Origin of the sequence: Jiangella anatolica (genome assembly GCF_003236295.1) — a bacterium.
In the GTDB taxonomy this organism is placed as follows: domain Bacteria; phylum Actinomycetota; class Actinomycetes; order Jiangellales; family Jiangellaceae; genus Jiangella; species Jiangella anatolica.
Map to the genome: position 1 here is coordinate 54746 of NZ_POTW01000004.1, position 53777 is coordinate 108522.

Genomic DNA, 53777 nt, shown 5'->3' on the forward strand with positions numbered 1-53777 from the left:
CGGTGGCAGGTCCGTTGCTGGCGTCGGTGCTGGTGGCGTGGGTGGGGATCCGGTGGACGATGTATCTGGCGGCGATCCCGGGCCTGTTCGCCGCCGGCGCGATCATCGTGACCGTGCGCGAGGCGCGCCGCCGCCCGGCACCGGCGTCGACGGGCCCGGCGCGGCGGCGGTTCGAGTTCGCGGCGCTGCGCCGGGCCGGGATGGGGCGGGCGCTTGTGCCGGTGGCCGCGTTCGAGCTGGGCAACATCGCCACCACCTTGTTGATCCTGCGCGCCACGGACCTGCTCACCGACAACGGCCGGTCGGTCACCGCGGCCACGTCGCTGGCGGTGCTGTTGTATGCCGGGCACAACCTGGTGGCCGCGGCCGCCGCACTGCTGGGGGGCCGGTGGCTGGACCGCGCCGGCCCGCGGGTGGTGTTCACGACGGCGGCCGCACTTTACGCGGTCGCGTATGCCGGTTTCGCCGCACCGGTGCATGCGCCGCTGCTGCTGCTCGCCGTGTTCGCGCTGGCGGGTGCGGGGATCGGGTTGGCCGAGACCGCGGAGTCAGCGATGGTGGCCCGGATGCTGCCGGACCATCTGCGCGGCAGCGGCTTCGGCGTCCTCGGAGGAATCCAGGCCGGCGGCGACCTGCTCGCCTCTGCCGTCGTCGGGATCCTGTACGTGGCGGTGTCCCCGGCGGCGGCGTTCGGGTACGCAGCGGCGTGGATGCTGCTCACGTTGGTCGTGCTGCCGTTCACGACGCCACGCACGGGCGACACCCAGGGGGAGGGGTCGTGACCGTCCAGCCTCTGCACGCCGATGTCGTGGCGTCGGCGGCGCTCGAGGTGGCGGCGCTGCTGCCGCCGGAGCGGGCCAGCGCGCTTACCGACGCCGTGTCCCGGATGCGCACCGGCAGGGTGCGCGTCCTCCTACTCGGGGAGGCGAAGCGCGGCAAGAGCACCCTGGTGAACGCCCTGTTCGGCCGAGACCTCCTCCCGACCGGTGTGCTCCCGGTGACCTCCGTTCCGACCGTCGTCGAGGCCGGGGCCGAGGTGTCGGCGAGCGCGCGCTTCCTGGACGGGCGCTCACACGAGATCGCCCTGCAGGACGTCGCGGGCCTGGTCAGCGAGGCCGGCAACCCGGGCAACCGCCGCGGCGTCGACCTCGTGCGCATCGTGGCCCCGTCGCCCTATCTTCCGGATGGCACTCAGGTGGTGGACACCCCCGGCACCGGGTCGATCCACCGTGCGAACACCGCCGAGGCCGAACGGGCACGCGCCACCGTCGACCTCGCCGTGCTCGTGCTCGCCGCGGATCCGCCGGTGTCGGCCGCCGAGGTCGGCCTGGCCGCGGACGTGATGGCGACCGCGTCCCATGCCGCCGTCGTGGTGAACAAGATCGACCTGGTCCGGCCGGACGAGGTCGACCGGATCGTGACGTTCACCCGGGACGCGCTGGCCGGTGCCGTCGCGGAGGCGCCGATCTTCGCGATGTCGGCCCGCCACGCGCTCGCCGGCACCGGGTGGCGCCGCTTCACCGCCCGGCTGGCGACCCAGATCGACATCCACGGCAGGACCGACGTCGTGGCCTCCACGGCGCGGGCCGCCGCGCGGGAGGCCCGCATGGTCCTGGACATGCTGAGGATCCAGCAGGAGCTGCTGCGCCGGCCCACCACGACCGCGGCGACCACCATCGACCGCCTGGACCAGCTGCTGGCTACCGCCCGCCACCAGGCCACGAGCGCGGGAGATCACCTGCGCGGCGAAGCGCGGCGGCTGCGGTCCGCGCTCGACACCAGCCACGAGCAGCAGGTCGCCGTGGCACTCTCCGATGCCCGCAGGTTGCTGGACACCCGGTGGGCCGGCACGACGTCACCACCGGAACGGCAAGCAGAGCTGACCCGCCAGGCGATCCAGGCCGCGGTGGCCGGCCACGCCCACGCGTGGTTCACCCAGACGGCCACCGAGATGGACACCACCATGCGGATGGCGGCCGGCGCCGTGCTCGGGCAGCTCGCGGCCGATCTGCGGCAGGCGCGCGCGGCGGTCGCGGAGGTCCTCGATGTCGAGCTGGCCGAGATCGGTGAGACCCCGAGCGCGCAGCTGCCTGATCCGCCGTCATTCGCCCTGACCACTGGGACCAGTTGGCGCGAGCTCATCACCAGCTCGTTGGCCGACCGGCTGCCGGCACGGCTGCGCCGCCGGCGACGGCGGCGGCAGCTTCACGCGTGGGCGAGCAGCGCCGTCCCCGCACCGTTCGGGCGCGCCCGCGCCGGCCTGCAGATATGGCTGGACACCGCGACCGCGGAACTCGACCGGTCCCTGGCCACGGCCGCACGGCACCATCTGTCCGGGCTGGAACAGGCACTCGCCGCCGCCCGCATCCAGCACGAGCGCACCGCGGCCGGCAACGCCGGCCTCCTGGACGAGATCGCCGCCCGGCTGCGGGTCGTCAGCGCCGCGATGGCCGACCTCGACGGCGCTGATCGCCGTGGGAGGCAGAAGCCGTGACCAGCGCCGAGTTCCGGCCCGTCGCCGCGCCGGCCACTCTCGGCCGGCTCTGGTGGCTCCCGTCCCACGGGTACGGCAACGGCCTTGACGATCACGCGTGGGCGCCTGTCCTCGACGTCGACGCACGTGTCGCGATGATCCTCCTCGACGCCTTCCGTGCCGCTGGCGTGCCCGCCTACACCGCGTCGCTCACGCCTCACACACACGCGTCCAGGGACGGCTGGGCGACCTACCGGATCTGGGTGGGCAGCAGCGCCTACGGCCGGGCGGAGGACACCCTGCTGGCCGTCATGCCCGGCCTGATCCACCGGTTCGGGCCGGAGATCGTGCGATGAACCCGGTAGCGCGCTGGGATCGGCAGGTCGTCGAGACGGTCCGGCGCCGCCGCACGCCGCCCGTCGTCGCGTCCGCTCGGCTGGTGAGCGCGATGGCGGAGCCGCGGATCGCGTACCCGGTCGTGGCGGGCGCCGGGCTGTGGGCGTCTGGGCGTCGGCGGGCGCTGGGCGACGTGGCCGGCGGTGCGGCCGCGCTGGCCACCGTCGTCGCCGGGATGGTGGTCCGGCGCGCGGCGTGCGGGCAGATCGCCCGCACCCGGCCACCGCGGGACGCGTGGCTGGTGCGCCCGGACGGGCACAGCCTGCCGTCGCGGCACACCACCATGGCCGCGCTCACGGCTGGCGTGTGCGTCGATCTGCTCACGACGGACGCCGGCACACGCCGGGCGGTGCCGCTGCTAGTCGCGGCGACGGTAGGAGCGAGCCGGGTGGTGCTCGGCGTGCACTGGCCCAGCGACGTGCTGGCCGGGTGGCTGTTCGCGCAGGTCTGGCTGCGGCTGACCCGGCCGGTCCGGGTGGCGTCTCACCGATCTCGGATCCTGGTACGGGCACGCGCCGGGATGGGGTAGCATCTGGCGCAGCCTTCGGGCGCCGGCGGTGGGGCTCGCCGGACCCAACCGCGGACCGTCCGCCAACAGTCCCTACCTGACAGTCGATGCTGTCTCGGGTAGGGAGTGTGTGGATCGTGACGAGCCTGGCGATGATGGCCGGTGCGGCTCTCGGCGTGTTGGTCCGGCTGCTGCTCGACCGCCCCCGCCGACCCGAGGCCGACACCGACCGGCATCAGCGGCGGTCCCTGACCGTCGGGCTGGCCGGCGCGCTCCTGCTGGGCGGGCTGACCGGTGCGGCGATGATCCGCCCGTCGGCCGAGGCGTCGATGACCCCGCTCGCCGCCGGCCTGACCGGCGCGTTGACGACGTACTGCTTGTTCACCAGCGCCCTGGTCGCCCGGTTCGTCCGGGTCCACAGCCGTGTCGGCCCCGGTACTGCGGTGTTGGAGGTGGTGGCCAGTCTGGCCGCGGCCACCTGCGGTGTCCTGGCCGGTCTCGCCCTGGCCCGGCTGGCGTGACGGCGCGTATGAACCGCACCACCGCCGCCGGCGGATCGGAGCCGGCGTTGACGCGCCGCACCGTCCCGCCCGCCGCGTGGACGCGGCTGGCTGCAGCGCTGGCGCTGGTGGCGTCGACGGTGATCGCGGGGTGGCTGGTGCAGGCCGATCGTTTTACCGACGCCAACGTCGGGGCCAGTTCACGTGTCGCCGACTATCGCACGCCGGTCCTGACGAGCGTGGCGCGGGCGGCGACGAACCTCGCCGAGCCGGTCGGGGTGGTGGCCGCTGCGCTGATCGTCGTGCTGTTCGTCGTGCCGCGGCGCCGGCGGCTGGATGGGTGGGCGGCGCTGGCGTTGCTGGTGGGTTCGGCGGCGGCCACGATGGTGATCAAGTACGCCGTGGCGGAACCGCGTCCGCCGGCGCGGTTGTGGGCGATGGCGCCGGACAGCCGGTTCAGCTTCCCCAGCGGGCACACCACGATCGCCGCGGCCGTCGCGGTCACGGCGATCTTCCTCGCCAACCGGTCGGCGTCGCGGTGGACTGTGGCGGGTGCCGTCGTCGCCGCGGTGTTCGCGCTGCTGGTGGCGGGGTCGCGGGTCTATCTGGGCGTGCACTACCTGACCGATGTCCTGGCGAGCATGGCCGCGGTCGCCGCGAGCGCGGTGGCGGTGTCCGGCGCCTGGGCGTTGCTGCACGCTCGCGCCGAGCGGGAAGGGGGTGGGCGCGGTGCCGGTGGAGATTCAGACCGTGACGCAGGCGTACACGTTCGCCCTTGACCCCACGCCGCAGCAGCGGCGGGCGTTCGTCTCCCATGCCGGTGCCGCCCGGTATGCCTACAACTGGGGCCTGGCCCGCACCGCCGGCGCGCTGGACGCGCGCGCGGCGGAGGTCGCCGCGGGCGGCGAGCCGGTCACGTCGCTGCCGTCGCATTTCGAGTTGTGCAAGGCGTGGACGGTGTTCAAGAACGACCCGGCCAACGAGCTGGGCTGGGTGGGGCAGAACTTCGCCGGCACCTACCAGGCCGCGCTGCGTGACGCCGCCGGCGCGTGGCGGAACTTCTTCGCATCGCGCAACGGGCAGCACAAGGGCCGGCGGGTGGGTCGGCCGCGGTTCAGGTCGAAGCGGCGGACCCGGCTGGCGTTCCAGGTGCACGGCGATGGGTTCAGGGTCCGCGACGCCCACCACGTCCAGCTGCCGAAGATCGGTGCGGTCAAGACGCACGAGTCGACCCGCAAGGTGCTGCGCCGGCTCACGGCCGGGACGGCGCGGCTGGTCCGCGGCACCGTCACCCGTGACGCCGGCGGACGGTGGCACGTCGCGCTCACCGTGCAGGTCCAGCGTCCTGTCCGTACTACGCCGTCCGCGCGACAGCTCGCTGGCGGCACCGTCGGCGTCGACCTCGGCGTGCGCGACCTCATGACTCTCTCCGACGGGACGGTCGTGCCGAACCCGCGGCCGCTGGGCGCGGCCGCTCGGAAGCTGGCCCGGGCCGGCCGGGCGCACGCGCGGACCCAGCCGGGATCGCGGCGACGAGCGAAGGCCAAGGCCAGGCTCGGCAAGATGCACGCCAGGATCGGCAACCTGCGGCTGGACGCCTCGCACCAGGCCACCACCCGGCTGGTCCACGGCTACCAGCGGATCGTGGTCGAGGGCTGGAACGCCCAGCAACTCGCCCGCTCGCGGCGGGATGTTCCGCGCCGGGTGCGCCGCGACCGCAACCGGAGGCTGGCCGACGCCGCCCTCGGCCGGCTGCGAACGCAGCTGCGGACCAAGGCGGCCTGGTACGGATCGGCCGTGCAGATCGTCGATGCCCACGCCCCGACCGGGAGGACCTGCTCGGTGTGCGGTGCGGTGAGAACCACACCGATACCGCCACGTCAGGAGCTGTTCACCTGCCCGGCCGGGCATCAGCTGGACCGGCGCGTCAACACCGCGCGCCTGCTCGTCGTCGCCTCGAGTGCCGAGGAGACGGTAAACGCCCGTGGACCAGGCGTCAGCCCCGAGGCCGCCGGGCAGCCCGGAACGAAGCGGGAAGCCCGCACTCGACCCGACCCGTCCCCAGGGGTCGAGGTAGGACGGGCAGCCCGGACCCGTAAGGGCCTGGCACCCCCACCCGGGGATGACGGGATGTCGCCGAAACCCACCCCGACATCGAGCGCCGAACCCGACGCGGCGCTGTGAACCCCCTCACACCGGGAAGCCCGGCGACCAGGCCGGGCGTTGCGATTGACGATCGATGCGGCGGTGGGGCCCGCCGCTTCGCAACGGCGCGAACAACCGCGGCGCCTCGCCGCCAACGGTCCCTACTCGACCACCCCGACCGTATCGTTGGGTCCGAGTAGGAGGCACCCGTGAGCCACGACGTCGACGTTGCCAACGCCATCGACCCCGACCTCGACCTGCGCGTGCGGCCGTGGCGACACGAACTCGTCCGCTCCCACGGCGCCGTCCTCGCCGTCATCAGCATCGGCGGCGGCCTGGGCGCGGCCGCCCGCTACGCCCTCACCCTGGCCTGGCCACTGCAGCCCGGGCAGTTCCCCTGGGCCACCTTCGTCACCAATGTGGCCGGCTGCTTCCTCATCGGCGTGCTCATGGTCGCCATCATCGAGGTGTGGCGGGCGCACCGGCTGATACGGCCCTTCCTCGGCGTCGGCGTCCTCGGCGGGTTCACCACCTTCTCCACCTACGCCGTCGAGACCCTCGACCTGCTGCAACCGGGCAGCGTCCTGCTCGCCGCCACCTACCTGGCCGGCACCGTCATCGGCGCCCTGATCGCCGTCGTCCTCGGGGTCTGGGCCACCCGTGCGGCCACCCGGCGCACCGCTTCCCGGGAAAGGACGTGACCCGCATGGAACTGTCCGGCCCCGCCGTCCGCGCGTCGATCTTCATCGGCGAGGACGACACCTGGCACCACCAGCCGCTCTACCACGAGATCGTCAAACGAGCCCGGGCAGCAGGCCTGGCCGGCGCCACCGTGCTGCGCGGCAGCGAGGGTTTCGGCACCTCGTCGATGATCCACACGACCCGCATCCTCGACCTCACCGAGGACCTGCCCATCGTCGTGCTGCTCATCGACACCGCCGAGGCCATCCAGGCGTTCCTGCCCGAACTGGACGAGCTGATCACCGAGGGCACTGTCGTCCTCGACGACGTGCAGGTGCTGCGCTACGAGGGGAGACCACGGCCATGACCTTCGCGCTCGTGGTCGCCGGCGCCATGGTCGGCGCCCCCGTCCGGTACCTGACCGACCGGGTCGTGCAGACCCGCCACGACAGCCTGTTCCCGTGGGGCACCTTCACCGCCAACCTCGCCGGCTGCCTCATCCTCGGCGGCCTCGCCGGCGCCGAAGCGGCGCTGCCGGCGTCCATGTACGCGCTGCTCGGCATCGGGTTCTGCGGCGCCCTCACCACCTACTCCACCTTCAGCTACGAAACCTTCCGCCTCGCCGAAACCCGGGCACTTTTCTACGCCGCCATGAACGTCACCGTCAGCGTCATCGCCGGTCTCGGCGCCGCCCTGCTCGGCTACACCATCCTCCAAGCACTCACCCCGTGAACAAGCACCAGCCACCCCCCTGAGCTGTGACGCACGCAGCTGAAGATGCCCGGGTGCGATGCGCGGTCTGGCCGCTGGCGACGTCGGCGGGCACCCGCGGTACGCCAGCCTTCCTTGACAGCTACGTCGGGTCGTCGACGGGTGTGGTGATCCCGGCCAGGCGGGTTAGGGCCGTGAAACCGTCGTCGCTGCCTGGCCAGTGGGCGCGGACGGCATCCAGCCCGGCTCGGCGGACGACCGAGCGGAGGACAACGGTGACGATGATGGCGTCGTCGGCGTACCCGAGGACCGGGATGAAGTCCGGAATGAGATCGATCGGGATGGCGAGGTAGACCAGCAAGAGGCCGAGTCGAATGCGGATCCCGCGAGGCAGAGTCTTGTCCGAAGCCAGGTTGCGGATCAGGCGCAGGACGTCGGGCAGGATGCGCACCGCCTCGCGTAGCAGCCCGCCTCGTGGTCGAAGGATGACGAGCGCGATAATCAGGGCCAGCCAGGCGAGCAGCAGTGCGGCGCCCAGGCCGATCACGAGATCCCACCAGAACGAGCCGGTCATGACTCCTGCACCGTCCGCAAACGGGACCGCCCGCGCGCAGCGGCCAGCGGTCCGGGCGTTTCGGCGTTGAGTGCGGCCTCCTCGAAGGCGGCCAGGTCGGCGGCCGCCTCCTCCACGGCGCCACGAGCGACGTCACCACCAGACGCCCCGAAGTAGTCCCGGGTGGCGATCTTGGACAGCCAGGCTCGGAAGCGTTCCAGGTCGGCCTCGGACTCTTCGACCTCGGCATAGGTGGCCCGGCCGCGGGCGCGTTCGTCGGCCAGTTCCCGTCGCAGCGACGGGAGCCGTTCCAGAACCTCGGCGTACTCGGCGTCGCGAGCGGCGTTGAACTCGGCGATCACGGCCTGCTCCTCCGCCTCGTCGGTGAACGCCATGGACAGGATCCGGATGCTTCCGGACTGGTGGCGGACGCGGTCGGCCAGGCGCCGTACCTCGCGAGCCACTTCCGGGCGTGCCGGCAACAAGCACGTCGACTGCTGCAGGTACAGCGCCCCGAGCGAGCGCAGCTTGCGCCAGACCTGGACTCGTAACGTCCCGGGTGCACCAGCCGTGGAGGCGCTCACCACCAGCCAACGCCGGTCAGCTGAATCAATCGTCACGTTCAGATGTTACATCCGTAACGAGTTCCTGGACACCTGCGGTCGCCCCGGCGCATTCAGTGCCGGTGAACGGCGTAGTGGATGGTGTCGACCTCGTCCAGCGCGACCAAGCCAGAAAGGTTCAGCTCGTCCAGCTGCGGCAGGAACGCGCGGACCCGTTCCGGTGCGTCGACGATGAGGATCAGCAGCGGCAGGTCCTCGCTCAATCGGAACAGGTGCGTGGTGTGGATCCGCGAGGTGGCGCCGTAGCCCTCGACGCCCCGGAGCACGCTCGCGCCGGCTAGGCCGGCCTTGTGGGCGCGGTGCACGATCTCGGTGTAGAGCGGCTTGTGGTGCCACCGATCGCTCTCACCGACGAAGATCGACAGCCGCAGTGAGCGTCCCTGCTCCTTCACGGTTCCTCCCGGACACGGTCCGCTGCCGTGCACAGAGTAGGAGCCATCAGCCTCACGAGGAGGCGGTTCGGGCCGAGTGACCCCGGCGGGATCCATCACCGATCTTCAGTACAGCGCTATCGGCCGTCCGCGGTCAAGGGCAACCCACCTGCATGGGAGGCTTGCGAGTGGTCGGCCATCGGCGGAGACTGAGAGAACAGGCGATGAGGCTCGCCTTCGACCGCGGAGCATTTCCGCTGATGGCCTCTACCGCACCACCGTCGAGCGCTCAGGCGCGCAGACGATTCGGTAGAGGAGGTCACCATGGCCGATCACGCCACCACCGTGGACCTGCGCTGTTCCGCGGTCCTGTTCCGCGAGCAGGCGGTCCTACTCGTCCACCGCGGCTACGACAGCGGCTCCGACTGGGTTCTGCCCGGTGGCACACCGCTTCCTGGCGAGAGCATGATCGCGTGCGCCCGCCGGGAGGTCCGTGAAGAGACCGGGCTGTCCGTCGACCCTGTCGGCGTTGCGTTCGTTCTGGAGGCCGCTGAACCCGGCGGCACCATGCGCACCGTCGACCTCGTCTTCCTGGTCACCGAAGCCCCGCCGGTCGAGCCACCTCGGCGGTTGGAGCCCGCTCTGGACCCCCGGTTCACCGCGCTGGACCGGCTACACGAGCTAGATTTGAGGCCTCCACTGGCCGGTTATCTCCGCGGACTGCACGACCGTGGCGCCGACCCATCCGGGATCTACCTCGGGAACCTCTGGCGGCCCACCCGTCGCCCGGCCGGTGCTGGAGCCCGCAGTGGCGCATGAGATCACCGAAGTGAGGGCGATGGAGATCCTCGACTCACGTGGCCGCCCCACCCTCGAGGTCACCGTCGGCCTGCGCGACGGCAGCATTGACGTGGCCGGCGTGCCGTCCGGCGCCTCCACCGGCCGCCGCGAGGCCGTCGAACGCCGCGACGGCGACCCCGCCCGCTACGACGGCCAAGGCGTGCAGGGCGCTGTCGAGGCCGTCAACGGAGAGATCGCCGACCTGCTGCGCGGCCGGACCTGGACCGGCCTCCCAAACGTCGACACGGCGCTGATCGACCTCGACGGCACCGCGAACAAGTCCAGGCTCGGCGCCAACGCCATCGTCGGTGTGTCGATGGCTTGCGCCCGCGCGCTCGCCGCCGCCTCCGGCCGCGAGCTGTGGCGATGGCTCACCCCCGCCGGCGTGCAACCGCGCCTGCCGGTGCCGTCGTTCAACGTCATCAACGGCGGCGTGCATGCACCCAACCCGCTGGACTTCCAGGAATTCATGATCACCCCCATCGGTGCACCCTCCATGGCCGAAGCGGTGCGCGCCGGCGCCCAGGTCTACGCGGCGCTGCGGCGGCTCCTGCACAGCCTGCACGAGGTCACCGGACTGGGCGACGAAGGCGGCTTCGCCCCGCAGATCCGCGAGCCGGAAGACGCCCTCCGATTCCTGGTCACCGCCATCGAGAACGGCGGCTACCGCGCCGGCGCCGACGGCGTGATGATCGCGCTGGACCCGGCCGCCTCAGAGTTCCACCACGACGGGCGCTACCGAGTCGCCGGAGCCCATCTGAGCTCGTCGGAGCTGATCGACCGGTACACCGAGATGCTCGCGTTCTTCCCGATCTGGAGCATCGAGGACGGCCTCGCAGAAGACGACTGGGACGGCTGGGCCTACCTGACCGCGCGGCTCGGCGACCAGGTCCAACTCGTCGGCGACGACATCTTCGTCACCAACACCGCCATCATCGCCGACGCGATCGACCAGCGCATCGGCAACGCCGCGCTCATCAAGGTCAACCAGATCGGCACCGTCACGGAAGCCCTCCACGCCATCGACACCTGCCGCCAGGCCGGCTACGCCCAGATGGTCTCCCACCGCTCCGGCGAAACCACCGACACCTTCATCGCCGACCTCGCCGTCGGCTCCGGCTGCGGACAACTCAAGACCGGAGCACCCGCCCGCGGCGAACGAATCGCCAAATACAACCGACTCCTGCGCATCGCCGCCGAGCACCCCGAGCTCGCCTATGGACCATGCAGCGTGGAAGCGTAACGGCACGGGCGCGACAGCGATCCTGACGGTGCGCCGCAGAGGGCGCGCAGCTCGCCACTCGTCCGAAACGTTACCCGGCCAACACCGACGACCGCGCACCGCAGCAGCAGCATGACACCGACGGTAGCGCCACCACGCGAACGGCACCGGAGCTAGAGCTGATACTGCTCGATGAGCACGAGCTGCCCGCTCCCGGCGGTTGCCCATGTTTGTGTGCCCCCGGCGGGGCGCGAACCTGCAAGTGAGAGCTGAGATGGCCCGCCAACGCCGGCGCACAGGCAACTGACGGGTAGGAGAAGCGCAACCGTGCGTACAGCGTCGTGGCACCTGACCACGGCCGACGAATGAGTTCCGCGTGGTGTCCTAGAGCCCAGCCCAGGTCCGGGTAGACCTCCGATCGGTTGCGCGCAGTGCTACACCAAGATCATGGGAGATCTGTGGGATGATCTTGGTGGCCAGGCCGGGTCATAGTGCGTGAGGCCGGGTGAGCCGAGGTCATGAACTGGGGGAGTGCGGATCGGGCAAGGTGCTGAGCGTCGGGTTTCCTTGTTCACGCCGAAGAGGTCACTGGTTCGATCCCAGTATCGCCCACCCAGGTCATCTCGTTTCGATCACCTCCTTTCACCCGCCGATCCCGTTGAGTGGATGGCCTCGAGCGTCAGCGCGGTGTCCTTGAGCTCTGGGATGATCTAGAAACTCTCATCCGCGGCCAGCGTTCCGGGACTCAGGCCGCGCGGCGCCGTTCGAGGAGGACGGTGTCGTGCCAGGTGCCGTCGCGCTGGGCGATCTTCTCGCGGATGCCGACGGTGCGGTAGCCGGCTTGGTGGTGCAGGGAGAGACTGGCGCGGTTCTCGGTGAAGATCGACGTCTGGAGGGTCCAGATGTCGTCCTCGTCGGCCGAGGTGACCTGCTGGCGCAGCAGGGCTTTGCCGACGCCGCGGCCGCGGAAGGCGGCGTCGACGTAGACGGAGGTCTCGCCGACGCCGCGGTAGGCGTCGCGGCCGGAGGCGGGGGAGACGGCGGTCCAGCCGACGACGGTGCCGTCGATCTCGGCGACCCAGCGGTGGCCGGGCAGCCACTTCGCCGCGAGGCGGGTGCTCGGTGGTACCGAGGTCTCGAAGGTGGCGATGCCGGTGTCGATGCCCTCGCGGTAGATCCGGCGCACGTCGGCCCAGTCGTCGTCGGCGAGGGCCCGGATGGTGACGTCGGCGGGGATGTCGTCGGGGCAGCACGGCCGGGACGCGGTGGTGAGGCCCATGACGACGTCGGCCATGTGGGGCAGGCCGGTGCAGCAGGCCTCGTTGACGGTGACGCGGGTGCTGGTGCCGACCTTGGAGACGTGCACGAAGCGCGCGTCGGTGAGCTTGCGCACGTGGTGCGATGCGGTGGACTGGCTGATGCCCAGGAGGTCGGTGAGCTCGCCGACGGTCATGCCGCCGTTCGAGGTGGCGACGGCGTGCAGCAGCCGGACCCGGGTGGGGTCGGAGAGGGCGGCGAAGCACTCGGCGTAGTCCGCCGCCGCCTCGGTGGGGAGCAGCACCTGCGGACGGGTCGCGAGTGTCGTCATGACCGGAGTCTATCGACGAACCTCGATGGTTGCCATCATCGATGCCGGTCGATAGAGTCGGCCGCAACGATCGATGAAGTTCGATGAAGGAGTCCTGTCATGGCGTACCCCGTGGTGGTCGTCGGTGCCGGCCCGGTCGGCCTGGCGGCCGCGGCCGAGCTGGTCGAGCGCGAGATCGAGGTCCTGGTGCTCGAGCGCGGCGCGAGTGCGGGTGCCGGCGTCTCGGAATGGGGGCACATCCGGCTGTTCTCGCAGTGGCCGGAACTGGTGGCGCCCGCCGCTCGACGCCTGCTCGAGGCGCGCGGCTGGGATGGCCCGGCCGGTGACGGCTACCCGACCGGCGCCGAGTGGGTGCGCGACTACCTGGCGCCGCTCGCGGAGACGCTGGGGGAGCGGGTCCGCTCTGGTGCGGAGGTCGTCGGTGTCGCCCGCCGTGGCCGGGACCGGGTCGTGGACGAGGGTCGCGACACCGAGCCGCTCGCCGTCCACGTCCGCTACGCCGACGGCCACGAGGAGCGCGTCCTCGCACGCGGGCTGGTCGACGCGTCGGGCACCTGGGTCGCCCCGAACCCGCTGGGCGGCGACGGGCTGCCGGCGCTGGGCGAGGCGAACGCCGTCGAGGCGGGCCGGCTGAGCTACCGCGGACCGGACCTGTCCGACCCCGTCGTGCGGGAACGGTTCGCCGGCCGGCACGTCGTCGTCGCCGGCAGCGGACACTCCGCCCTCACCGCGCTGGTGTCCCTGGCCGAGAGCGCCACTGTCACCTGGGTGCTGCGCCGCGGTGCCGTCGGCGACACCTTCGGCGGCGGCGACGCCGATGAGCTTCCGGCCCGCGGCCGGCTCGGCCAGCGCGCCCGGCACGCGGTCGAGGCCGGCCGGGTCCGCGTCGTCACCGGCTTCCGTACCGAGGCCGTCGAGGTCCAGCCCGACAGCCGGGTCGCCCTGGTGTCCGACGCGGGCCGGCGCATCGACGACGTCGACCAGGTCATTGCCCTGACCGGCCTGCGTCCGGATCTCGGCTGGTTGTCCGAGCTGCGGCTCGAACTCGACCCGACCCTGCAGGCACCGGTGAAGCTCGCGCCCGTGATCGACCCGAACGTCCACTCGTGCGGCAGCGTCTCGCCGCACGGCGTCCGCGAGCTCGCGCACCCCGAGCCCGGCGTGTACCTGGCGGGGATGAAGAGCTACGGCCGGGCGCCGACGTTCCTGGCCATGACCGGTTACGAGCAGGTCCGCAGCATCGCGGCCGCCTTCGCCGGCGACCATGCCGCCGCCGAGCGGGTCGAGCTGGTGCTGCCCGAGTCCGGCGTCTGCGGCGGATCCGGCGGCTACGGCGGCGACGACGCCAGCGGCGGCTGCTGCGGCACGGCGGCCGGCCCGGAGCTGATCACGCTCGGAGCGCTCGTTCGTAGCTCGAACTGACCGTCCTCGCTGAGATCGGCCGCCGTCCACGGGACGGCGGCCGATCGCGCTATGCGTCACGCATCCAGCGATGGAGGTAGGCGCGGACGCCACTGAGGTCCGCCTCGCCGCGACGGGCGAGGTGGCCGTCGGGGCGGACGAGGAGGTGTGCGGCGGTGTTGCCGGTGCCGAGGAGCCGGCTTGCTCTGCCGGTGGGGTCGAACAGGATGTCCGGGCCGTCGTTGCGGCCGAGCCGGTGAATCGTGAGCAGGCCGGGGTAGCGGGCTGCGAGGTCGGCACCGGCCGACGCCGGCCATTGATCCGACGGGCCGCACAGCAGTAGGTGGAAGCCGGGAGTGGCGAGCTCGGCGTGGAGTGTGGTGGGCCGGCCGTCGCGGCTAAGGGGCGCGTCGGGCAGCCGGTCGCCGGGGCGCAGGCCCCGGCCGAGGCGGCGGGTGCCGTGGGCCGAGAGCGGGCTGTGGCGGTAGTGGATGGCGAGCTGGGCGAGGGTGCGGAATCCGTAGCCGCGGATGCGCCGGAACCGGGTGGCCAGCGGCGCAACGGCGGGGACGATGCGGGTTCGGGCGGTGCGGATCAGCGGGTTCGCGGACGTGGCGATGGTGAAGGCGCGGTCGGTGAAGCGCAGCACGCGGCGTCCGACCGGTGCGCGTTCGGGCTCGTAGGTGTCCAGCAGCGCCGGGGAACCGCGGCCCGTGGCGACGAGGCCGAGTTTCCAGCCGAGGTTGACGGCGTCCTGGATGCCGGTGTTCATGCCTTGCGCGCCGGCGGGGCTGTGGATGTGGGCGGCGTCGCCGGCCAGGAAGACCCGTCCGGAGCGGTACCGGGTGGCGCCGCGGTTGGCGATCCGGAAGTCGGTGGCCCAGAGCGGGTCGTGCAGCCGCACCGGCGACGTGGTGGCAGCGTCGACGAGCGCTTGGAGTTCCGAGAGCGTGACGGCACCACGTTCCGGCGCCGGCGCATCCGGCGGGCGCATGGTGAGTATGCGCCAGGACACCGGGGTGGCGAGCGGGAAGAAGAACAGGATGCCGCGGCCGCCGACGAACGCGTGGGCGGCGCCGGGCTCGATGCCGTCGGCTTCGAGGTCGGCGAGCACGAAGGTCTGCGGGTAGGCGAGGCCCTCGAAGCCGATGCCTGTCAGCGTGCGGACGGCGCTGTGCGCGCCGTCGCAGCCCACGACATACCGTGCGGTGACGACCTCGGCCGCCACGCCGGCGGACCGGAGCCGGCAGCTGACGCCGTCGCCGTGCTGCTCCATACCGACCAGCTCGACGCCGCGCTCGGGCCGGATGTCGTGCTGGGCGAGGTGGTCGACGAGGATGCGCTCGGTCTCGGCCTGGGAGAGGAACAGCAGGTACGGGTAGGCGGTGTCGTCGAGGCCGATGTCGAACAGCGGCATCGACACCGTGCGGCGGCCGGCGTGCAGTCGCAGCCGGACGGTGCGATTCCCGTGCGCGACGAGCTGGCCGGTCACGCCGAGCCCGGCCAGCACCTCCAGCGTCCGCGGCTGGATCGCCAGCGCCCGCGACTCGTGCACCCGGTCGAGCGCGGCGTCGACGACCCGGAACCGCACCCCGTACCGCCGCAGCGTGGCGGCAAGCGCCAGCCCGGTCGGCCCCGCCCCGACGACGAGCACGTCCAGCACCTCGCCGTCACCGGAAGCGGTCATGGCGGCACCATGCCACCTCGGGCGACGGCGGGGAAGGCATCCGGCGGAGTCGCGCCGGACGCGTTTGCGGTGCGTTCACGTGATGGTCGGAAGGGCGTCACCGGACAACACATAGATAACGGTCTATATGTTGCTAGCGTCCCTCCAGGGTCGTGTGGCCCCGTTCCTCGAACGCTGTGCCTTGGTCCTGGAAGGAGCCCCTTCGTGTCGCTCGCTCGTGAAGGCCGCCGGTCGTTGCCGGTGCTTGATGGTCACTCCGGTCGCAACGCGATGACGTGCCTGTTCCGGTGCGGGAACGCCTGCGCGCACCCGGCGCCCAACTCGTCTGAAAACGAGTACTTCGGCGACATGCTGCAGGCGGAGGTGTCCCGCCGAGGCATCGTCCGCGCCGCCGCCGTCGGTGCCCTCGTGATCGGCGCCGGTAGTGCTGTCGCCGGCGCGGCCCCGGCCTACGCCACCGGCCGTCCGTCGCCGGCTCCGGCTCCGGGTGGCGGGAAGGGCGCTCTGACGTTCAAGCCGATCCCGCCGAACCGCCTCGACGCGCTGATCGTCCCCAACGGCTACGACTGGTCGGTCGTCGCCAAGTGGGGCGACCCGATCCTGCCGGGCGCGCCGGAGTTCGACATCGACAGTCAGTCCGTCCGGGCCCAGGAGGGCCAGTTCGGCTACAACAACGACTGGCTCGTCGTGCTGCCGCTGGACCGGCAGCGCAACCGCGCGCTGCTGGTGGTGAACCACGAGTACACCAACGAGATCCTGATGTTCCGCGACTACGTCGACGGCGCACCGACCCGGGACCAGGTCCGGATCGCGCTCGCTGCTCACGGCCTGAGCGTCGTCGAGCTGGAGCGGCAGGGGAGCACCGGCGAGTGGGCCGTGATCGACCGCGGCCGCCGTCCGTACAACCGGCGGATCACCGGCACGACGCCGATGCGGTTCACCGGCCCGGCGGCCGGGTCGTCGCTACTTCGCACCGCGGCCGACCGCAAGGGCACGACGGTGCTCGGCTGCCTGAACAACTGCGCCGGCGGCATCACTCCGTGGGGGACCGTGCTGTCCGGCGAGGAGAACTTCAACCAGTACTTCGTCGGCGGCGACGGCGTCCCGGCGGACGACAAGCCGGCGCTGGCCCGGTACGGCATCAGCACGACGACGCGGTACCCGTCGGGGAGCCGGCGCTGGGAGACCGCGGAGGAGCGCTTCGACCTGGCGAAGCACCCGCACGAGGCCAACCGGTTCGGCTGGGTCGTCGAGGTCGACCCGTACGACCCGAAGTCGACGCCGCGCAAGCACACCGCGCTCGGCCGGTTCAAGCACGAGGGCGCCACCAGCGTCGTCGCGCCGGACAGCCGGGTCGCCCTGTACATGGGCGACGACGAGCGGTTCGACTACATGTACAAGTTCGTCACCGAGAAGAAGCTGCGCCGGGGCAACTCCCGCTCCGACCGCGAGCACAACATGAGCCTGCTCGAGTCCGGCACACTCTTCGTGGCGAAGCTCGCGTTCAGCAGCGCGTCCGAGATCGATGGCTCCGGCCGACTCCCCGCCGACGGCGCCTTCAACGGCACCGGCCGGTGGATCCCGCTTGCCCGAGGCGGCCAGTCCCTGGTGGACGGGATGAGCATCGACGAGGTCCTCGTCCACACCCGCCTCGCCGCCGACCGCGTCGGCGCGACCAAGATGGACCGGCCCGAGGACATCGAGCCCAACCCGCGCACCGGCAAGATCTACGTCGCGCTGACGAACAACACCAACCGCGGCGGCACCAACCCGGCCGACGAGGCCAATCCGCGCAACGCCAACAAGCACGGCCACATCCTCGAGATCACCGAGGACGGCGGGAACCACGCGGGGGAGACGTTCACCTGGACGCTGCCGATCGTCTGCGGCGACCCGAACGACCCGTCGACCTACTTCGCCGGCTACGACAAGTCGAAGGTCTCGCCGATCTCCTGCCCGGACAACCTCGACTTCGACGCGCACGGCAACCTGTGGATCTCGACCGACGGCAACGCGCTGACCGACCACACCGGCGCCACGTTCAACGACGGGCTGTTCGCCGTTCCGCTGGAGGGGCCGGAACGCGGACACGTGAAGCAGTTCCTGTCGGTCCCGATCGGCGCCGAGCAGGCCTCGGCCTACGTGCTGGACGACAACCGCAGCGTCGTCGTCTCGGTCCAGCACCCCGGCGAGATCACCGGCGCCACCGTCGACAACCCGGCGAGCACCTGGCCGGACGGCGACTTCGCCCGCCCGGGAGTCGCGATCGCGTGGCGCCTGGACGGCCGCGAGATCGGCGCCTGAACCGACCCGAAGCTGCCGGCCGGCCCGCCGGATTTGGGAGTCCCCGGGCCGGCCGGTCACCTCTTGGCGAATGCTGTCGCTGCGCTCTCGGTTGCGTAGGCCAGTGCGGCGCGGCGGTCCGGGGCTGCCACCGCACGCCTCTAGCCTGACGACGTGGAATGGGACTGGAATGCCGTGGACTGGACCGCGGTAGGCGGCATCTCCGCGGCTGCGACGGCGCTAGTGGCGATCGGTGCCCTCCTCGCGGCCAGCCGCGACAGCCGCGAACGCACTCGGCCGGTGATCGTCGTCGAGTACCGCGTCCCGCCTTTCGCGTTCAACAGGCTCGATCTGGTCGTTCGCAACGTCGGCGCCAGCACCGCGCGGAACATCCGGGTCACGTTCGACCCGCCGCTGTCGGACATGGGGCGAGACGGCATTCTCGCTCGGTCCGTGATCCACCGGTACGCGCAGCCCATCACCGTGCTAGGTCCAGGTCAGGAGCTGACGAACTCGGTCCAGGTCGACGAGAACGACCCGTCCGACTGCGATGTGCCTGATGACATGGTGGTGCGTGTCGAGTACGACCGGCGGTGGCGGCGAAATTACAAGGACACTTTTCGTTTGCAGACCTCGGCGTACTTTGACCACACCTCCACAAGATCCTCGGACGCACCGGAGGGCCGCCTAAAGGAGATCGGTGATCAGCTGAAGAAGCTGACAGCGATCATGGAGGCCCTCCACAACGAGCAACGGCGAGACGATGGCGACGCGCGCTAGCTCGTAAGGAAGCCGATCAGCTCGTGGACGGTGTCGCGGGCCGTGCGTGCGGCGCCGACGAGGGTGGCCGACGCGGGCCCGGTCCAGTCGCCGTAGCCGACCAGGTAGAGGCCCGGGATGTCCGTCGAGCGCGTGCCGGCCGCGCCGCCCATGGCGACCCGCCCCCGTACGCCCAACGCGTCGAGGTGGCCGAGTGCCGGCTTGAAGCCGGTGCACCAGACGACGGCGTCGACGTCGTCGCGGCGTCCGTCGGGCCATTCCAGCCCGGCCGGTGTCAGTGCGGAGACCGGAGGTTCGGCGACGAGGGCGTCGCGATCCCGGGCCTCGCGGACGGGCGGAACCATGACGATGTCGCCGAGGCCGCCGATCCCGCCGCCTGGGTCCTCGACGCCGTCGCGGCGGGCAGCGAAGCGGCGCGACGCCAGCTGGAAGAGGACCCGTCCGTCGACGTCGTCGGGGAGGAACCGGGGCGGTCGCTGGGTGATCCAGATGGTCTCGGCGACGGTGGAGAGCTCGGCGAGGATCTGCGCGCCGGAGTTGCCGCCACCGACGACCGCGACCCGCTGTCCCACGAACGGCTCCGGCCCGTCGTAGTCGACGGCGTGCAGCTGCCGGCCCCGGAACGAGTCGCGGCCGGGGACGGCGGGCACGTACGGCCGCGACCAGGTGCCGGTCGCGCTGACCACGGCCCGCGCCTTCGCGCTACCGCCGTCGGTGACCACCTCGAACCGCCCGCCGTCGACAAGGGACACCGACGACACCCGCACCGGCCGCACGACGGGCAGGTCGTACCGCTTCTCGTACCGGGTCAGGTAGTCGACGACGTGCGCGGCGTCGGGGAACCGGTCGTCACCTGCCGGCGGCATCATCCAGCCGGCCAAGGACGAGTACGACGCCGGCGAGAACAGCCGCAGTGACGGCCAGGCGTGTTGCCAGGCGCCGCCGGGTGCCGGCTGGTCGTCGAGGATCAGGAAGTCGACGCCGGCGCGACGCAGGTAGTAGCCGACGACCAGCCCGGCCTGCCCGCCGCCGACCACGATGACGTCGGCGTCGCGCAGCTGGACCGTCATCTCGCGCCTGACGGGGTCAGCCCGCGGTCTCCTTCAGGGAGGCAATGAGCGCCTCGACGCGACCGCGGATGTCGTCGCGGATGGGGCGGACCGACTCGATGCCCTGGCCGGCCGGGTCGTCGAGTTCCCAGTCCTCGTAGCGCTTGCCCGGGTAGAACGGGCAGGCGTCGCCGCAGCCCATGGTGATGACGACGTCGGACTCCTGAACCGCCTCGTCGGTGAGGATCTTCGGCTGCTCGGCGGCGATGTCGATGCCGAGCTCGGCCATGGCCGCGACGGCGACGGGGTTGACCTGGTCGGCGGGCGCGGACCCGGCCGAGCGGACCTCGATGTCGCCGCCGGAGAGGTGGTGGAGGAACGCTGCTGCCATCTGGGAGCGGCCGGCGTTGTGGACGCAGACGAACAGCACGCTGGGCTTGTCGGTCACCTGGACTCCGTGTCGATGAGGTCGGCGAGGAGCGCGTGGACGCGGCTGTCGAGATCGTCGTGGATCGCCGCCAGCCGGGCGTCGTCGGCGCCGTCGGGGTCGGCGACGTCCCAGTCCTCGTAGCGCTTGCCGGGATAGACCGGGCAGGCGTCGCCACAGCCCATCGTAATGACGACGTCGGCGGCCCTGACGACGTCGTCCGTCAGCGGCTTCGGGAACGCGGTGGAGACGTCGGCGCCGACCTGCTCGAGCAGCCGGCGGGTCTCGGGATGCAGGTCGCCGGCCGGGCGCGACCCCGCGGAGCGCACGTGGACCCGCCCGATCGCGATGCGGTCCAGGAGGGCGGCGGCGATCTGCGACCGGCCGGCGTTCTGCTCGCACACGAACAGCACCTCGGGCACGGCCTTGATGGTGGCGCCGCTGGCCTGGGCGACGGCGGTGAGCCGCTCGAACGCGAAGTGCTCGGTCAGCGACGGTACGTGCTGCTTCACCGCCGATGTGCGCAGCAGCGCGACGTAGGACTCGGCGACGAGGCGACGCGTCGTCTCCGCGGTCACGATGCCGGTGAACCGGTGCGCCAGGCGTTCACTGATCCGGTCCAGGACGGCGTCGACCGAGAGCAGGCCGTCGGGCTGGGTCATGGTGTGCTCCAACGTCGAGGGAATCGGCCGGCGGCTCGCCGACCACGATAGGAAGCGCCCCGGCCGACCCGGCCACATCTGCAGACGCGCCGCCAGGTGTTCACGCAGCGTTCGCCGACGTGTTCAGCGCCGCGGCCAGCTCGCGTAAGGCCCGGGCCTGCACTGAGTGAAAGGTCCACCCGTCCTTCTGCTCGCCGGCGACGAGGCCGGCAGTCGCGAGCACCGCCAGGTGCTGCAGTACCGCGCTCGGCGCCAGGCCGCTTTCGTCGCTCAGGTCGCACTCGCAGACCTGTGCGCCGGCACGGCACGCGACCAGCGACAGGAGCCGCAGACGGACCGGGTCGGCCAGCGCCGCGAACACGCCCGCCAGCCGGGACGCCGTCGCCGCCGAGATCGGTTCCCGGAACAGCGGACCGCTCGCATCGCAGGCCGGGCGCGACGCGTCACCCGCCCGTTGCATAGACACTCGTAAATATTGATCGATATCGATGTCAGCCAGGTGCATAGCGGATGGCGAGTGGCTGAACCGGGCCCGTGGTGGTGCTCTGATACCGATGACGGGCCGCTTTGCCCCTTACGATGGACCGTGTGAGTGTCACGCCGCAGTACGGAGGGCCGGTGGGTGAACCCGCCGAGGTCGCTGCTCGCTCACTCACGCCCGGCACGTCGCTCACCCGCGACGACGCCGAACGGCTCGCCGGATTGTTGCGCGTGGTGTCCGACCCGACTCGCCTGCAGTTGCTCAGCATGTTGCTGGCCGCTCCCGATGCCGAGGCGAACGTCACCGACCTCACGGAGCCGCTCGACCTCACCCAGCCGACCGTCTCGCATCACCTGCGCCTGATGGTCGAGGCGGGGGTGCTCCGGCGCGAGCGCCGCGGCAAGCAGGTCTGGTTCTCGATCGTGCCGGAGCGGCTGGCGGCCATCGCGGACATTCTGCGCTGACCTTCGGATGGGCTGAGTTTCGTCTAGACCGTTCACATAGATCTGCGTCAAAATAGGCGCCATGACGACGGAGTCGGGCGATGAACCCCTGCGACCGATCACCCGGTCGGCCGCCACCGAGATCGCCCAGCAGCTCAAGGTGCTCGCCGATCCCGCGCGGTTGCAGCTGCTCGCCCTATTGATCGACCACGAGGGCGGCGAGGCGTCCGCGGGCGAGCTGGCCGCGAACGTCGCGCAGTCGCCGTCGACGGTGAGCCACCACCTCGGCGTGCTGCATCGCGCCCGCATGGTCGAGAAGGAACGGCGGGGGACGGAGATCGTCTACCGGCCGTCGCACGACGCGCTGGCCCGGTACGCGCGGCTGGTCGAGACCGGCAGCCCGGGGCCGGCGCAGGGGCTGATCCGCGTCGACGCCGTTCTCGGCCGGGTGGCCGACCAGCTCGCGGCGCGCTTCTCCGGCATCTTCTCGCCGGAGACCGTCGAGCGGTACGTGGTGGAGAGCTACCAGCTGCTGTCGGGACGAGCTCGCATCACCCGCTACCTGCCGTCGCTCACGTCGAGCTTCGCCGCCGAGCGGCTGACCGCCCTGGCGCAGGCGCAGGGGATCATCGTCAAGGGTGTCCCCGAGGTGTTGTTCGTGTGCGTGCAGAACTCCGGCCGTTCCCAGCTCGCGGCCGCTGTGCTCAAGTTCATGGCCGGGCAGCGAGCGCACGCACGCACGGCAGGCTCGGCGCCGGCGCGGGCGCTCAACCCGGAACTCGTCACCGTGCTGGACGAGATCGGCGTGCCGCTCGGTGCGGAGTTCCCGAAGCCGCTGACCGACGATGTGGTCCGAGCGGCCGATTACGTCATCACGATGGGCTGCGGCGACGCCTGCCCGGTGTACCCGGGCCGGCGCTACCTCGACTGGGCGATCGACGACCCGGCAGGCAGGCCGATGGACGAGATCCGCCGGATCCGCGACGACGTGGTGTCACGGGTCGAGGGGCTGCTGGCGGAAGTGCTGCCGGCCGGCGTGTCGTCCGGGGCGACGAGGCGGTAGCCGAGGCCGCGCACGGTCCGGATGATCCGCGGGTTGCGCAGGTCGTCGCCGAGCTTCATCCGCAGCCGGCGGATGTGCACGACGAGCGTGTTCGTGGTGCTGTGCGATCGGCCCCAGACCGCGGTCATGATCTGTCCGGAGGTGACGACGCTCTCGGTGTTGCGGATGAGGTAGGCGAGCAGTTCGAGTTCGCGGACGGTCAGCTGGACCTTCTGGCCGCCAATGGTGGCCTCGTAGGAGCGCAGGTCGACGCTGAGGCTTCCGGTGCGCAGCAGGCCCTCGCCGGGGGTGGCGTTGGGGCGGATTCCGGCGAGCAGGGGCGTGAGCTCGGGCATCCGGTAGGGCCGGGCGACGATGGCGCTGACGCCGGCGGCGAGGAGGGCGTTCATGAGGACGGAGTCGTCGGTGGCGCTCATGCCGGCGATCACCGCGGCCACCCGCTGTTCGCGGATGGCCTGAACGGCGACGGCGACGGGGACGCCGGGAAGATCGGTGCTGATCAGGACGACGTCCGGGTGGGTCAGCCCGGTGCGCAGCAGTGCCTCGGCGCCGTTGGCGCAAGTGGTCACCTCGGCACCGAGGACGGACATCGCCTCGGCGAGGTCGGCCGCGACGGCGGGGTCGGGCTCGGCCACCAGGACGCTGAGGTGTTGCTGGGTGCCGACGGAGTGGAGGGCGGGTACGGTCACGAAGACCTCCTATCCGAAGCGGCCGGAGATGTAATCTTCGGTGCGCTTGTCGGCCGGCTTGGTGAAGAGCACGGTGGTGCGGTCGAACTCGACGAGCATCCCGGTGCGGTCCCCGGTCTGCTCGTCCGGCCGGGCGGTGAAGAACGCCGTCCGGTCGGCGACGCGAGCGGCCTGCTGCATGTTGTGGGTGACCACGACGATCGTGTAGTCGTCACGCAGCTCGTGCATCAGGTCCTCGATCTTGGCCGTGGCGATCGGGTCGAGGGCCGAGCAGGGCTCGTCCATCAGGATCACCTCGGGGCGCGTCGCGATGGTGCGGGCGATGCACAGGCGCTGCTGCTGCCCGCCCGACAGCCCGTAGGCGGACTGGCCGAGCTTGTCCTTGACCTCGTCCCACAGCGCGGCCCGGGTCAGGACCTCCTCGACGAGGTCGTCCATGCTGTCGACCTTCATCCCGGTCACGCGGGGGCCGTAGGCGACGTTGTCGTAGATGGACTTGGGGAACGGGTTGGGCTTCTGGAAGACCATGCCGATCTTGCGGCGCACCTCGATCGGGTCGACGTCGTCGGCGTACATGTCCTGGCCGTGGTAGGCGATCACGCCGGCCACCCGGGCGCCCTCGATAAGGTCGTTCATCCGGTTCAGCGAGCGCAGAAGCGTCGACTTGCCGCACCCGGACGGTCCGATCAGCGCGGTGATCTCGTTGCGGCCGAAGAGCATGGTCACATCGCTGACGGCGCGGAAGCTGCCGTAGAAGATGTCCACGCCCTTGCACTCGATGACGGGGTCGGGCACGTCGGACAGGGAACGGTCGGGGCGACCGGTCTTCACCGCCGATGGATCGATGTGGACGCCGGTCTGTGCTCGGCCGTTGCCCGTGTGGGTCGTGTCCTGTCCGGTGGACGTCTCGCTGGTCATGGGGTTGGTCTCCACGAGTCGGGTCACCAGCGGTGCTGGTAGCGGTTGCGGATGAAGATGGCCAGCGCATTCATGGCCAGCAGCAGCACGAGGAGCACCACGCTGGCGGCGGCGGCCAGCTCGTGGAAGCCCGCCTGCGGGCGGCCGGTCCAGTTGAAGATCTGGATCGGCAGCGTCGTGAACCCGCTCAAGAGGCCGTTGGGATCGAACGTCACGTAGACGAGCCCACCGAGCAGCAGCAGCGGCGCGGCCTCGCCGAGCGCCCGCGAGAGAGCGAGGATCGTCCCGGTCGCGATGCCGGGCACCGCCGAGGGCAGTGTCTGGCGCCAGACGGTCTGCCACTTGGTGGCGCCCAACGCGAGGGAGCCCTGCCGGATCTCGTCCGGAACGGCGCGCAGCGCCTCGCGCGTGGCGATGATGACCACCGGCAGGATGAGCAGGCTCAGCGCCAGCGCGCCACCGATGACGACGTTCTTGTTCTGCACGCCCAGCAGGGCCAGGAAGCCCAGCGCGAGCATGCCGTAGATGATGGCCGGGACGGCCGCGAGGTTCTGGATGTTGAGCTCCAGCAGCCGGTTGAACCAGTGCTTCTTGTCGGCGAACTCCTCGAGGTGGATCGCGGCGGCGACGCCGAGCGGGATGGTCAGCACCGCCGTCGTGCCGATGACCCAGGCGGACCCCAGGATCGCCGCTCGTGCACCCGCCTCTTCGGGGACGGACGCGGAGTACCCGGTGAGCAGGCCCGAGTCCAGGCGGCCGGCGCCGTCCTGCGCGATCGTGACGATCAGCGTGACCAGGACGCCGAAGGCGATCAGAAGGCTCAGCCAGAGCAGGAGGAGGAAGACGAGCGAGCGGGTGCTGCGTTCGCCGCCGCGAGCCCGGCCGGTGATGGCCGCACGGGCGGCATCGGCTGTGGTGGCCATCAGTACGCCTCCCGGAAGCGCCGGACCAGCCGGATGCTGATGAAGTTGATGACGAGGGTCAGGGCGAACAGCAGCAGCCCGACGGCGAAGAGCGTGTTGTACTCCAGCGACCCGACTCGGGCGTCGCCGAGCGCGGCGTTGGCGATGAAGCCGGTCATGGTCTGTCCCGCCTCCAGCGGTCCCTCGACGATGCGCGCCTGGTTGCCCGCGGCGATGGCCACGATCATCGTCTCGCCGATCGCCCGCGAGATCCCGAGCACGATCGCCGCGATGATGCCGGAGAGCGCGGCCGGGAACACCACGCGGAGGCTGGTCTGCATCCGGTTGGCGCCGAGTGCCGCCGAGCCCTGCCGCATGCTCATTGGCACCGCGGACATCGCGTCCTCGGACAGCGACGCGATGGTCGGGATGATCATGATGCCCATGACGAGACCCGCGGCCAGTACGCTGAACGCGCCGGTCTGGAAGCTGAACAGGTCGCGCAGGATCGTCGCTTGCACGAAGGTCAGGGCGAAGAACCCGAAGACGACGGTCGGGATGCCGGCCAGGACCTCGAGGATCGGCTTGAGCACCTTGCGGACCCTGCGGTGCGCATATTCGCTGAGGTAGATCGCCGCGCCGAGTCCCAGCGGCACCGCCACCAGCAGGGCGATGGCCGTGGTCCACAGGGTGGCGGTGATGAGCGGCACCACCCCGAAAGTGGCCGGGCTGAACTGCGGCGCCCAGCGGGTTCCGGTGAGGAAGTCGATGACGCTGACCTCGGCGAAGAACTCCAGCGCCGGCACCAGGAGTGCGACGACGATGCCGATCGTGGTGGCCATCGACACGGCGGCCGCGAGGAACAGGCCGAGCCGGATCGCTCGCTCGCCGGGACGGCGGTTCCTGGCGGTGATGGATGCGCCGGGGTGGCCCGGCACGCCTGCCGGGCCACCCTGGTTGACGACTGTGCTCATGCGGTCACTTAGCCGAGGCTCGCGAGCTCGTCCGTGGCGGTCTGCTGCTGCTCCGGCGTCAGCCCGATGAACAGCGCCCGCTCGGCGATGTCGACCGCGTTCTCGACGTAGAAGTCCACGAACGCCTTCACCTGCGGCTGGCTGGTGTAGGACTCGTTCTTGACGTAGATGAACAGCGGCCGGCCCAGCGGGACGTACTCGTTGGACTGCACCGTCTCCGACGAGGGCGCCACGCAGCCGTTGCCGCCGTCGACCTCGACCGCCTTGACCGACTCCGGGTTCTCCTCGACGTAGGAGAGGCCGAAGAAGCCGGTCGCGCCCACGTCACCGGCGATGCCCTGGACCAGGACGTTGTCGTCCTCGGACGGGCTGTAGTCGGTGCGGATCGCGCCGGTGTCGCCGTTGATCGCCTCGGTGAAGTAGTCGAAGGTGCCCGAGTCGGTGCCGGCGCCGAACAGCGTGAGCGGCTGGTCCGGGAACGACGGGTCGACCTGGTTCCAGTTGGTGATCTGGCCCTCGGACTCCGGCGACCAGATCGTCTGCAGCTGCTCGACGGTCAGGCAGGTGGCCCAGTCGTTCTCCGGGTTGACGGCGACCGCGAGGCCGTCGTTGGCCATGACGATCTCGGTGAAGTCGATGCCCGCGGACTCGCAGGTAGCCGTCTCCTCCTCGTCGATCGGACGCGAGGCGTTGGAGATGTCGGTCTCGCCGGCGCAGAACGCGTCGAAGCCGCCGCCGGTACCCGAGGTGGCCACCGTGACGTTGACGTCCGGGTTCTCGTCGCCGAAGAGGTCGGCCGCGGCCTCGGTGAGCGGACCGACGGTCGAGGAGCCGTCTGCGGCGACGGCGCCGGAGACTGCGCCGCCGGCGTCACCGTCGGGCGCCTCGGTCTCGCTGCTGTCACCCTCGTTGGAGCTGGTCTCGGGGTCGTCCTGACCACCGCACGCGGCCAGACCGAGAGTCAGAGCGCCCGTCGCCGCGATCGCGAGGACCGACCGGCGGAGTCTGCTGGAGGTCACGTTGAATCTAGCCTTCCGTTTCTGACCGTCCGGCGCCCCCCTGGGTGCCGGCTGCTCGGGTGAGCAGGTCACATTGAAGACCGTCTATGTGAACGCGAAGCAAACGCACGCCATCTGACGTCGAAATATAGAAGTCTGTCTATGTGAAAGGGGCCTGTGGCGGCGCCGCGCCCCGCAATGGGTCGCCGTCAGGCAGGTTGAGCCGTGACGCCGAGCTGGTCCAGGAGGGCGTGGACGCGGCGTTCGATCTCGTCGCGAATGGGCCGGACGGCGTCGAGGCCCTGGCCGGCCGGGTCCTCGAGGGTCCAGTCCTCGTACCGCTTGCCCGGGAAGACGGGGCACGCGTCGCCGCAGCCCATGGTGACGACGACGTCGGCGGCGCGGACGATCTCGTCGGTCCACGGCTTCGGGTACTCACCGGAGATGTCGATGCCGCGCTCGGCCATCGCGGCCACCGCGACCGCGTTGACTCGTTCGCCGGGCTCCGAGCCGCCGGACCAGGCGATCGCCGCGTTACCGGCGTGGTGCTGGAAGAAGCCCAGAGCCATCTGCGACCGGCCGGCGTTGTGCACGCACAGGAACAGCACCGTGGGACGGCCGTCCTGACTCAAGCCCTCGACCTTGGCCAGCGCGGTGAGGCGCTGGCGGGCGAACCGCTCGGCCAGCAGCGGCAGGAAGTTCGCGACGACGGCGCGGCCGGCGAACTGGTCGTACGAGGTGTGCAGGAACCGCTCGATCGTCTCGGTGCCGAAGGTTCCCTCGAAATCGGTCGCCAGTCGCGTGGCGGCGGTGGTGAGGGCGACCTGCTGGTCCAGGGTGAGCGGTGCGCGTTCGTAGGTGTTCGACATGACGGTGCCGTTCAGGAGGCGGCGAGCCGTGGGGCGAGGCCGCCGACGCGGTCGATGAGCGCGGTGACGGTGGCGTCGAACGCCTCGTCGGTCCCCACACGGACGGGGTCGGGGATGGACCAGTGCAGTCCACCGAGGTCGCCGAGCTCTTCGTGGGCGTGGTCGCAGACGGTGATGACGAAGTCGTCGTCCGCGGCGATGTCGGCCAGGCTTCGTGGCTGCGCGGGTCGCATGGGGAAGCCATGCCGACGCGCTGCGGCGACGGCACCGGGGTCGATGTGGTCGGCTGGGTGGGTGCCGGCCGACGCGGCGGGGATGGTGCTGGCCTTCTTCCAGAGAGCCGCCGCGAGCTGGGAGCGTGCGGAGTTGGCGGTGCACACGAACACCACCCGGTGGGCGCGGCCGACGGCGCCAGGGGTGAGTCCGTCGAGCGCGCCGGGGATGAGCCGGACGTAGCTGCGGCGGCGGTCGGCCTCGGAGCGGCCGCGGGTCAGCATCCCTACCGCCTCGAGCGTCTTGAGGTGGTGGGCCAGCAGGTTCGACGGCATGCCCAGGTGGGCCTGCAGCTCGCTGGGGGAGAGGTCGCCGAGGCTGAGCAGGTCGGCGATGTGCAGCCGCGCCGGGTCGGACAGCGCCGCGTGCTTGGCGGCCCGCCGCTCCAGCTCAGTTCGCTCAACGTTCATTGGCTCAATCTTGACTGAGCTAGAGCCGTCGGTCAAGATGTGGCCGTGACCCGATCTCACCCACGCACCGGCCGACTGTCCGCACCAGCACCCTGGCGTCGGTTGCTCGCCGAGTTCCTCGGGACCGGCCTGCTGGTGGCTGTCGTGGTCGGGTCCGGGATCGCCGCCCAGCGGCTGTCGCCGGACGATGTCGGATTGCAGTTGCTGCAGAACAGCACCGCGACCGTGCTGGGGCTAACGGTGTTGATCCTGCTGTTCGGGCCGGTGTCGGGGGCGCACTTCAACCCGGTGGTGTCGCTTGCGGACTGGTGGCTGGGCCGCCGGTCGGGCACCGGTCTGGCGACGGGCGAGGTCGCGGCCTACATCGTCGCGCAATGCCTCGGCGCGGTCTGCGGAGCGGTGCTGGCGAACGTGATGTTCGAGGTAGATGCCGGGATGGCGGTGACCGAACGCTCCGGCAGCGGTGTGCTGGTCGGCGAGGTGGTGGCGACGGCCGGGCTGGTGCTGCTGATCTTCGCGCTCGCGCGGACCGGCCGGGGCGCGCTGGCGGCGCCGGCGGTCGGCGCCTATATCGGGGCGGCGTACTGGTTCACCAGCTCCACCTCGTTCGCCAACCCCGCGGTCACGGCCGGGCGGATGTTCTCCGACACGTTCGCCGGGATCGCGCCGGTCTCCGTCCCGGCGTTCGTCGCCGTCCAGCTGGTCGGCGGCGCCGTCGGCGTCCTGCTCGTCCTTTCCCTCTATCCGGGTGCCGGCCGCGCAGCTGACGCCGTCGTCATCCCGCACGAGAACGGCGCGGCACCCCGTCCCGAACCCGACCGAGCCTGAGCACTCGCGCAGGCCGGATCTCGAAAGGCGCCCCTTCATGCACATCGTCGCCATCGGCGGCAGCGACGCCGGCATCTCCGCCGCGCTGCGCGCCCGCGAGCTGGACCCGTCCGCAGACGTCACTGTGGTGGTCGCCGACGCCTACCCGAACTTCTCCATCTGCGGCATCCCGTACTACATCTCCGGCGAGGTCGGGCACTGGTCGAACCTGGCGCACCGCACCCACGCCGACCTCGAAGCGACCGGGATGCGGCTGCGGCTGGACACCCTGGCCACCGCGATCGACGTGGACGGGCGGCGGCTCGCGCTGCGCGAGAGCGACGGCAGCGAGACGACGCTGGACTACGACGAGCTGATCGTGGGCACCGGCGCGCTACCGGTGCGGCCGCCGATCGCGGGGCTGGGCGAACTGGGTGCGGCCGACGGGGTGCACGTGCTGCACTCGATGGACGACACGTTCGCGCTCGAGCGGAGCCTGGACCGGATCCGGCCGTCGACCGCGCTCATCGTCGGGGCCGGCTACGTCGGGCTGGAGATCGCCGAGGGCCTCACCACGCGCGGCATCGCCGTCACCCAGGTCGAGATGCTGCCCGAGGTGCTGCCCACCGTCGACCCGGAGCTCGGCGCGCTGATCCATGCCGAGCTGGACCGCCACGGCGTCACCGTCCACACGGGTTCGACGGTGACGAGTGTCGGCCGCGGTGGCGCGGGCGGCCTGCGGGTGGACGGGGCCGGGCCGGACGGTGAGCCGCTCGGCTGGGACGTCGACCTCGTCCTCGTCGTGGTCGGGGTGCGGCCGGACACCGATCTGCTGGTCGCCGCCGGTGCGCGGACCGGGCCGCGGGGCGCCGTCCTCGTCGACGAGACGATGGCCACCGGGCTGCCGCACGTGTGGGCCGCCGGCGACTGCGTCGTCACCCACCACCGCCTGCTCGGGGTCACCTACCTGCCGCTGGGCACGACGGCGCACAAGCAGGGCCGGGTGGCCGGCGAGAACGCGCTCGGCGGGCAGGCCGGGTTCGCCGGCAGCCTCGGCACCCAGGTGGTGAAGGTGTTCGACCTGGTCGCGGCCCGCACCGGGCTGCGCGAACACGAGGCCGGCGCGGCCGGGTTCGCGCCGGTCAGCAGCACCGCCACGCCCGACGACCACAAGGCCTACTACCCGGGCGCGCAGCCGATCACCATCCGCATCACCGGCGACCGCGACACCGGCCTGCTGCTCGGCGCCCAGCTGGTCGGGCCGCGCGGCACCGAGACCGCCAAACGCGTCGACACCTACGCCACCGCGCTGTTCCACGGCATGACCGTCGACGGGCTCAGCGAGCTCGACCTCTCCTACACCCCGCCCCTCGGCTCGCCCTGGGACGCCACCCAACTGGCCACCCAAGCCTGGATCCGCGAACACGTGCTGCCCGCGCAGGTCCGCGCCTTCGCCCGGGGCTGACCTGCTCATCTGAGCAGTGCCCGAAGATTCGGTCGGCGAGCCGCTCCACCTGATCCTGCTGGAGGATCCGTCCGGGAATCTCCGCGGCAGCCTCTCGGCTGATGGCGCCGACCGCGACCAGCTTGCGGACCCGTTGGAGGCCGCCGCGCGATGCCTTGGCCGGCATGGCCGTGCGCCCGGCCAGTCGCGAGATCCGGAAGGCAGCCATGCCGGCACGACCGAGCTTCGGGTGCTTGAGGATCAACTCCGCAAATCCCACGCCGGTCGCGCCTTCTCGCCGGGTACCGTGAGGCACAGCAGGTGGAGAGACCGTCGAGTGACCTGCCCGGCGCGCCGCGCCCGGTGGATCTTGATCTTCGTTACGGGGAATGGTTGTGGTCGTGGAAATTGATCAACTCCGTGCGCTGGAGAAGATCTACGATGCCGGTGGAGCGATGGGCTTGATCTCTGCGGGAGACGCGCTGAAGGAGGATCTGTCGGAACGGGAGGTCTACGTCTGGCTTGAGGAGTACGCCGAGCCACGTGGCCTGGTGGAGATCGAAGAAGGTCTGGCGCCACGTGCTCGCCTGACCCCTGCCGCGGTCGATCTTGTCGAGGGTGCGCGGGAGCGTCGCGCCGATCGGCGGTTCCGCCGTCGCGCCCTTCGGGCGAACCTCCTGCGATGGATGGACTCAGAGGCTGGTCGCCCTGGCGTCGAGGTCTTTCCCTCGAAGTTCTTGAGCGCCGACATCGCCGTTCTCGACGGTGAACGGTTCACCGAACTCGACGTCGCGGAGGCGGCCTCCTACCTGGAGGAGAACGGCCTCACGAAGCCGATGTGGGTTGGCGGATCGGCAGGTAGGGTCGCCGCTCGGCTGCGATTGACGAACGAGGGCCAGCGATGCGTTGACGAGTATGACTGCGATATCGATGCGTACCTCCGTCCTTCGGCTGGTTCTGGATCGACGATTGTCAACGTCACCGGCGACGGCAACAATCTTGCGACGGCACACGGAGCCGGCGCCACGGCATCAGCAACGGCCATCTCGACCAGCCTCGGCAACGAGATCACCGATCTCGCTCGCGCACTACGTGAGCTGCTCGATGGAGGGAGTGGTCTGCCCCCTGAGCTCGAGAATGAAGCCCGCGCAGCGGTAGAAGTGCTGGCAACCGAGCGGCAAGACAAGGGAAAGATCAGGTCCAGCCTCCGGGTCCTCACGCGCGTCGGCGAGGGCGCGGCTGGGGGAGTAGCGGGCAACGCCATCTGGCAGGTGCTGCTGAACTACGTGCCGCGGATCATTGAAAGCCTAGGTTGAGTTACGGACGTCCGCGGCCCGCGAAGCCGTCCTGAGTGTCCGCGCACTCGTCGAGCGTTGCCAAGGGTCTCAGGGCACGATCACGATCCGGTGCAGGCCGTCCCATTCCGGCGGCTCCTGCGCCACGATTCTGCGCCAGGTACCGAGGCATTGCGCACAAAACGGGTCGTCGGCATCCCATCTACGTGACTGTCTGCCCCACCTCGGATCCGGATGCTCCGGGATCGCTGGCACATCCTCCTCACCCGCATGGTCGCGACAGGTCGCTGCCGACCAGTAGCCGCTCGGGGATCGGCTGCAAAGCGTCATACGGGTCACATCGCGACGATCGACCGACTCCTCAGCGACTATGTGGATCTTGCCTGGGCCGTAGAACGAGGCGGGATTCCAGACCACCTTGTACCGGAAGTCGTAATGCATAGCCCGCCGGCGCACCACCCACCTCAGCTCTCTCGACCTATGGGCCGCGTCGCCGTCGCCATATCGGCCGAGGGTAGCTGGCACGCCAGACACATCTCGCCGTCCCGGCCCGGCGCCTGTGACGATGCCGAGCAGGAAGCCGCCGGCGATCGAGTTGAGGCGGCATGGCACTAGGGAGGCAGCCCTGTTCGCGGAGGACGGAGAAGCCTTCGTCGCGGATGAACGGCCGTGCGTGTCGAGGCAGGTCGTGGTGGGATCCTGCCTTCATTCCCAGCGGCCCGCTAGGCACGATTGCGTCGCGGTGCCGAGCGCGGCCACGGCGGCTGCGCCGGCGATCGCGGCGAGCACGGCGAACATGGCCGGGTAGGAGCCAACGGTGGCGGCGATGGCGCTGCCGGCCCAGGGCGCGATGGCCATGGCGATGGTGGTGGGGGCGTTGAGGATGCCGTAGAGGGTGCCGAAGCCGGTGATGCCCCACCGGTCGCTGACGGCGGTGGACTGCAGGAGGGTGAAGGCGCCGCGGGCGATGCCGAGGATGATGCTCGCGGCCACGAGGACGGCGGCCGGGCCGGGGAGCAAGCCGGCGGCGGCGATGGTGACGGCGCCTCCGGCGAGGATGGCGACGGACCGGAAGCGCGGGGTGGTGCGGCGCGACAGCGGCGCGTAGCCGATGCGGCCGAGCAGCTGCCCGGCACCGGACAGGCCGAGCGCCCAGGCCGCGAGCGTCATGGACAGGCCGCGGTCGGCGAGCAGCGGGATGAGGTGGATGGTGGCGGCGAACATCGCGAACGCCGTGAGAGCCGAGGCGATGGTGAGGCAGACGAAGGCGCGGCTGGTCGCGACCGCGCGAATGTGGCCGTTGCGCAGCCGCGGATGGGCCGCGTGGTCGGGTGCGGGCCAGGGCGCGGCGAGACCCAGCGCGTGGCCGGGGATGGTGGAGACCGCCAGGAGGACCGCGAGCACGACGTAGGTCTGCCGCCAGCCGAACTGGTCGAGGAGGGCGGCGGTGGCCGGGGCGAAGATGGTGCTGGACAGGCCGGCGACCAGGGTCAGGACGGTCAGCGCGTGGGTGCGGTGCGGGCCGTACCAGCGGGTCAGCGCGGTGAACGCTGCCGCGTAGAGGGTGCCGGCCTGGGCGAGCCCGGCGACCACCCAGGCGGCGGCGAACCAGCCGACGTTCGGTGCGGCGGCAATACTGAGTGTCGCGGCGACTCCGACGACCGAGCCGAGGGTCATGACGAGCCGCGGACCGTAGCGGTCGATGGCGCGTCCGGCCGGGATACCGACGACGGCCGCCACCACGAACGCGAGCGAGAAGGCCGCCGTCGTCGATGGGTCGGACCAGCCGGTGGCCGCGGTGATGGTCGGCAACGCGACCGGGAATGAGTAGTAAAGGACACCCCAGCCGACGATCTGCGTCAGGCACAGTGCGGCCAGCGCGCGCCGCGGAGTGGCCGGCTGCGCGGACCGGCCGTCCTCGGCGCGGCGGGTTCGGTTCACAGGCCGATGATGGCGGGCGCCTGCTGGACGTGGGCGGCCAGCGGTCCGACGACGTAGTCGGCGTCGCGGCTGACACCGCGGATGGTGTTGGAGGAGAACGAGCGCTGGAACTCCAGGCCCAGGTAGACGAGGCCGGGGTGGGTGGTGGAGATGCCGTCGACGTGCAGCGGCAGGCCGTTCTCGTCCAGCGCGCCGAGTGGGCGCAGGTAGTCGACGTTGGGCCGGTACCCGGTGGCGAAGACGACGGCGTCGACGTGCTCGCGCTCGCCGTCGGCCCAGACGACGCCGTCGGCGTCGAAGGCGGTGAACATGGCTCGCCGCTCGACCTGGCCGGACTCGATGGCCTCGCGGTAGTGGCCGGTGTCCAGCACGAGCGGCTTGCGGACGATGTGCCGCAGCCAGGCCGCGGGCAGGTGGTCGAAGCCGGTGACCTCGAGCCAGTGGTGCAGGTCGCGGCCGCGGATCACCTGCGGGAGGAAGTGCACCGGCGCGAGCGTGGCCAGCGTCAGGTCGGCGACGGCGGCGAGCTCGTCGGCGATCTGCACGCCCGAGTTGCCGCCGCCGACGACGATGACGCGCCTGCCTGCGTATGGGGCGGGGTTGCGGTAGCCGGCGACGTGCAGTAACTCGCCGGTGAAGGACTCCTGGCCGGGCAGGGTCGGGGTGATCGGGCTGCCGAATGAGCCGGAGGCCGCAACCAGGCCCGCGGCCGGGTGGGCGTCGCCGTGGGCGGTGTGGACGATGAACCCGGTGCCGTCGGCCTCCACCGCGCTCACCCGGGTGTGGGTGCGGATGTCGACGCCGAGGTGCTGGGCGTAGTGGTCGAGGTAGTCGGCGACCTCCTCGCGGGTGGGGTAGCGGTCGGGGTCGCCGTCCATCGGGAAGCCGGGCATGGCGCTGTAGCGGGCGGGGGAGAAGACCCGCAGGCTGTCGTAGTAGTGCGGCCAGGACCCGGCCGGCCGGTCGCCGGCCTCGAGTACGACGGGGTGCAGGCCTGCGTCGCGGACGGCGCGGGCGGCGGCGAGGCCGGACTGGCCGGCGCCGACGACGATCACAGGGAGCGCGGTGGCGGTCATGCCAGTCAACATATCGTCGATTCGCGAGATGGCAAAATGACGATACGTTGCGTATTCTCGGCGGCATGAGCGAAGTCGTGGCGGCGGGGGAGCGCAGGTCGTTGCCGCTGGTGACCGACGATCTGGTCGAGCTCAGTGACGCCACGCTTGACTTCCTCAAGGCGCTGGCCAATCCGGCCCGGCAGAAGATCATGCTGCTGTTCGCCCGCGGCGCCGAGTTGTCCGTGGGGGAGATCGCCGAGCTCGCCGACATCGGCCAGTCGACCGCGTCGGAGCAGTTGAAGCTCCTGCGCCGTGGCGGCATCGTCACCTCGCGGCGCGACGGCAAGACCGTCTACTACCGCGCCAACAAGGACGGCATGGCCCGCGCCCTCGAGGACCTCCAGAACTACCTCAAGGTCTGCTGCTGAACCATCATGGACCTCGAGCTGATCGAGAAGCGACGGGAGCCCGGCGAGGACGGGTTCGGGTGGCAGCCGTTCGACCGGAGTGAGTGGTTCAACCCCGACTGGTGGAATGACCCGCTCCTGGTCGATGATGCCTCGATCTACCTGCAGGTGCGGCTGGACGGCGTCGAGGTCGCTCGGGTCGAGCTCGACGAGCTGGTCGATTTCAGCCACTTCACTTCTGCGCCTCAGTTCGAGAGCGCGCTAGAGATCGAGTTCATCGAGGTGGTGTCGACGCACCGTCGTCGCGGCATCGGGCGGGCCGTAGTCAATGGTGTCATCGGGCGGTATCCGGGCCGGCGGTTCGTCGCGTTCAGCGAGGGCGCGGATCCGTTCTGGGCGTCGCTCGGCTGGGATCGATACGAGCACCCCGAAGGCGTCGACTACTGGCGCCCGCTCTACATCCAGCCGGCCTAGCGCTTCACTGACCCAGGGCTAGGGCGTCGCGGATGGCAGCGAGGCGTTCGGGGATGACGCGGTAGTAGATCCAGGTGCCGCGGCGGTCGCCGGTGATCAGGCCGACGTCGCGCAGCAGCTTCAGGTGGTGGCTGGTCGTGGCCGCCGTCTTGCCGATGCTCGCTGAGAAGTCGCACGCGCAGACCTCGTCCGCGTTGAGCAGCATCGACAGGATCTTCACCCGTGCGGGGTCGGCCAGCGCCTTGAACATGCCCGCGAGCAGCGAGGCGTCGCCGTCGCTCATGGCCGACGTCGGCGTGCAGCAGTCGTTCAACACCGGCAGAGCGCGAGCGTTCGCCGGTGCGATCGGGCTGATCGTGGTGGTGGTCATCGTCGCTCCAGGTTACCCGGGAAGGTCGGCTGTTTCCATGATTGTCGAAATTTGTTTTGACAATCGTCGAATCAATGTTTAGATGAACATCGAAACAGGGTCGGCTGTTCCGGCCTCGTGGACCACTGCCGAGGAGGCGTCATGGACCCGTACCTGCCCGAGACGATGGCTGCCGAGCGTCGTCGCGATCTGATCGCCGAGGCCGCCCACCAGCGTCTCGTCGCGTTGGCGACCTGCTGCCGCAGGAGCGCCCTTGGGCGCGCCGTGTCGCGGGTCCGCGACGTCTGGGCAGCGCGGTCCGCTAACCGCGGCGCCGCCTGCTGCGCCGCGGCCTGACCACCAACCCATCAGCGAGGCTGCGAGGGAGGTTGACCACGATGGACTGCTGCGACGACCAGACCACGGACTCCTGCAACACCAGTTGCTGCTGAACCACAGGAGAGTGGGTGGCGCGCCGGCATCCGGTGTCGGCGCCTGCTGCCATACGGAACTGCGAGTGGGCCAGCGCTGCGACGATCTCGTACACGATCCGCGTGAGCTCGCTTGAGAACCGGGCTCGACGGCGGGTTCGTCGAGGAGACAGTTGTTACGGACCCTGGTGGCGCCGGTCGGATTCTCGCGTCGACAAACAGGCAGGTCGCGTGTCGAATGTCCGGGTTGCCGTTACGCTGCCGCGCTGTGGATGCAGAGGGATGGGGCCTGACGTTCGGCATCGCCGGTGGTGCCGCCGGTATCGTTTCGGCGTACATCGCATGGCTGGCGTACCGCGGTGCGGGTCGGTCGGCCGGGGACTCGAATCGATCGGCGGACGCTGCCGAGAGGTCGGCGGATGCCTCGGAGAAGTCGGCCGAGACCTCCGAGCGGTCGGCGACGGCCGCCGAGGAGGCTGTGCAGTTGGCGAAGGAACGAGCCAAGCGCGATCGAGAGACGGAGCTCCGCGATCGTGTGCAGTGGGAGATCCGTCAGCCTGACCACCACATGTTCTTCGAGCTGGTTAACAAGGGCCACGGGACCGCCTACGGCGTAGCCGTCGACCTGCCCGATGGGACCAGCCCCGGGCCGTACGTGATCGAGGGCGGCGAAGCTGAGGCGTTCACGCCGCAATGGCCGCTGGTCCGGGGGTACCCGCTCACGATCAAAGTGGGCTGGCACCTGGAGCCTGACCTAATCGACATGCCCCCAAAGACTAAGCGGCTGATCATCCAGCGCCCGTGATCGATCGTTGGCGGGCCGCCCTCCGGTCGCCCTCACGCATGAGGGCCTCGCGGTAGGCATGGGTGCCGCGGCTGACTTGCCCGGCGGTGACGGCGCGGTCGTCAATCAGCGCGGAGGCGCCTGCGCGCTGATCGGCAAATCGAACTGAGACTGAATTTGTGCGAGGAGCATTGTCTCGCTCCCGCGTGAGCCGGGCTGCGGCTTCACGCGGTGCGATGCCCTGTGTGTCGTGGAGCGATGCTGTCACCTCGAGAGGTACCGTGCTCCCGGACTGGTAGGCCCTCAGCGCGGCTCCGGTCGCGCGAGGAGGTCCACGAATGGCTGTCAATCTCGAGCAACTTGGACCAATCGGGTTCCAGGACCTAGCGGGCGCGCTCGCGGTCGAGACCTTCGGAGCCGGAGTCCAGGTGATGGGCTCGGGTCGAGACGGCGGTCGAGACCTGTTTCATAAAGGCCAACTCGTCTGGAGGAAGACGGACGAGCAGGTGGGTGAGGTTTGGGATGGGCACACGATTTTCCAGGTGAAGCACAAGGAGAATTTGGCGTCGCGACCCGTCGAAAATGCGAGTTGGCTTTGGGGTCAGGTACGTGCTGAACTCGAGAAGTGGGCCGATCCAGGATCGGGACGAAACCCCGTTCCAGACTATTTGGTCATCATTACCAACGTACCGCTGAGCCCGGTACCCATGACGGGGGGATTCGACCAACTCGACACGTCAATGCGGGAATACATCGAGAGTTTGGCCGATGCCAGTCGCGACGTGGCAGGCGGCGACGAACGCAGAGCGAGATATGCGCGCATATCCCGGATTCGGAAATGGCGTTTCTGGGATGCGAACCAGATCCAGGTCATGATCAACGCCCACCCCAGCATCCGGCGAGCATTCCCTGGCTTCTTCACGGCTGCCGACGTGTTCGCCAACTTGGCGGAGTTCACCGACAACCTGCGGCTCGATGAGCTTGAGCCCGGGCTACGCGCGCACGCACGTACGTCGCTGATCGGTGAAGGAGTCATCTACTTTGATGAGGCCGGCAGTGGAGACGTCCGAGGAATTCCCGTCCACGATGTCGCCATCGATCTGCCTGTGACCCTCGGCGGCCAAGTCGAGCAGAGTAGCGCGATTCGATACGTGTTAGGCCGGGGCGAACGTGTGCTCAAGCCCCGGCAGAGCATCTACCTAGGTCCGCGTCACCTCATCGTGGCAGGAGCGCCAGGCAATGGAAAGACCACCATCTCCAAGTTCCTTGTCCAAGCGTACCGCGCTGCGATGCTCGCGGGCGCAGGCGACCTGAGCGCTGATCACCAGGAGGTGATTAGCGGCACCAAGGCCGCACTCGAACGACTCGGGATGGCGCTTCCGATGCATCGGCGATGGGCAATGCGGATCGACCTCGCTGAGTATGCGCAAGAACACGGTCTCGACGAGGATTCCACGCTCGTGCGTTGGATCGCCCACAAGGTGTCGAAGCGGTCAGACCTAGGTGAGGTGAAGGCTCGGGCGCTCCTGTCCTGGATGAGGCAGTGGCCGTGGTTCCTGGTCCTCGACGGACTTGATGAAGTCACGGAGCCTAGAGTGCGCAAACGCCTGATCCAGCAGGTATCGGAATTTGTCAATGATGCCGAGGCTGAGAACTGCGATGTTCTCGTCGTCCTGACCACCCGACCAATTGGATACACAGAAAATATCGCACCAAGCCAATTCGAGCGAATCGACCTGGACTACCTCGAGCCTGCCGAGGCCGTTCGCTACGGTACTTTGGCGACAAGAGTACGACTCCGAAATGATCTCGATAGGATCGATCGAGTCGTCCGGCAGTTGAAGAGGGCTGCCGACGACGAGGCGCTGAGGAACCTGCTTCGAACGCCGCTCCAGGTGCTGATCATGACCATTATCATGGATGGAACTGGTCGGCTCGCGCCTGATAGATACAGCCTATTCTGGGGCTACTACGATACGGTGTTTAAGCGTGAGCGGGATAAGCAGGGCGGGTTCCACCGGATCCTTCAAGAGCATGGCCAGCAGATTCAAGAGCTCCACGAGCGCGTTGGATTCGAGCTCCAGTTGCGTAGCGAAGCCGGTGAACGATCGTATGCCACGCTCACAGCACAGGAGCTGGAGAGTCTGACGTGGAACGTCCTGCAAGATGCAGGTTTCAAGCCCTCAGGGCCGGACGCTGACCTACTTGCAAAGATCCTTATGGCCGCGACCCACCGACTGGTCCTCCTCGCCCCTCGAGGTGATGAAGGTTACGGCTTTGACGTCCGTTCCTTACAGGAGCTCATGGCGGCCCGGCGCCTAACGACCGGGCCGCTGGACGACGTGATGTCGCGCCTGCGGATAGCCGCCCCAAGTCCTCACTGGCGAAACACCTGGATCTTCGCCGCAGGCCGCATCTTCTCCACCCCCCAGGACCATGTCCGCCAGGCTGTCGTTCAACTCGTAGAAGCCATCGACGAGGGCGCAGATTTCCGCCTAGGCAGCATCGTCCCCATCGCGCCACAACTAGCGCTCGACCTGATTGACGACGGCATGGCGCGCTCGCTGCCCAAGTGGCGCGACCGACTCATAGCGCAGGGACTTCGCCTACTGCATGAGCCGAGGCCACCCGATGTCCTCGCGGCCACTAGGGTGCTGGTGCGTTTCGCCGGCTCGGGCGAGGAGCAACGCAGACTCGTCGCAGATAGGCTGCGCGATGCTCTCGGAGGCTCAGCGAGCGCGAGGGCCACAGCTGCGGCGATCCAGGGCTTCGTAACCGCCGTCGTCGACGAAATCCATGCACACCCAGATCTCCGCGGCCTCAGAAGTGTGCGCAAGCGACAAGGAACCACGCCGCCTCCTGAGCCGCCCAACGGCTGGGCGACGTTTAACGACGAGATAGCAACCCATCCTGCAGGCCCACAATCGTTGATCAAGATTCGGCATGCCGCAGACGCGATCCGCAGTATTCAGGCGCGTGGGAGGGCAGATGACGTCGATGCCGGGATGATCATCGAAGCCCTTGGCGACAGCGACGCAGCCACCGCCTTGGCGGCTGCTCTTAAGCATGTCGTCACCCACCAGCCGCGGCTGGTGACGGCTTTACGTGACGATGTCCTGCCAAGCATCCATCGTGTGGCAATCGGCGAGTCTCTGCAGCAGGTGTAGTCCTTCAACTCTGCGCGCCCGACAAGATTTGCGCCCATTCCCAACGAGGAGTTGAAGCTTCGATTGGTGGACTCGAGAACGGCCGCATGGCGCTCACGGCAAGGTTAGGGAAGCTGTGGCGCCGATCAGGCCCCCGGCCAGCCTGAGCTGGACGTAACCATGAAGTCGGTCGACGTGTTCGCGTAGCAGAGTGGGGTCGGCGCAGCAGACGTTGGCCAGGGCCGGCGCACCGCCGCGGGTTGTCGGGTACCGGCCCTGGTCGCCGCCTGCGTCGTAGTGATCGAGATCGCGTACGAACGCCACGATGAGATTCTGTTCGGCACCGCCTGCGAGCAGCTCGTCGCGGCGCTGGCTCAGGCTGCGCAGCAGCCCGCTGAGGCTGTGTCCGGGCGGGAAAGCTGGGGCGTGAAGGGCCTTCAGCCCGAGTTCGGCGAGCTGACGTGTGAGGAAGAACGCGGGCTGCGGAGCCCCAACATCGATGGCGGCGACGGCTGCATGGTGGAACTCGGCCAGGGTGTCCTCGACGGGGTTCGCGCAGTGGGTGCGGGACAGGCACAGCGCATCCGGGCCGTTGTGGTTGCTGGTGGTCATGGCACCGAACGGGCTGCGGTAGTTCATAGCAGCTCATTGTCCTCGGCATCAGAGCGAGGTGCGAGTGAGTATCTGACGCCCGCGGTAGACCTCTGACCATCCGCAGTTGGAGCTACGTCAAGATCATGGGAGGTTCACGGGATGATCTTGTTGGCCAGGCCGGGCCAGAGTGCCTGAGGTTGGGTCAGTCAAGGCTGTGAACTCCACAGATGTGAATCCGGCAAGGTCCGAGGCGTCGAGTTTCATTGTTCACACCGAAGAGGTCACTGGTTCGATCCCAGTATCGCCCACCCAAGTCAGGCTCTGTTTCCGCTCCCACCGATGCCGGCGAGCATGTGTCCGAGGCGCTCGTGCGTGGAGCGGTCATCGACCCCCACGACGTTGGGCTACGGGTGAGTCCCGACCACGGCTGGGTCCGGGGTTCCGGCGAGGACGGCCAGTCGTAGCTTGGTCTCGTCGTCGGTGTCCGGCTCGGCGGTCAGGACGACGATCTTCCGGTCCGCGTCGCCGTCGGTCATGACGTCGCAGTCGACCGTGACCGGCCCGACCGCGGGGTGGGCGACGATCTTGCGATCCTCTCGATGTGCGCCGACCTCGCCGGAGGCCCACAGCTCGGCGAAGTGTTCGTTGCCCGCGACGAGGTCACCGATCAGGTCGGTGAGGCGGTCACTGGCTGGGAAGCGCCCGGTGGCACGGCGCAGGTCCGACGCCACGGCGCGCTCGATGGTGTCCTGGTCCAGTGACGTCACCGGCCAGTGCGACAGGTGCGGGCCGTCCTCATCGATGGGGAAGGTGTCGCGAGCGAAGTTGCGCAGCGCCGGAGGCTTCGACGACGGATCGCCCAGAAGCGCCGCCCAGGCGCGGTTCCACCAGATCAGCTGCCAGTCCGCGGCGAAGACCGCGGCGGCGGCGGTGTCGCCGAGCCGGATGAGGAGGCGGCGCAGGCCGGGCGGAATGTGGTCGGAGATCTCCGCCCGGGAGGGAGGGGCGAGGCCGGCCAGTCGATGGAGGTGGTCCCGCTCCTGGTCGGTGAGCTGCAGAGCGCGTGCGATCGCGCCGACCACTTGCGCTGACGGTGTGATGGAGCGGCCCTGCTCCAGACGCACCAGGTAGTCGACGGAGATCCCGGCCAGCTCGGCGAGCTCTTCCCGGCGCAGTCCCTTCGCCCGCCGCCCGCGTCCACTGGGCAGCCCTGCCGCCGCCGGCGAGACGCGGTCGCGCCACGCCCGCAAGGTGCGACCCAGTGTCGTCTCACGGGTGTCCACACGGCCGATTGTGGCTCATCGCCGGCGGGCGAGGGTGGTACTGGTGTTCCTACTGCCGGTCGGTCCCTGGTTGCCGGTCCGCCCGCGGCGCAGCATCGAACTCGTGAGCATTTCCATCTCCCACGACCATGTCGGGATCAGCGTGACCGCCGAGGATCTCGACGCCACGATCGCGTGGTACTCGGGCACGCTCGGTTTCACCGTCGATCAGCGATTCGACTCCCATGGCACGAGCTTCGTCTACCTCGTCAACGGCGACGTCAAGATCGAGTTGGTGGCGGGCGCGTCGAACCGCCAGGCGGCGGCCGACGACGTGCTGACGAGCATGGACCCGTCGCGGCTGCATCATCTCTGCCTCGCCGTCGACGATCTCGACGCGGCCGTGTCCCAACTCAGTGAGCGGGGCGTGGACCTCATCGGCGGGCCGATGCAGGTGGCCGACATCGGTCAGCGCATCGCGTTCATCACCGACAACCTCGGCACCATCATCGAGCTCGCCGAGCCCGGCACCTGGACGACCGGCCGACAGCACTGATCGAGGAGCGGGGAAACGAACGCGGGGCCGGGACCGGTCGGAAGAATCAGCGGAGAGTGCCACGCGGGTTCTACAGGCGGTCGTTGGCTCGCTGCCCGCTGCGACGAAGGATTGACGCAGCCCATGAAGCTCGGCCTCGAGTCGCCGAAGCGGGCGAGTGAGGAGGTGCTCCATGCTGCGACGCGACACCGAGTACGTGCTGATCTGGGACGGGCAGGCGCATCGATGGCTCGCGCGACCAGTCGAGCATGACGGCGACCGTCTGGTGATCGTCGGAAGCTCCGCGACGACGGTCGAACTCCCGGCCTGGAGTGGTCGCTTCGCCGACGGAGCGGACGAATGAGCCGGACGGAGATCCCGCGCCGGTTCGCCCTGCGCCGCGACCGTGACCGCTCAGGCGTGTCCGGAACCGGAATCGTCGCCTACGGCACGGCCTACGCCGGAGGCGCGGCGACGCTGGCGTGGTGCAGCGGGCCGGTCCGATCGGTCACCGTCTTCGCGTCGGTCGACGACATCGAACAGATCCATGGCCATGGCGGCGACTCCGTCGTCGTCTGGCTCGATCCCGGCGCCACAGATGAAGAACCGGTGACACCGTGGCCGGGTCCGCTCCTTCGCTGCCCGCCTGACGGGTTCAAGAGCAGGTGAGTCTTGCGGCGGTAGCCGACATCACGTAACGAGACGCAGTTCACTACCCTAGTGACAATGCGTCACCGAGGATTCGTGGTGTCAGATGACCGTACAGCGTTGGACCGGGATCGAGACCAGAGCGCTCAGGCACGCCCTGCGCATGAGCGTTCGCGACTTCGCCGAGCATCTCGGCGTGGCCATTCGGACCGTCTCCAAGTGGGAGAACCGGGGCGAGAACATCGCGCTGCAGCCGGGTACGCAGTCGATGCTCGACGTCGCGCTGGAGCGGTCGCCGGACGATGTCCGCAGCCGCTTCTCCGACCTGGTCGAGGCGCCCGTTGCACGCGCGGTTCCAGCTGAGGCCGGTGCGCCCCCGTCCGTCGTCGTCCCGGTCCTGGTCGACGGCCGCGTCGTGCTGATGCCGTTGCCATCGAGCGCGGCGCTGCTCAGTATGCTGCCTGGTGGCAGGCCCGACGAAACGCCGAGTGCTGGGAGCCCTGGGGTGGAGATCGAGCGCAGGCGGGCCTTGGGTGCGCTCGCGCTCGGCGCCGCGGCACTGGCGCTGCCCGAGGAGCGGCCGGGCCGGTTCCGCGTCGGCATGGGCGAGGCCGAAGCCGTCCTCGACATGGTCGGCCACCTCTCCCGAATGGACCAGCGCCGGGGCGGCGGGCACGCCCGCTCCGCGGCCGTCGAGTACTTCACCACGCACGTCGCGCCGCTGCTCGACGGCAACTTCCACGACGAGAACGTGCGTCGCGCGGTGTTCTCCGCGGCCGGCGAACTTGCCTATCTCGCTGGCTGGATGGCTTTCGACAGCGGTGAACACGAGGCGGCCTGGCGCGACTTCCGCACGGCGGTGCAGCTGGCCGAGGAGGCCGGCGACGCGCCGCTGGCGGGACACGTGCTGCGAGCGATGGCGCACCAGGCCGTCGATCTCGGGCAGCCCTCCCGCGCCCTGCAGCTGGCGCAAGGGTCCGTCGACGGCGACCGGTACGCCGCGGCCGCTCCGCGCGAGCGTGCACTGCTCGGCGTCGTCCATGCTCGAGCGCTGGCAAGTGCGGGGCGCGACGCCGAGGCCGCGGCGGCGCTGAACCGCGCCGAGGACGACCTCGCCGCTGCCGAGTCCGGCGACGAGGAGCCGGCCCGCGTGTTCTTCTTCGGCGAGGCCAGCCTCGCCCACGAGACCGCGTGTGCGCTGCGCGACCTCGGCGACCTGGCCGGTGCGGGAGCGCAGTTCACCCGCAGCATTCGCACCCGCAACACGAGCACCTTCACCCGCACGCACGCGGTCACGCTCGGGTACCTGGGGTCGGTGCAGCTGCGTCAGGGTGACGTGGACGCCGCTTGTGACAGCTGGTCCTCCTCGCTGGACGCGATGCAGGGCGTCGACTCCGGCAGGACCCGGCAGGTCGTCCTCGAGATGCGGTCCGCCTTGGCGCCGTTCCGCCGGGCCAAGCTGCCGGCCGCCCGCGACCTGGATGCTCGGGCGACGGACTACCTCGATACGGTGAGCGCGGCGGTGTCCTGACCGGCCGGCTCGTCCCGGGAGGATCGATGGTGGAGTCGTACGAGGTCGTGCCGGTGGCGCACGTCGTGGGCGGGCGCGTGGAGCCGACCGACGACTACTGGGGCGGCAGCCGCTCGATCATCCGGATCGACGGGTCGCGCTTCACGACCGACGCGGTCAAGGGGCTGGACGCGTTCTCGCATCTGGAGGTGGTGTTCCGCTTCCACCTCACCGATCCCGCGGATCTCAACCTCGGCGCGCGGCGGCCACGGGACAACCCGGACTGGCCCGAGGTCGGCACGTTCGGGCACCGCAACATGCGCCGCCTGAACTGGCTGGGTGTGTCCCGCTGCCGCCTCCTGCAGGTCGACGGGCTCGACCTGCACGTCGAGGACCTCGACGCCGTCGACGGGACGCCGGTGCTGGACATCAAGCCGTGGTTCGCCGTGATGGGGCCGCGCGGCCAGGTCCGGGAGCCTGACTGGCCGGCCGTGATGCTCGCGGACTACTACGCGACGCCTGCGGATCGGTGAGTCGTCACTGCCCGCGGCGCCCGTTGCCCGGCCGGGTGGCTCTCCATGCGTCGATCTCGCTGACCAGCCACAGCGGCGAGCGTCCGAGACAGCGAGCCGGCTGGGGCCGTGGAGTCGCTGGGCTTCGTGCACACGTCGCCCTGGCGCGGAGAACCGTGGGCGCCGACGCTCCCACCCGGTCGCCGGGGTGCGGGTCAGCGGGGGTCTGCAGTCCGTCGCGCCTGCGGCGCTCAGTCCAGGGCTTGGAAGGCCTCATAGACCATGAAAGCCGGCCAGAACAGGCCCTGCAGGATGGCCAGGACGTACTCCCAGAACGAGTCGGCCTGCTGCCAGAAGAAGACCAGCGCCCCGAAGATGCCGAGTCCGTAGATGGCGCCGCCGCCGGCGGCCGCGCGGTTGTTGTCGGCCATGAGAGTCCGCTTCCTCACGTGTGCACGACGGCGACCGGGCGGGTCGCGTGGTGCAGGACGGCGTGGCTGGTGGAGCCCAGCAGCATACTGCGCATCTCGCCGCGGCCACGGGAGCCGACCACGATCAGTCCGGCCTCCCGGCCGGCGTCGACGACGACACCGGCCGCGGGGCCGGCCTCGGCGCGGACGGTGACGTCGGCTCGCGAGCCGGTCGCCGCACGGGCGCGGGCGACCGCTTCCGCCGTCATGCCTTCCGCGTGCTGCCGTTCCGCCGCGGTGGCCCTGGCCAGCCCGTCGGCGTCGAAGATCGGCATGGCGAGCCAGTCCGTGCGAATGGCGGTGACGGCGACGACCGGGGCGTAGCGGCGGTCGGCCTCGTTCAGGGCGAACCGCAGGGCGGCGTCGCTGTGGGCGGAGCCGTCGACGCCGACGACGATGGCGCCGTCGCCGGGGCCACGGTGCGGCGGGACGACGACGGCCGGGCAGGTCGCGTGGGCGGCCACCCGGTTGCTCGCGGAGCCGAGCACCAAGGCGCCGAGCGTGCCGAGCCCGCGGGTGCCGACGACGACCAGCGAGCAGTTCTTCCCGACGTCCAGGATGGCCTGGGCCGCCGGCCGGACGACGAGGAACGTGTCCACGTCGACCAGCGGTGCTGCGTCCTTCACGCGCTGGCGGGCCTGGTCGAGCACCTGCATGCCGTAGGCCCGGAGATCGTCCGACGGCGGCAGGATGCCGGCGCCGAAGGGCACGGCCGCGACCGGCAGCCAGAGTCCGTAGACGACGTACAGCGGCGCCGCGCGCAGGCGGGCCTCGGCGATCGCCCAGTCGAGTGCGAGGCCGCTGCCGGGCGAGCCGTCGACACCGACGACGATGGCGTTCGAGCTGTTCATGACGGAGCTCCGTTCAGGGACGCGTCGCGAGCAGGATGCGATTCCGCGAGGATCGGGCTGAGCATGCGTTCGGTGCGCAGGACGATCAGCCGCTCGTCGGGTTGCTGGTGGCGCAGCCAGCGGCCGCGCAGGGGATCGTCGGCCGGCAGCCCGGCGTGGCACGCGATGGCGGCTCGCTGCCGTTCCCGGTCGGCGTCGACGACGAGGACCTGCTGGGCGCGACCCGGCTGGGGTGCGCGGAGGGTCCAGGCGTAGAGCGTGCTGCCGAGCCTCGTCGCGGCCCGGTAGGCCGCGCGCATCGACCGGACGTGGTCCGGGTGCGCGTCGGGCGCGGTGGCATCGACGGTGAGCAGGGCGTCGGCGTCGCGGCCGACATCGATGATCTCGTCGGCGAGCTCGTCGATCGTGACGGTCATGAGGGTGCCCGGGGCGTGCTCGAGAAGAGCGACGTCGGCCGCGCCCAGACGGCGAGTGGCTCGTGCGAGGTCGCGGGCGCGGTCCAGGCGGCGCCGGGGCACCGGATCGGTGCGCCGGCCGTGCGTCAGGCACACGATGTGCACCATCGTGCCGGCGTCGGCGAAGGCGGCGATGACACCACCGAGGGCGAACGTCGCGTCGTAGGGATGGGCGCAGACGGCGAGTAGCCGCCGCACCGCGGGCACCTGCTTCGTGTGCTTCGTCATGTCTCCAGCGTCCGGCGGTGCGAGTGGTGGGCGTAGAGGCGTAAGACCGTGAACGAGGGACTTTCGGCCTACGCGGACCGCGACGCCGCGGTGGTGGTCCGCGACGGCGTTCGTGCGCGGGCGGGGTGTACGACGGCGACCGGGCAGCGCGCATCGTGCAGCAGCCGCTGGCCGACCGAGCCGAGGATGAGTCCCGAGATCCGCCCGCGGCCGCGGGAGCCGACGACGACGACGAGCTGGGCGCCGGCGCTGGCTCCGGCCAGCTCGTCGCCCGGGTCGGCGGCGGACAGGCGGGTGCTCACCGCCACTGCGCGGTACCGTGAGGCGTAGTTCGCCAGCCGGGCGGCCAGCGTCGGCACCATGCCGCCGAAGTACCGCTCGGGGTGGCGGGGTTCGCCGAGGTCGGGCCGGCCGATGTGGACCACGCTGAGCGGGGCCTGACGCGCCAGCGCCTCCCGGAAGGCGAAGCCGAGCACACCGTCCGCCGCGCGGTCGTCGGCGACACCGGCCACGATCGGCCGGCCGGCGGCCGCCTGCGGCTCGGTTCCGACCACGACCACCGGGCAGCGTGCGTGTGCCGCTACGGTGGCGCTCACCGAACCGAGTGTCGCGGTCGCCACCGGGCCGCGTCGGCGGGTGCCGACGACCAGCATGGCGGCGTCAACGGAGTCCTCGATCAGCGCCGGCGCGGCGGCGCCGGGCGCGCGGCGTCCGGTGACGGTGCCGGGCCGCAGACGCAGCCGGGCGAAGGCCAGTGCGCGGTCGAGGTCGTCGTCTGAGGGATGCCGGCTCGGGTGGGCCGGCACCATGAACGTCTCGCCCGCGACATCGGGGCGGTAGGGCACGTACCGCTGCAGTTCGGGGGCGTCGGCGACCAGCACCACGCGCAGTGGCGCGCGGTGCAGCCGAGCGGTCGCCACGGCCCAGTGCAGGGCCGCTTCGCTGTCGGGCCGGCCGTCGATACCGACGACGATCGGCCGGGCGGTCGCTGTGAGCGTGTTCCACATGTCGGCCTCCGACGCTGACTCAGCGGGGGGTCCGGGCGGAACCGGCGGTCGGCGCCGGGGTGCCGGCGAGGATCGTGACCCGGGCGACGGCCCAGTAGCGGCTGAGCGCGGCCAACGCCGCGCGGATGGCCGGGCGCAGTTCCTCGCGCACCCGGACTGGCACCGGCCGCTCGAACATCAGCGAGACCTCGATGACGTCGTGGTCCGCGCTGATCTCCAGGCGCCGTGGCGACCTGAGTCCGTGTGGCCTCAGCACGTCGGCGACGGCTTGCCGGACCCGCCGGTGGGCGGTGGCCGACGTCGGCCGGACCGCCTTCGCAGCCGCGTCGACAACCCCCGTGGGCGAGCAGTGTGCGTCGGCGCGCGTCCACGGGCCCTCGACCGAGGGGTAGCCGCACAGCACCGTCGGCACCTCGGCGACGGTGGCGCACAGGAAGGGCCGGTCTCTGTCGACCGGCGGGTCCGGGCGCTCCCGGACGTGGACGAGGACATCGGCCATGTGGTCGGCCAGTGGGCACGTCCCGCCGATCGCGAGGGCGCAGCGCTCGCCACCGCGGCAGGTGTACACGGTGTGACCGGCGCGGCGCAGCCGGTCGAGGACCTCGACCGCGTCGCCGCCCCGCATGGATGAGGAGAGCAGGATACGCATGGGACTCACCTGTTCCTGAGCTGGACGGATTCGTGGGTGAGGTGCTCCGGGCCGCGGCGCCGACGCCACGATCCCTACGACCGACGCTACGGAGCGCCCATCCGGCCACCCAGGGTCGTAGGCCGGTCCGCCGCGGGACCTTCGCCCCCACGTCGTGGGCCACGCTGCTCTGCTGCACCGGCGGCGGACGAGGTGTGCTGGAGTCATGAGCACAGCACCCACTCGCACCGAACGACCGTTGACCGAGCGGCCCATCGTCGTCGGGCTCGACGGCTCTCCGAGCGCCCTGGTCGCGCTGGACTGGGCCGCCGCGGAGGCCCGGACGCGCGGCTGCGGACTGACGCTGGTCTACGCCCATCCGGGCGACCGGTACTCGCTGGCGGTCATCGACCTGGCTCCGCGGGAGCTGGCCGACGACATCTTCGATGAGGCGCTGGACCGCCTGACGAGTCAGGGGTTCGGCGACCTCGAGGTGCGCACGGCTCTGCGGTACGGCCTGGTGCCGCGGGTCCTGGTCCGTGCCTCGCTGCGCGCGCCGATGCTGGTCGTCGGCCGGCAGGGGCTCGGACGGTTCGCCGAGCTGGTCATGGGCTCGACGTCGCTGGCCTGTGCCGCCCACACCCGGGTGCCGCTGACGATCGTCCCGGACGGCTGGGCGCCTCCCGTCCGGCCCCGCGATTGCGTGCTGCTCGGCGTCGACGGGTCCGCCCGTGGCGAGGCCGCCGTCGAGTACGCCTTCGGCCTCGCCGCAGAGCGTCACGCGCGGATCGTCGCCGTCCACGCGATCCAGCTGCCCCTCGGCTACCCGGCCGACCGGCCGCTGCGCCCCGACGCCGCCCGGTACGAGGAGGCGGCCGCCGCAGCTTTCCAGTCCTCCGTCGAGCCCTGGCGCGCGAAGGTCCCCGAGGTCGACGTGACGACGGCGGTCGAGTACGAGCATCCCGCCGTGGCGCTCGCCCACTACGCGGCCGGAGCGGATCTCGCGGTGATCGGCGGCCGCGGCCACGGCCGGGTCACCGGCATGCTGCTCGGCTCGGTCGCCCGCAGCGTCCTGCGCCGCATGCCGATCCCCGTCACCGTCGTCCGTGACCGTAAGGTCTGACGCGACCGAGGCCGGCCGGTCACCGCTGCCCGGGTCGGACGCGGACCACTGCCTCGGGTGGGTCGTCCACGACCGGAGGGACAGCTCGGAAGATCTCCGGGTTCGGGACGCTTCAGGTCCGTGCCAGGCCGAGCTGTTGGCCCCAGCGGCGGGCGCGTTCCACCTCGCCGGCGGCGAGCGGCCCTTCCAGGTCGGTGACGTAGAAGCTGGTCGCCGCGGCGAACGGCCGGAAGCCTCGGCGGCGCAGCTGCCGTCGTGCGGCGTGCGCCGCGGAACCCGGCAGGTGCGGATGGTCGGCTTTCGTGTCGAACGTGGCGAAGAGTGTGCCGTCGCCGTGCGCGGTCGCGATCCAGTCGCGGATGCCGCCGGCCTTCGACGCCACGGTCCCGGCGCCGCGATCGGCCGCACTCTTGCGGGTGGACTCGCGGCTCATGCCGAAGGCGTGCGTCGGCCCGCCGACGACGAGCAGATCCACGCCGTCGACGGAGTCGTCCGCGGAGCCGACCTCGACGGTGTCGACAGTCATGGTCTCCGACAGGCCGTCGGCGATCGCCTCGGCGATCTTCTCGGTGTTGCCGAACATGGACTCGAAGATGACGAGTGCGCGCATGGCGGTCGCTCCTTCGACACTCGGACGGTGGTGTTCTCGATACCTCGACCCTCGACCCCCTGCCGGCGTCGCACCACCTTCGTTGGGCCTCTGACCTCGGGACCTTCGGCCCAGCCGGTTGCACGTAGAGGCGCGGTCAGCGGCGGCCGAGTTGTCCGCGCACGGTCAGGCCTGCGTTCTTCGGCGGTCCCCGTTGGACCTGCGTGTGGCCCTGCTGCCGCGGAGTCTTCTCGACTTCACCGGGGACACGATGGGAGACTGATCAGCGCGTCTGCAGGGGGTTGTCCGTGATGTCCGAGTCCGAACAGTTGCTGCCCAAGCTCCCGTTGGACGAGCTCCTGGGCGAGGTGCAGTCCCGCCTGCAGGCGGTGGTCGCCGCCCGCGACGGGGTGCACGCGCTGCTCGAGGCCGTGGTGTCGATCGGGCGCGACCTGGAGCTGGAGACCGCGCTGCGGCGCATCGTCGAGGCAGCCATCGACCTCGTCGACTGCCGCTACGGCGCGCTCGGCGTCATCGGCGACGACGGTCAGCTCGCTCAGTTCATTCCCATCGGGGTGACCGAGGAGCAGATCGCGCGGATCGCGCACTGGCCGCACGGCCGTGGACTGCTCGGCTTATTGATCAAGGAGCCGGAGACCCTGCGGCTGGCCGAGATCTCGGGGCACCCGGAGTCCTACGGCTTCCCCGAGGGACATCCGCCCATGCACAGCTTCCTGGGCGTGCCGATCCGGATCCGCGACGAGGTCTTCGGCAACCTCTATCTGACGGAGAAGAGGAACGGCCGCGACTTCGACGAGCAGGACGAGATCATCGTCAAGGCGCTGGCCACCGCGGCGGGCATCGCCATCGAGAACGCCCGGCTCTACGACGCGACGCGGCGGCGCGAGATCTGGCTCGACGCGTCGGCGGAGGTCACGCAGGCCCTGCTCTCGGGTAGCGAGGTCGGTGACGCGCTCGGGCTCATCGTCGCGCATGCTCGCGCGATGGCCGCCGCGCAGTCGGCCGTCGTCGTGGTGCCCAACGGGGCGGGGCGGCTCATGCGCGTGGTGGCGGCCGACGGTGAGGGGGCGGCGTCGCTCGCCGATCTCGAGTTCTCCGCGGCCGGCACGTTGTCCGCGGCCGTGCTGGAGTCGGGAGAACCGCGAGCCGTGAACGAGCTCCGGCTGGGGGCCGAGCCGTCGCCGCTGCTCGATCGCATGCCCGATGGTCCGGCGTTGCTGGTGCCCCTCGGGGCGCCGCCGCGGGTTCGCGGGGTCCTGGTGCTGGTGAAGTCGAAGGGTGAGTCGCCGTTCGTGGGGCCGGCAGTGCGGATGCTGCACGCGTTCGCCGGGCAGGCGGCCGTCGGGCTGGAGCTGGCCGATACGCGTCGGGAGGCCGAGCGGCACGGGCTGGTCGACGACCGCGAGCGGATCGCTCGCGACCTGCACGACGTGGTCGTGCAGCGGCTGTTCGCCAGCGCCATGAGCCTGACCGCCGTGGCCCGGCTGATCGACCGGCCGGACCTGGCCGCTCGCGTGCAGCACACCGTCGACGACCTCGACGCCACCATCCGGCAGATCCGCTCGACCATCTTCGCGCTGCAGTCGGCGAGGGACGACGTCGCGCCCACGTTGCGCGGCCGGCTGGTCGACATCGTCGAACCGGCCCGCGAGCAACTGGGCTTCGCGCCGGGTCTGCAGCTGATCGGCGAGCTCGACAACGCCGTCCCCGATGAGGTCGCCGAGCAGGTGATACCGGTGCTGCAGGAGGCGCTGTCCAACGTCGTGCGTCATGCCCGCGCCAGCCGGGTCGACATCGTCGTCGAGGCCTCCGCCGGCCGGCTGCGACTGACCGTCGCCGACGACGGTGTCGGTCTGCCCCAGGACGGCCGGCGCAGCGGGCTGGCCAACCTCACCGAACGGGCCGAGCGGCTCGGCGGATCGTTCGAGGCCGTGGCCGGCGACGCCGGTGGCACCGTGGTGCGCTGGGAGGTGCCGCTTCAGCCGTCGCGGTGATGCTCGGCCTTGAGCGTGGCCGCGAGCGCGGCGGCCTGGGTGCGGCGGCTCATATCGAGCTTGGCGAGCAGGTTCGAGACGTAGTTCTTGACCGTCTTCTCGGCGAGGAACATCCGCTCGCCGATCTGCCGGTTCGTCAGGCCTTCGCCGATGAGGTCGAGGATGCGCCGTTCCTGGTCGGTCAGCGCGGCCAGCGGATCGGCGCGGTTCGCCCGGTCGCGCAGCCGGGCCAGCATGCGGGCCGTGCTCTCGGGGTCGAGCAGTGACTGTCCCATGGCCAGCGTGCGGACCGCG

Annotated in this window: 60 protein-coding genes, 1 pseudogene and 2 riboswitches (2 of these 63 running past the window's edge); of the genes and pseudogenes, 32 read left to right on the forward strand and 29 right to left on the reverse strand. The window is 70.5% G+C overall.

The features are described from left to right. The 10 genes from C1I92_RS02520 to crcB (C1I92_RS02565) form a co-directional block, all read left to right on the forward strand. A protein-coding gene (locus C1I92_RS02520; protein WP_111253082.1) for an MFS transporter crosses the window boundary here: on the forward strand, positions 1 to 782 show its 3' portion. It extends 496 nt beyond the left edge of the window; the window shows 782 of its 1278 coding nt (coding positions 497–1278); its start codon lies beyond the left edge, outside the window; the stop codon is at positions 780 to 782. Beyond that, positions 779 to 2494 carry a dynamin family protein gene (locus tag C1I92_RS02525; protein WP_111253083.1) on the forward strand — a complete coding sequence of 572 codons (1716 nt, stop codon included), beginning with the start codon at positions 779 to 781 and terminating at the stop codon, positions 2492 to 2494. The genes C1I92_RS02520 and C1I92_RS02525 overlap by 4 nt, the downstream gene beginning before the upstream one ends. Continuing rightward, positions 2491 to 2829 (forward strand): hypothetical protein, encoded by a 339-nt coding sequence (locus tag C1I92_RS02530; RefSeq protein ID WP_111253084.1) that lies wholly within the window; start codon positions 2491 to 2493, stop codon positions 2827 to 2829. The genes C1I92_RS02525 and C1I92_RS02530 overlap by 4 nt, the downstream gene beginning before the upstream one ends. After that, entirely contained in the window at positions 2826 to 3398 is a 573-nt protein-coding gene (locus tag C1I92_RS02535; protein WP_111253085.1) for a phosphatase PAP2 family protein, read from the forward strand. The genes C1I92_RS02530 and C1I92_RS02535 overlap by 4 nt, the downstream gene beginning before the upstream one ends. Positions 3399 to 3514: 116 nt before the next feature. Beyond that, on the forward strand, positions 3515 to 3898 hold the full coding sequence (locus tag C1I92_RS02540) for a CrcB family protein (RefSeq protein ID WP_146604993.1): 384 nt from the start codon (positions 3515 to 3517) through the stop codon (positions 3896 to 3898). Between the two features lie 8 nt (positions 3899 to 3906). After that, positions 3907 to 4656 (forward strand): phosphatase PAP2 family protein, encoded by a 750-nt coding sequence (locus tag C1I92_RS02545; protein ID WP_146604994.1) that lies wholly within the window; start codon positions 3907 to 3909, stop codon positions 4654 to 4656. Continuing rightward, complete coding sequence (locus C1I92_RS02550; RefSeq protein WP_158563926.1) at positions 4628 to 6061, forward strand: RNA-guided endonuclease InsQ/TnpB family protein; 1434 nt, start codon at positions 4628 to 4630, stop codon at positions 6059 to 6061. The genes C1I92_RS02545 and C1I92_RS02550 overlap by 29 nt, the downstream gene beginning before the upstream one ends. A gap of 170 nt (positions 6062 to 6231) precedes the next feature. Continuing rightward, positions 6232 to 6723: a fluoride efflux transporter CrcB gene (gene crcB, locus C1I92_RS02555; RefSeq protein ID WP_233506831.1), complete on the forward strand. Its 492-nt coding sequence runs from the start codon at positions 6232 to 6234 to the stop codon at positions 6721 to 6723. 5 nt (positions 6724 to 6728) lie between these two features. Next, positions 6729 to 7070, forward strand: coding sequence for a DUF190 domain-containing protein (locus C1I92_RS02560; protein WP_111253088.1), 342 nt, complete (start codon positions 6729 to 6731; stop codon positions 7068 to 7070). Then, positions 7067 to 7435, forward strand: a complete 369-nt coding sequence (gene crcB, locus C1I92_RS02565) for a fluoride efflux transporter CrcB (RefSeq protein ID WP_111253089.1) — start codon at positions 7067 to 7069, stop codon at positions 7433 to 7435. Before C1I92_RS02560 ends, crcB (C1I92_RS02565) begins: the two co-directional genes overlap by 4 nt. A 121-nt stretch (positions 7436 to 7556) precedes the next feature. On the opposite strand, the gene C1I92_RS02570 is transcribed toward crcB (C1I92_RS02565), so the two are convergent. From C1I92_RS02570 to C1I92_RS02580, 3 genes are read right to left on the reverse strand one after another with little or no spacing between them, the layout of a single operon-like run. Next, complete coding sequence (locus tag C1I92_RS02570; RefSeq protein ID WP_111253090.1) at positions 7557 to 7988, reverse strand: YkvA family protein; 432 nt, start codon at positions 7986 to 7988, stop codon at positions 7557 to 7559. Continuing rightward, positions 7985 to 8587, reverse strand: a complete 603-nt coding sequence (locus tag C1I92_RS35420; RefSeq protein WP_111253091.1) for a Chromate resistance protein ChrB — start codon at positions 8585 to 8587, stop codon at positions 7985 to 7987. The genes C1I92_RS02570 and C1I92_RS35420 overlap by 4 nt, the downstream gene beginning before the upstream one ends. Before the next feature lie 56 nt (positions 8588 to 8643). Next, positions 8644 to 8982: a DUF190 domain-containing protein gene (locus C1I92_RS02580; protein ID WP_199520884.1), complete on the reverse strand. Its 339-nt coding sequence runs from the start codon at positions 8980 to 8982 to the stop codon at positions 8644 to 8646. A gap of 30 nt (positions 8983 to 9012) precedes the next feature. Next, positions 9013 to 9091: riboswitch (Fluoride riboswitch) on the reverse strand. A gap of 81 nt (positions 9092 to 9172) precedes the next feature. Continuing rightward, positions 9173 to 9238: riboswitch (Fluoride riboswitch) on the forward strand. A gap of 47 nt (positions 9239 to 9285) precedes the next feature. Here C1I92_RS02580 and C1I92_RS02585 point away from each other — a divergent pair. Then, positions 9286 to 9780, forward strand: a complete 495-nt coding sequence (locus C1I92_RS02585; RefSeq protein WP_111253093.1) for an NUDIX hydrolase — start codon at positions 9286 to 9288, stop codon at positions 9778 to 9780. Beyond that, entirely contained in the window at positions 9770 to 11044 is a 1275-nt protein-coding gene (gene eno / locus C1I92_RS02590) for a phosphopyruvate hydratase (RefSeq protein WP_111253094.1), read from the forward strand. Before C1I92_RS02585 ends, eno begins: the two co-directional genes overlap by 11 nt. Before the next feature lie 724 nt (positions 11045 to 11768). Here eno and C1I92_RS02595 read toward each other — a convergent pair. Next, positions 11769 to 12611, reverse strand: a complete 843-nt coding sequence (locus tag C1I92_RS02595; protein ID WP_111253095.1) for a helix-turn-helix domain-containing GNAT family N-acetyltransferase — start codon at positions 12609 to 12611, stop codon at positions 11769 to 11771. Positions 12612 to 12710: 99 nt separating this feature from the next. Between C1I92_RS02595 and C1I92_RS02600 the strand changes: the two genes are divergently transcribed. Continuing rightward, positions 12711 to 14033: an FAD-dependent oxidoreductase gene (locus tag C1I92_RS02600; protein ID WP_111253096.1), complete on the forward strand. Its 1323-nt coding sequence runs from the start codon at positions 12711 to 12713 to the stop codon at positions 14031 to 14033. 49 nt (positions 14034 to 14082) lie between these two features. Here the strand turns inward: C1I92_RS02600 and C1I92_RS02605 are convergent, their stop codons facing one another. After that, positions 14083 to 15699, reverse strand: coding sequence for an FAD-dependent monooxygenase (locus C1I92_RS02605; protein WP_111253097.1), 1617 nt, complete (start codon positions 15697 to 15699; stop codon positions 14083 to 14085). Positions 15700 to 15969: 270 nt separating this feature from the next. Between C1I92_RS02605 and C1I92_RS02610 the strand changes: the two genes are divergently transcribed. Both C1I92_RS02610 and C1I92_RS02615 read left to right on the forward strand, forming a co-directional pair. Continuing rightward, positions 15970 to 18003: a PhoX family protein gene (locus C1I92_RS02610; RefSeq protein ID WP_111253098.1), complete on the forward strand. Its 2034-nt coding sequence runs from the start codon at positions 15970 to 15972 to the stop codon at positions 18001 to 18003. A gap of 153 nt (positions 18004 to 18156) precedes the next feature. Beyond that, the gene (locus C1I92_RS02615) at positions 18157 to 18762 is read left to right on the forward strand and encodes a DUF8453 domain-containing protein (protein WP_146604995.1); all 606 of its coding nucleotides are present in this window, start codon (positions 18157 to 18159) and stop codon (positions 18760 to 18762) included. On the opposite strand, the gene C1I92_RS02620 is transcribed toward C1I92_RS02615, so the two are convergent. The 4 genes from C1I92_RS02620 to C1I92_RS02635 all read right to left on the reverse strand — a co-directional run bounded on the left by C1I92_RS02620 (position 18759) and on the right by C1I92_RS02635 (position 21405). Then, positions 18759 to 19832 (reverse strand): ArsO family NAD(P)H-dependent flavin-containing monooxygenase, encoded by a 1074-nt coding sequence (locus tag C1I92_RS02620; RefSeq protein ID WP_111253100.1) that lies wholly within the window; start codon positions 19830 to 19832, stop codon positions 18759 to 18761. The genes C1I92_RS02615 and C1I92_RS02620 overlap by 4 nt on opposite strands. A gap of 16 nt (positions 19833 to 19848) precedes the next feature. Continuing rightward, the gene (locus tag C1I92_RS02625; RefSeq protein ID WP_111253101.1) at positions 19849 to 20259 is read right to left on the reverse strand and encodes an arsenate reductase ArsC; all 411 of its coding nucleotides are present in this window, start codon (positions 20257 to 20259) and stop codon (positions 19849 to 19851) included. Then, entirely contained in the window at positions 20256 to 20900 is a 645-nt protein-coding gene (locus tag C1I92_RS02630; RefSeq protein WP_111253102.1) for an arsenate-mycothiol transferase ArsC, read from the reverse strand. Before C1I92_RS02630 ends, C1I92_RS02625 begins: the two co-directional genes overlap by 4 nt. A 100-nt stretch (positions 20901 to 21000) precedes the next feature. After that, on the reverse strand, positions 21001 to 21405 hold the full coding sequence (locus C1I92_RS02635; RefSeq protein WP_199520887.1) for an ArsR/SmtB family transcription factor: 405 nt from the start codon (positions 21403 to 21405) through the stop codon (positions 21001 to 21003). Between the two features lie 113 nt (positions 21406 to 21518). On the opposite strand from C1I92_RS02635, the gene C1I92_RS02640 reads away from it, so the two are divergent. Together C1I92_RS02640 and C1I92_RS34725 are read left to right on the forward strand one after the other, a co-directional pair. Then, positions 21519 to 21845, forward strand: coding sequence for an ArsR/SmtB family transcription factor (locus C1I92_RS02640; RefSeq protein WP_369124068.1), 327 nt, complete (start codon positions 21519 to 21521; stop codon positions 21843 to 21845). A 61-nt stretch (positions 21846 to 21906) separates the two neighbouring features. Further along, entirely contained in the window at positions 21907 to 22887 is a 981-nt protein-coding gene (locus tag C1I92_RS34725; RefSeq protein ID WP_111253105.1) for a metalloregulator ArsR/SmtB family transcription factor, read from the forward strand. A gap of 50 nt (positions 22888 to 22937) precedes the next feature. Here the strand turns inward: C1I92_RS34725 and C1I92_RS34730 are convergent. The 7 genes and pseudogenes from C1I92_RS34730 to C1I92_RS02680 all read right to left on the reverse strand — a co-directional run. Continuing rightward, positions 22938 to 23576, reverse strand: a pseudogene (locus C1I92_RS34730) (response regulator transcription factor); the annotation flags it as partial. Positions 23577 to 23585: 9 nt separating this feature from the next. Further along, complete coding sequence (gene pstB / locus C1I92_RS02655; RefSeq protein WP_111253107.1) at positions 23586 to 24494, reverse strand: phosphate ABC transporter ATP-binding protein PstB; 909 nt, start codon at positions 24492 to 24494, stop codon at positions 23586 to 23588. Positions 24495 to 24517: 23 nt separating this feature from the next. Then, positions 24518 to 25417: a phosphate ABC transporter permease PstA gene (gene pstA / locus C1I92_RS02660; RefSeq protein WP_111253108.1), complete on the reverse strand. Its 900-nt coding sequence runs from the start codon at positions 25415 to 25417 to the stop codon at positions 24518 to 24520. Further along, positions 25417 to 26370, reverse strand: a complete 954-nt coding sequence (gene pstC, locus C1I92_RS02665) for a phosphate ABC transporter permease subunit PstC (RefSeq protein WP_111253109.1) — start codon at positions 26368 to 26370, stop codon at positions 25417 to 25419. The genes pstA and pstC overlap by 1 nt, the downstream gene beginning before the upstream one ends. A gap of 8 nt (positions 26371 to 26378) precedes the next feature. Beyond that, positions 26379 to 27389: a PstS family phosphate ABC transporter substrate-binding protein gene (locus C1I92_RS02670; RefSeq protein WP_111253110.1), complete on the reverse strand. Its 1011-nt coding sequence runs from the start codon at positions 27387 to 27389 to the stop codon at positions 26379 to 26381. A 188-nt stretch (positions 27390 to 27577) separates the two neighbouring features. Further along, positions 27578 to 28237, reverse strand: a complete 660-nt coding sequence (locus tag C1I92_RS02675; protein ID WP_111253111.1) for an arsenate reductase ArsC — start codon at positions 28235 to 28237, stop codon at positions 27578 to 27580. An 11-nt stretch (positions 28238 to 28248) separates the two neighbouring features. Next, positions 28249 to 28920, reverse strand: coding sequence for an arsenate reductase/protein-tyrosine-phosphatase family protein (locus C1I92_RS02680; protein ID WP_111253112.1), 672 nt, complete (start codon positions 28918 to 28920; stop codon positions 28249 to 28251). A 102-nt stretch (positions 28921 to 29022) separates the two neighbouring features. Between C1I92_RS02680 and C1I92_RS02685 the strand changes: the two genes are divergently transcribed. The 3 genes from C1I92_RS02685 to C1I92_RS02695 all read left to right on the forward strand — a co-directional run bounded on the left by C1I92_RS02685 (position 29023) and on the right by C1I92_RS02695 (position 32487). Continuing rightward, the gene (locus tag C1I92_RS02685; RefSeq protein ID WP_199520889.1) at positions 29023 to 29748 is read left to right on the forward strand and encodes an aquaporin; all 726 of its coding nucleotides are present in this window, start codon (positions 29023 to 29025) and stop codon (positions 29746 to 29748) included. A 37-nt stretch (positions 29749 to 29785) separates the two neighbouring features. Then, complete coding sequence (locus C1I92_RS02690) at positions 29786 to 31192, forward strand: FAD-dependent oxidoreductase (protein WP_111253113.1); 1407 nt, start codon at positions 29786 to 29788, stop codon at positions 31190 to 31192. A gap of 368 nt (positions 31193 to 31560) precedes the next feature. Beyond that, positions 31561 to 32487: a hypothetical protein gene (locus tag C1I92_RS02695; protein ID WP_111253114.1), complete on the forward strand. Its 927-nt coding sequence runs from the start codon at positions 31561 to 31563 to the stop codon at positions 32485 to 32487. 69 nt (positions 32488 to 32556) lie between these two features. Here C1I92_RS02695 and C1I92_RS33290 read toward each other — a convergent pair whose 3' ends face one another. The 3 genes from C1I92_RS33290 to C1I92_RS02705 all read right to left on the reverse strand — a co-directional run bounded on the left by C1I92_RS33290 (position 32557) and on the right by C1I92_RS02705 (position 35483). Then, positions 32557 to 32907, reverse strand: coding sequence for a hypothetical protein (locus C1I92_RS33290; protein ID WP_146604996.1), 351 nt, complete (start codon positions 32905 to 32907; stop codon positions 32557 to 32559). Between the two features lie 264 nt (positions 32908 to 33171). Next, positions 33172 to 34407: an MFS transporter gene (locus C1I92_RS02700; protein WP_111253115.1), complete on the reverse strand. Its 1236-nt coding sequence runs from the start codon at positions 34405 to 34407 to the stop codon at positions 33172 to 33174. Then, the gene (locus tag C1I92_RS02705) at positions 34404 to 35483 is read right to left on the reverse strand and encodes a flavin-containing monooxygenase (protein WP_111253116.1); all 1080 of its coding nucleotides are present in this window, start codon (positions 35481 to 35483) and stop codon (positions 34404 to 34406) included. Before C1I92_RS02705 ends, C1I92_RS02700 begins: the two co-directional genes overlap by 4 nt. Positions 35484 to 35548: 65 nt before the next feature. Between C1I92_RS02705 and C1I92_RS02710 the strand changes: the two genes are divergently transcribed. After that, the gene (locus C1I92_RS02710) at positions 35549 to 35893 is read left to right on the forward strand and encodes an ArsR/SmtB family transcription factor (protein ID WP_111253117.1); all 345 of its coding nucleotides are present in this window, start codon (positions 35549 to 35551) and stop codon (positions 35891 to 35893) included. A 6-nt stretch (positions 35894 to 35899) separates the two neighbouring features. Beyond that, positions 35900 to 36346 carry a GNAT family N-acetyltransferase gene (locus C1I92_RS02715; protein ID WP_111253118.1) on the forward strand — a complete coding sequence of 149 codons (447 nt, stop codon included), beginning with the start codon at positions 35900 to 35902 and terminating at the stop codon, positions 36344 to 36346. Positions 36347 to 36350: 4 nt separating this feature from the next. Here C1I92_RS02715 and C1I92_RS02720 read toward each other — a convergent pair whose 3' ends face one another. Next, positions 36351 to 36716 carry an ArsR/SmtB family transcription factor gene (locus C1I92_RS02720; protein ID WP_111253119.1) on the reverse strand — a complete coding sequence of 122 codons (366 nt, stop codon included), beginning with the start codon at positions 36714 to 36716 and terminating at the stop codon, positions 36351 to 36353. A gap of 141 nt (positions 36717 to 36857) precedes the next feature. On the opposite strand from C1I92_RS02720, the gene C1I92_RS33295 reads away from it, so the two are divergent. The 3 genes from C1I92_RS33295 (at position 36858) to C1I92_RS02735 (ending at position 41077) form a co-directional block, all read left to right on the forward strand. After that, positions 36858 to 37052 (forward strand): hypothetical protein, encoded by a 195-nt coding sequence (locus tag C1I92_RS33295; RefSeq protein WP_146604997.1) that lies wholly within the window; start codon positions 36858 to 36860, stop codon positions 37050 to 37052. 342 nt (positions 37053 to 37394) lie between these two features. After that, complete coding sequence (locus tag C1I92_RS02730; protein ID WP_111253121.1) at positions 37395 to 37931, forward strand: hypothetical protein; 537 nt, start codon at positions 37395 to 37397, stop codon at positions 37929 to 37931. A 317-nt stretch (positions 37932 to 38248) separates the two neighbouring features. Then, a complete protein-coding gene (locus C1I92_RS02735) occupies positions 38249 to 41077 on the forward strand; it encodes an NACHT domain-containing protein (protein ID WP_146604998.1) in 2829 nt (942 codons plus the stop codon). Between the two features lie 93 nt (positions 41078 to 41170). Here the strand turns inward: C1I92_RS02735 and C1I92_RS02740 are convergent, their stop codons facing one another. Together C1I92_RS02740 and C1I92_RS02745 are read right to left on the reverse strand one after the other, a co-directional pair. Beyond that, positions 41171 to 41695 carry a hypothetical protein gene (locus tag C1I92_RS02740; RefSeq protein ID WP_111253123.1) on the reverse strand — a complete coding sequence of 175 codons (525 nt, stop codon included), beginning with the start codon at positions 41693 to 41695 and terminating at the stop codon, positions 41171 to 41173. A gap of 359 nt (positions 41696 to 42054) precedes the next feature. After that, a complete protein-coding gene (locus C1I92_RS02745; protein WP_199520890.1) occupies positions 42055 to 42933 on the reverse strand; it encodes a helix-turn-helix domain-containing protein in 879 nt (292 codons plus the stop codon). 43 nt (positions 42934 to 42976) lie between these two features. On the opposite strand from C1I92_RS02745, the gene C1I92_RS02750 reads away from it, so the two are divergent. From C1I92_RS02750 to C1I92_RS02765, 5 genes are all read left to right on the forward strand, one after another. Further along, positions 42977 to 43468, forward strand: coding sequence for a VOC family protein (locus tag C1I92_RS02750; protein ID WP_158563929.1), 492 nt, complete (start codon positions 42977 to 42979; stop codon positions 43466 to 43468). Positions 43469 to 43640: 172 nt separating this feature from the next. Next, positions 43641 to 43811, forward strand: coding sequence for a hypothetical protein (locus C1I92_RS33620; RefSeq protein WP_158563932.1), 171 nt, complete (start codon positions 43641 to 43643; stop codon positions 43809 to 43811). Next, positions 43808 to 44116: a hypothetical protein gene (locus C1I92_RS02755; RefSeq protein WP_199520891.1), complete on the forward strand. Its 309-nt coding sequence runs from the start codon at positions 43808 to 43810 to the stop codon at positions 44114 to 44116. Before C1I92_RS33620 ends, C1I92_RS02755 begins: the two co-directional genes overlap by 4 nt. 142 nt (positions 44117 to 44258) lie before the next feature. Further along, positions 44259 to 45626, forward strand: a complete 1368-nt coding sequence (locus tag C1I92_RS02760) for an NsdA family TPR-like regulatory protein (protein WP_146604999.1) — start codon at positions 44259 to 44261, stop codon at positions 45624 to 45626. A 26-nt stretch (positions 45627 to 45652) separates the two neighbouring features. Continuing rightward, positions 45653 to 46138 (forward strand): SAM-dependent methyltransferase, encoded by a 486-nt coding sequence (locus tag C1I92_RS02765; protein ID WP_111253126.1) that lies wholly within the window; start codon positions 45653 to 45655, stop codon positions 46136 to 46138. A 230-nt stretch (positions 46139 to 46368) separates the two neighbouring features. Here C1I92_RS02765 and C1I92_RS02770 read toward each other — a convergent pair whose 3' ends face one another. From C1I92_RS02770 to C1I92_RS02790, 5 genes are all read right to left on the reverse strand, one after another. After that, entirely contained in the window at positions 46369 to 46548 is a 180-nt protein-coding gene (locus tag C1I92_RS02770; RefSeq protein ID WP_111253127.1) for a hypothetical protein, read from the reverse strand. A 14-nt stretch (positions 46549 to 46562) separates the two neighbouring features. Continuing rightward, positions 46563 to 47438, reverse strand: a complete 876-nt coding sequence (locus C1I92_RS02775; protein WP_111253128.1) for a universal stress protein — start codon at positions 47436 to 47438, stop codon at positions 46563 to 46565. Continuing rightward, positions 47435 to 48121, reverse strand: a complete 687-nt coding sequence (locus tag C1I92_RS02780; protein WP_111253129.1) for a PIG-L deacetylase family protein — start codon at positions 48119 to 48121, stop codon at positions 47435 to 47437. Before C1I92_RS02780 ends, C1I92_RS02775 begins: the two co-directional genes overlap by 4 nt. A 68-nt stretch (positions 48122 to 48189) precedes the next feature. Next, on the reverse strand, positions 48190 to 49128 hold the full coding sequence (locus C1I92_RS02785; RefSeq protein ID WP_111253130.1) for a universal stress protein: 939 nt from the start codon (positions 49126 to 49128) through the stop codon (positions 48190 to 48192). Between the two features lie 19 nt (positions 49129 to 49147). Continuing rightward, positions 49148 to 49777, reverse strand: a complete 630-nt coding sequence (locus C1I92_RS02790) for a hypothetical protein (RefSeq protein ID WP_146605000.1) — start codon at positions 49775 to 49777, stop codon at positions 49148 to 49150. Positions 49778 to 49982: 205 nt separating this feature from the next. Here C1I92_RS02790 and C1I92_RS02795 point away from each other — a divergent pair, with 205 nt between their 5' ends. Next, positions 49983 to 50879, forward strand: a complete 897-nt coding sequence (locus C1I92_RS02795) for a universal stress protein (protein WP_111253132.1) — start codon at positions 49983 to 49985, stop codon at positions 50877 to 50879. Between the two features lie 112 nt (positions 50880 to 50991). On the opposite strand, the gene C1I92_RS02800 is transcribed toward C1I92_RS02795, so the two are convergent. After that, complete coding sequence (locus C1I92_RS02800; RefSeq protein WP_111253133.1) at positions 50992 to 51489, reverse strand: flavodoxin family protein; 498 nt, start codon at positions 51487 to 51489, stop codon at positions 50992 to 50994. 290 nt (positions 51490 to 51779) lie between these two features. On the opposite strand from C1I92_RS02800, the gene C1I92_RS02805 reads away from it, so the two are divergent. Then, positions 51780 to 53483, forward strand: coding sequence for a sensor histidine kinase (locus C1I92_RS02805; RefSeq protein WP_111253134.1), 1704 nt, complete (start codon positions 51780 to 51782; stop codon positions 53481 to 53483). Here C1I92_RS02805 and C1I92_RS02810 read toward each other — a convergent pair. Further along, positions 53468 to 53777: the final stretch of a response regulator transcription factor gene (locus tag C1I92_RS02810; RefSeq protein ID WP_111253173.1), read on the reverse strand. Its footprint extends 365 nt past the window's final position; the window shows 310 of its 675 coding nt (coding positions 366–675); its start codon lies beyond the right edge, outside the window; its stop codon occupies positions 53468 to 53470. The genes C1I92_RS02805 and C1I92_RS02810 overlap by 16 nt on opposite strands.

What these genes read in the sequence shown, in the direction of transcription:
- C1I92_RS02570 (WP_111253090.1), bottom strand. Translation starts at nt 7,988, where the DNA reads ATGACCGGCTCGTTCTGGTGGGATCTCGTGATCGGCCTGGGCGCCGCA.
- C1I92_RS02635 (WP_199520887.1), bottom strand. Translation starts at nt 21,405, where the DNA reads ATGCACCTGGCTGACATCGATATCGATCAATATTTACGAGTGTCTATG.
- C1I92_RS02760 (WP_146604999.1), top strand. Translation starts at nt 44,259, where the DNA reads ATGAGCGTTCGCGACTTCGCCGAGCATCTCGGCGTGGCCATTCGGACC.
- C1I92_RS33295 (WP_146604997.1), top strand. Translation starts at nt 36,858, where the DNA reads ATGGACCCGTACCTGCCCGAGACGATGGCTGCCGAGCGTCGTCGCGAT.
- C1I92_RS02705 (WP_111253116.1), bottom strand. Translation starts at nt 35,483, where the DNA reads ATGACCGCCACCGCGCTCCCTGTGATCGTCGTCGGCGCCGGCCAGTCC.
- C1I92_RS02585 (WP_111253093.1), top strand. Translation starts at nt 9,286, where the DNA reads ATGGCCGATCACGCCACCACCGTGGACCTGCGCTGTTCCGCGGTCCTG.
- C1I92_RS02800 (WP_111253133.1), bottom strand. Translation starts at nt 51,489, where the DNA reads ATGCGCGCACTCGTCATCTTCGAGTCCATGTTCGGCAACACCGAGAAG.
- C1I92_RS02695 (WP_111253114.1), top strand. Translation starts at nt 31,561, where the DNA reads ATGGTTGTGGTCGTGGAAATTGATCAACTCCGTGCGCTGGAGAAGATC.
- pstA (WP_111253108.1), bottom strand. Translation starts at nt 25,417, where the DNA reads ATGGCCACCACAGCCGATGCCGCCCGTGCGGCCATCACCGGCCGGGCT.
- C1I92_RS02605 (WP_111253097.1), bottom strand. Translation starts at nt 15,699, where the DNA reads ATGACCGCTTCCGGTGACGGCGAGGTGCTGGACGTGCTCGTCGTCGGG.
- C1I92_RS02535 (WP_111253085.1), top strand. Translation starts at nt 2,826, where the DNA reads ATGAACCCGGTAGCGCGCTGGGATCGGCAGGTCGTCGAGACGGTCCGG.
- C1I92_RS02780 (WP_111253129.1), bottom strand. Translation starts at nt 48,121, where the DNA reads ATGACGAAGCACACGAAGCAGGTGCCCGCGGTGCGGCGGCTACTCGCC.
- C1I92_RS02715 (WP_111253118.1), top strand. Translation starts at nt 35,900, where the DNA reads ATGGACCTCGAGCTGATCGAGAAGCGACGGGAGCCCGGCGAGGACGGG.
- C1I92_RS02785 (WP_111253130.1), bottom strand. Translation starts at nt 49,128, where the DNA reads ATGTGGAACACGCTCACAGCGACCGCCCGGCCGATCGTCGTCGGTATC.
- C1I92_RS02610 (WP_111253098.1), top strand. Translation starts at nt 15,970, where the DNA reads ATGACGTGCCTGTTCCGGTGCGGGAACGCCTGCGCGCACCCGGCGCCC.
- C1I92_RS02735 (WP_146604998.1), top strand. Translation starts at nt 38,249, where the DNA reads ATGGCTGTCAATCTCGAGCAACTTGGACCAATCGGGTTCCAGGACCTA.
- C1I92_RS02805 (WP_111253134.1), top strand. Translation starts at nt 51,780, where the DNA reads ATGTCCGAGTCCGAACAGTTGCTGCCCAAGCTCCCGTTGGACGAGCTC.
- pstB (WP_111253107.1), bottom strand. Translation starts at nt 24,494, where the DNA reads ATGACCAGCGAGACGTCCACCGGACAGGACACGACCCACACGGGCAAC.
- C1I92_RS02600 (WP_111253096.1), top strand. Translation starts at nt 12,711, where the DNA reads ATGGCGTACCCCGTGGTGGTCGTCGGTGCCGGCCCGGTCGGCCTGGCG.
- C1I92_RS02620 (WP_111253100.1), bottom strand. Translation starts at nt 19,832, where the DNA reads ATGACGGTCCAGCTGCGCGACGCCGACGTCATCGTGGTCGGCGGCGGG.
- C1I92_RS02720 (WP_111253119.1), bottom strand. Translation starts at nt 36,716, where the DNA reads ATGACCACCACCACGATCAGCCCGATCGCACCGGCGAACGCTCGCGCT.
- pstC (WP_111253109.1), bottom strand. Translation starts at nt 26,370, where the DNA reads ATGAGCACAGTCGTCAACCAGGGTGGCCCGGCAGGCGTGCCGGGCCAC.
- C1I92_RS33620 (WP_158563932.1), top strand. Translation starts at nt 43,641, where the DNA reads ATGCTGCGACGCGACACCGAGTACGTGCTGATCTGGGACGGGCAGGCG.
- C1I92_RS02770 (WP_111253127.1), bottom strand. Translation starts at nt 46,548, where the DNA reads ATGGCCGACAACAACCGCGCGGCCGCCGGCGGCGGCGCCATCTACGGA.
- C1I92_RS02595 (WP_111253095.1), bottom strand. Translation starts at nt 12,611, where the DNA reads ATGACGACACTCGCGACCCGTCCGCAGGTGCTGCTCCCCACCGAGGCG.
- C1I92_RS02710 (WP_111253117.1), top strand. Translation starts at nt 35,549, where the DNA reads ATGAGCGAAGTCGTGGCGGCGGGGGAGCGCAGGTCGTTGCCGCTGGTG.
- C1I92_RS02790 (WP_146605000.1), bottom strand. Translation starts at nt 49,777, where the DNA reads ATGCGTATCCTGCTCTCCTCATCCATGCGGGGCGGCGACGCGGTCGAG.
- C1I92_RS02545 (WP_146604994.1), top strand. Translation starts at nt 3,907, where the DNA reads ATGAACCGCACCACCGCCGCCGGCGGATCGGAGCCGGCGTTGACGCGC.
- C1I92_RS02560 (WP_111253088.1), top strand. Translation starts at nt 6,729, where the DNA reads ATGGAACTGTCCGGCCCCGCCGTCCGCGCGTCGATCTTCATCGGCGAG.
- C1I92_RS34725 (WP_111253105.1), top strand. Translation starts at nt 21,907, where the DNA reads ATGACGACGGAGTCGGGCGATGAACCCCTGCGACCGATCACCCGGTCG.
- C1I92_RS02765 (WP_111253126.1), top strand. Translation starts at nt 45,653, where the DNA reads ATGGTGGAGTCGTACGAGGTCGTGCCGGTGGCGCACGTCGTGGGCGGG.
- C1I92_RS02740 (WP_111253123.1), bottom strand. Translation starts at nt 41,695, where the DNA reads ATGAACTACCGCAGCCCGTTCGGTGCCATGACCACCAGCAACCACAAC.
- C1I92_RS02795 (WP_111253132.1), top strand. Translation starts at nt 49,983, where the DNA reads ATGAGCACAGCACCCACTCGCACCGAACGACCGTTGACCGAGCGGCCC.
- C1I92_RS02680 (WP_111253112.1), bottom strand. Translation starts at nt 28,920, where the DNA reads ATGAACGTTGAGCGAACTGAGCTGGAGCGGCGGGCCGCCAAGCACGCG.
- C1I92_RS33290 (WP_146604996.1), bottom strand. Translation starts at nt 32,907, where the DNA reads ATGCATTACGACTTCCGGTACAAGGTGGTCTGGAATCCCGCCTCGTTC.
- C1I92_RS02630 (WP_111253102.1), bottom strand. Translation starts at nt 20,900, where the DNA reads ATGACCCAGCCCGACGGCCTGCTCTCGGTCGACGCCGTCCTGGACCGG.
- C1I92_RS02675 (WP_111253111.1), bottom strand. Translation starts at nt 28,237, where the DNA reads ATGTCGAACACCTACGAACGCGCACCGCTCACCCTGGACCAGCAGGTC.
- crcB (WP_111253089.1), top strand. Translation starts at nt 7,067, where the DNA reads ATGACCTTCGCGCTCGTGGTCGCCGGCGCCATGGTCGGCGCCCCCGTC.
- C1I92_RS02775 (WP_111253128.1), bottom strand. Translation starts at nt 47,438, where the DNA reads ATGAACAGCTCGAACGCCATCGTCGTCGGTGTCGACGGCTCGCCCGGC.
- C1I92_RS02755 (WP_199520891.1), top strand. Translation starts at nt 43,808, where the DNA reads ATGAGCCGGACGGAGATCCCGCGCCGGTTCGCCCTGCGCCGCGACCGT.
- C1I92_RS02690 (WP_111253113.1), top strand. Translation starts at nt 29,786, where the DNA reads ATGCACATCGTCGCCATCGGCGGCAGCGACGCCGGCATCTCCGCCGCG.